At 73.4% G+C, this 54234-nt stretch carries 42 protein-coding genes, 1 tRNA gene, 1 pseudogene and 1 riboswitch (1 of these 45 only partly in view); of the genes and pseudogenes, 21 read left to right on the top strand and 23 right to left on the bottom strand.

Going from position 1 to position 54234, the window contains the following annotated elements; translation table 11 throughout:
- Positions 1–63: 63 nt before the first annotated feature.
- The 6 genes from EF879_RS24845 to EF879_RS24820 all read right to left on the bottom strand — a co-directional run bounded on the left by EF879_RS24845 (position 64) and on the right by EF879_RS24820 (position 6311).
- Positions 64–135 (bottom strand) — tRNA-Val (locus EF879_RS24845).
- Between the two features lie 98 nt (positions 136–233).
- The gene (locus tag EF879_RS24840) at positions 234–698 is read right to left on the bottom strand and encodes a peroxiredoxin (RefSeq protein ID WP_123562729.1); all 465 of its coding nucleotides are present in this window, start codon (positions 696–698) and stop codon (positions 234–236) included.
- A 154-nt stretch (positions 699–852) separates the two neighbouring features.
- Positions 853–1287: a DUF3052 domain-containing protein gene (locus tag EF879_RS24835; RefSeq protein WP_123562701.1), complete on the bottom strand. Its 435-nt coding sequence runs from the start codon at positions 1285–1287 to the stop codon at positions 853–855.
- 110 nt (positions 1288–1397) lie between these two features.
- The gene (locus tag EF879_RS24830) at positions 1398–3776 is read right to left on the bottom strand and encodes a thiamine pyrophosphate-dependent enzyme (protein WP_370375556.1); all 2379 of its coding nucleotides are present in this window, start codon (positions 3774–3776) and stop codon (positions 1398–1400) included.
- 335 nt (positions 3777–4111) lie between these two features.
- On the bottom strand, positions 4112–5770 hold the full coding sequence (locus EF879_RS24825) for a DUF4139 domain-containing protein (protein WP_123562697.1): 1659 nt from the start codon (positions 5768–5770) through the stop codon (positions 4112–4114).
- Between the two features lie 136 nt (positions 5771–5906).
- Positions 5907–6311 (bottom strand): YjbQ family protein, encoded by a 405-nt coding sequence (locus EF879_RS24820; RefSeq protein ID WP_123562695.1) that lies wholly within the window; start codon positions 6309–6311, stop codon positions 5907–5909.
- Positions 6312–6651: 340 nt separating this feature from the next.
- On the opposite strand from EF879_RS24820, the gene aceE reads away from it, so the two are divergent.
- Entirely contained in the window at positions 6652–9408 is a 2757-nt protein-coding gene (aceE, locus tag EF879_RS24815) for a pyruvate dehydrogenase (acetyl-transferring), homodimeric type (protein ID WP_123562694.1), read from the top strand.
- A 206-nt stretch (positions 9409–9614) separates the two neighbouring features.
- Here aceE and EF879_RS24810 read toward each other — a convergent pair whose 3' ends face one another.
- On the bottom strand, positions 9615–10055 hold the full coding sequence (locus EF879_RS24810; RefSeq protein WP_123562692.1) for an SRPBCC family protein: 441 nt from the start codon (positions 10053–10055) through the stop codon (positions 9615–9617).
- 241 nt (positions 10056–10296) lie between these two features.
- On the opposite strand from EF879_RS24810, the gene gltX reads away from it, so the two are divergent.
- Positions 10297–11706, top strand: a complete 1410-nt coding sequence (gltX, locus tag EF879_RS24805) for a glutamate--tRNA ligase (RefSeq protein WP_123562690.1) — start codon at positions 10297–10299, stop codon at positions 11704–11706.
- 52 nt (positions 11707–11758) lie between these two features.
- On the opposite strand, the gene EF879_RS24800 is transcribed toward gltX, so the two are convergent.
- The gene (locus EF879_RS24800; RefSeq protein ID WP_123562688.1) at positions 11759–12391 is read right to left on the bottom strand and encodes a copper resistance CopC family protein; all 633 of its coding nucleotides are present in this window, start codon (positions 12389–12391) and stop codon (positions 11759–11761) included.
- 241 nt (positions 12392–12632) lie between these two features.
- Between EF879_RS24800 and EF879_RS24795 the strand changes: the two genes are divergently transcribed.
- Positions 12633–13304, top strand: coding sequence for a hypothetical protein (locus EF879_RS24795; protein WP_123562686.1), 672 nt, complete (start codon positions 12633–12635; stop codon positions 13302–13304).
- Between the two features lie 115 nt (positions 13305–13419).
- Here the strand turns inward: EF879_RS24795 and EF879_RS24790 are convergent, their stop codons facing one another.
- Positions 13420–13968 (bottom strand): hypothetical protein, encoded by a 549-nt coding sequence (locus EF879_RS24790; protein ID WP_148086548.1) that lies wholly within the window; start codon positions 13966–13968, stop codon positions 13420–13422.
- Positions 13969–14341: 373 nt separating this feature from the next.
- Here EF879_RS24790 and EF879_RS24785 point away from each other — a divergent pair, with 373 nt between their 5' ends.
- Positions 14342–15823 (top strand): sensor histidine kinase, encoded by a 1482-nt coding sequence (locus tag EF879_RS24785; protein ID WP_199736599.1) that lies wholly within the window; start codon positions 14342–14344, stop codon positions 15821–15823.
- Between the two features lie 27 nt (positions 15824–15850).
- Complete coding sequence (locus EF879_RS24780; protein WP_123562682.1) at positions 15851–16543, top strand: response regulator transcription factor; 693 nt, start codon at positions 15851–15853, stop codon at positions 16541–16543.
- Positions 16544–16590: 47 nt separating this feature from the next.
- On the opposite strand, the gene EF879_RS24775 is transcribed toward EF879_RS24780, so the two are convergent.
- Positions 16591–17256: a phosphatase PAP2 family protein gene (locus tag EF879_RS24775; RefSeq protein ID WP_123562680.1), complete on the bottom strand. Its 666-nt coding sequence runs from the start codon at positions 17254–17256 to the stop codon at positions 16591–16593.
- Positions 17257–17317: 61 nt separating this feature from the next.
- On the opposite strand from EF879_RS24775, the gene EF879_RS24770 reads away from it, so the two are divergent.
- From EF879_RS24770 to fabF, 5 genes are all read left to right on the top strand, one after another.
- The gene (locus tag EF879_RS24770; protein ID WP_233604733.1) at positions 17318–18547 is read left to right on the top strand and encodes a CdaR family transcriptional regulator; all 1230 of its coding nucleotides are present in this window, start codon (positions 17318–17320) and stop codon (positions 18545–18547) included.
- Positions 18548–18681: 134 nt separating this feature from the next.
- Positions 18682–19857 (top strand): acyltransferase domain-containing protein, encoded by a 1176-nt coding sequence (locus EF879_RS24765; RefSeq protein ID WP_123562676.1) that lies wholly within the window; start codon positions 18682–18684, stop codon positions 19855–19857.
- Positions 19858–19891: 34 nt separating this feature from the next.
- Positions 19892–20830 carry a beta-ketoacyl-ACP synthase III gene (locus tag EF879_RS24760; protein ID WP_123562675.1) on the top strand — a complete coding sequence of 313 codons (939 nt, stop codon included), beginning with the start codon at positions 19892–19894 and terminating at the stop codon, positions 20828–20830.
- 98 nt (positions 20831–20928) lie between these two features.
- Entirely contained in the window at positions 20929–21168 is a 240-nt protein-coding gene (locus EF879_RS24755) for an acyl carrier protein (protein ID WP_123562673.1), read from the top strand.
- Positions 21169–21170: 2 nt separating this feature from the next.
- A complete protein-coding gene (fabF, locus tag EF879_RS24750; RefSeq protein ID WP_123562671.1) occupies positions 21171–22397 on the top strand; it encodes a beta-ketoacyl-ACP synthase II in 1227 nt (408 codons plus the stop codon).
- 221 nt (positions 22398–22618) lie between these two features.
- Here the strand turns inward: fabF and EF879_RS24745 are convergent, their stop codons facing one another.
- The 8 genes from EF879_RS24745 to EF879_RS24710 form a co-directional block, all read right to left on the bottom strand.
- The gene (locus tag EF879_RS24745) at positions 22619–23572 is read right to left on the bottom strand and encodes an ROK family protein (RefSeq protein ID WP_233604732.1); all 954 of its coding nucleotides are present in this window, start codon (positions 23570–23572) and stop codon (positions 22619–22621) included.
- On the bottom strand, positions 23569–25035 hold the full coding sequence (locus tag EF879_RS24740) for an argininosuccinate lyase (protein WP_123562669.1): 1467 nt from the start codon (positions 25033–25035) through the stop codon (positions 23569–23571). Before EF879_RS24740 ends, EF879_RS24745 begins: the two co-directional genes overlap by 4 nt.
- A gap of 63 nt (positions 25036–25098) precedes the next feature.
- A complete protein-coding gene (locus EF879_RS24735; protein WP_123562667.1) occupies positions 25099–26055 on the bottom strand; it encodes an amidohydrolase family protein in 957 nt (318 codons plus the stop codon).
- Entirely contained in the window at positions 26045–27079 is a 1035-nt protein-coding gene (locus EF879_RS24730) for a creatininase family protein (protein ID WP_123562666.1), read from the bottom strand. Before EF879_RS24730 ends, EF879_RS24735 begins: the two co-directional genes overlap by 11 nt.
- A complete protein-coding gene (locus EF879_RS24725; protein WP_233604731.1) occupies positions 27067–28857 on the bottom strand; it encodes an iron ABC transporter permease in 1791 nt (596 codons plus the stop codon). The genes EF879_RS24730 and EF879_RS24725 overlap by 13 nt, the downstream gene beginning before the upstream one ends.
- Positions 28854–29927, bottom strand: a complete 1074-nt coding sequence (locus EF879_RS24720) for an ABC transporter ATP-binding protein (RefSeq protein WP_123562664.1) — start codon at positions 29925–29927, stop codon at positions 28854–28856. The genes EF879_RS24725 and EF879_RS24720 overlap by 4 nt, the downstream gene beginning before the upstream one ends.
- A 225-nt stretch (positions 29928–30152) precedes the next feature.
- The gene (locus tag EF879_RS24715; RefSeq protein ID WP_123562662.1) at positions 30153–31199 is read right to left on the bottom strand and encodes an extracellular solute-binding protein; all 1047 of its coding nucleotides are present in this window, start codon (positions 31197–31199) and stop codon (positions 30153–30155) included.
- A 40-nt stretch (positions 31200–31239) separates the two neighbouring features.
- The gene (locus EF879_RS24710; RefSeq protein ID WP_123562660.1) at positions 31240–32406 is read right to left on the bottom strand and encodes an ROK family protein; all 1167 of its coding nucleotides are present in this window, start codon (positions 32404–32406) and stop codon (positions 31240–31242) included.
- 426 nt (positions 32407–32832) lie between these two features.
- On the opposite strand from EF879_RS24710, the gene EF879_RS24705 reads away from it, so the two are divergent.
- From EF879_RS24705 to EF879_RS24695, 3 genes are all read left to right on the top strand, one after another.
- A complete protein-coding gene (locus EF879_RS24705) occupies positions 32833–35523 on the top strand; it encodes a sugar-binding protein (protein WP_123562658.1) in 2691 nt (896 codons plus the stop codon).
- Between the two features lie 173 nt (positions 35524–35696).
- Positions 35697–36413, top strand: coding sequence for a bifunctional 2-polyprenyl-6-hydroxyphenol methylase/3-demethylubiquinol 3-O-methyltransferase UbiG (locus tag EF879_RS24700; protein ID WP_123562656.1), 717 nt, complete (start codon positions 35697–35699; stop codon positions 36411–36413).
- A 71-nt stretch (positions 36414–36484) separates the two neighbouring features.
- On the top strand, positions 36485–37747 hold the full coding sequence (locus EF879_RS24695; RefSeq protein WP_123562655.1) for a D-arabinono-1,4-lactone oxidase: 1263 nt from the start codon (positions 36485–36487) through the stop codon (positions 37745–37747).
- Positions 37748–37935: 188 nt separating this feature from the next.
- Here the strand turns inward: EF879_RS24695 and EF879_RS24690 are convergent, their stop codons facing one another.
- The 4 genes from EF879_RS24690 to EF879_RS24675 all read right to left on the bottom strand — a co-directional run bounded on the left by EF879_RS24690 (position 37936) and on the right by EF879_RS24675 (position 43917).
- Positions 37936–40224 carry a hypothetical protein gene (locus EF879_RS24690; protein WP_148086547.1) on the bottom strand — a complete coding sequence of 763 codons (2289 nt, stop codon included), beginning with the start codon at positions 40222–40224 and terminating at the stop codon, positions 37936–37938.
- Complete coding sequence (locus EF879_RS24685; protein ID WP_233604730.1) at positions 40221–41453, bottom strand: glycosyltransferase family 2 protein; 1233 nt, start codon at positions 41451–41453, stop codon at positions 40221–40223. Before EF879_RS24685 ends, EF879_RS24690 begins: the two co-directional genes overlap by 4 nt.
- A 124-nt stretch (positions 41454–41577) precedes the next feature.
- Positions 41578–43284, bottom strand: a complete 1707-nt coding sequence (locus tag EF879_RS24680) for a glycoside hydrolase family 3 protein (protein WP_123562651.1) — start codon at positions 43282–43284, stop codon at positions 41578–41580.
- 141 nt (positions 43285–43425) lie between these two features.
- Positions 43426–43917 carry a DUF3145 domain-containing protein gene (locus EF879_RS24675; protein WP_123562649.1) on the bottom strand — a complete coding sequence of 164 codons (492 nt, stop codon included), beginning with the start codon at positions 43915–43917 and terminating at the stop codon, positions 43426–43428.
- 335 nt (positions 43918–44252) lie between these two features.
- On the opposite strand from EF879_RS24675, the gene EF879_RS24670 reads away from it, so the two are divergent.
- From EF879_RS24670 to EF879_RS24650, 5 genes and pseudogenes are all read left to right on the top strand, one after another.
- The gene (locus tag EF879_RS24670) at positions 44253–44582 is read left to right on the top strand and encodes a hypothetical protein (RefSeq protein WP_123562647.1); all 330 of its coding nucleotides are present in this window, start codon (positions 44253–44255) and stop codon (positions 44580–44582) included.
- A gap of 297 nt (positions 44583–44879) precedes the next feature.
- Positions 44880–45764 (top strand): annotated as a pseudogene (locus tag EF879_RS24665) (alpha/beta fold hydrolase); the annotation flags it as partial.
- A gap of 505 nt (positions 45765–46269) precedes the next feature.
- A complete protein-coding gene (locus EF879_RS24660; protein ID WP_123562643.1) occupies positions 46270–48393 on the top strand; it encodes an AAA family ATPase in 2124 nt (707 codons plus the stop codon).
- A 219-nt stretch (positions 48394–48612) separates the two neighbouring features.
- Positions 48613–49527: a cation diffusion facilitator family transporter gene (locus EF879_RS24655; RefSeq protein ID WP_123562641.1), complete on the top strand. Its 915-nt coding sequence runs from the start codon at positions 48613–48615 to the stop codon at positions 49525–49527.
- A gap of 323 nt (positions 49528–49850) precedes the next feature.
- Positions 49851–49979: riboswitch (cyclic di-AMP (ydaO/yuaA leader) on the top strand.
- 91 nt (positions 49980–50070) lie between these two features.
- Positions 50071–51087 (top strand): hypothetical protein, encoded by a 1017-nt coding sequence (locus EF879_RS24650; protein ID WP_123562639.1) that lies wholly within the window; start codon positions 50071–50073, stop codon positions 51085–51087.
- Between the two features lie 123 nt (positions 51088–51210).
- On the opposite strand, the gene EF879_RS24645 is transcribed toward EF879_RS24650, so the two are convergent.
- Positions 51211–52443, bottom strand: a complete 1233-nt coding sequence (locus tag EF879_RS24645; protein ID WP_123562637.1) for a cellulose-binding domain-containing protein — start codon at positions 52441–52443, stop codon at positions 51211–51213.
- A gap of 280 nt (positions 52444–52723) precedes the next feature.
- Here EF879_RS24645 and EF879_RS24640 point away from each other — a divergent pair, with 280 nt between their 5' ends.
- From EF879_RS24640 to surE, 3 genes are all read left to right on the top strand, one after another.
- The gene (locus EF879_RS24640; RefSeq protein ID WP_123562635.1) at positions 52724–53056 is read left to right on the top strand and encodes a YnfA family protein; all 333 of its coding nucleotides are present in this window, start codon (positions 52724–52726) and stop codon (positions 53054–53056) included.
- A gap of 156 nt (positions 53057–53212) precedes the next feature.
- Entirely contained in the window at positions 53213–54190 is a 978-nt protein-coding gene (locus EF879_RS24635) for a 1-phosphofructokinase family hexose kinase (protein ID WP_233604729.1), read from the top strand.
- A protein-coding gene (gene surE, locus EF879_RS24630) for a 5'/3'-nucleotidase SurE (RefSeq protein WP_123562631.1) crosses the window boundary here: on the top strand, positions 54187–54234 show its beginning. It continues 801 nt past the right edge of the window; only the first 48 of its 849 coding nucleotides appear in the window; it begins with the start codon at positions 54187–54189; the stop codon falls past the right edge of the window. The genes EF879_RS24635 and surE overlap by 4 nt, the downstream gene beginning before the upstream one ends.

The following is a 54234-nucleotide window of genomic DNA, read 5'->3' as shown; positions in this document are numbered from 1 at the left end:
ACCGTTGCTGTCAGCGGCCGGATTCTCGATCATCGGGATCGGATCGGTGCTGGTGGTACCTAGTGGGCGCGGCAGGGTTCGAACCTGCGACCCCTCGCTTGTAAGGCGAGTGCTCTCCCGCTGAGCTACGCGCCCGGAGACACCCATGCGGACGACCGGCGGCGGCAAGCTTACCCTGCCGCCGTGCTCTCCCGTCGACGGAGTTTGACCGGATCGATCCCGCCGACGGGTGCTCAGGCCAGTGCCTCGGCCAGCGCCTTGCGCCAGGCTTCCTGGTTGCGCGGCTCGCCGGGCTGGTTAAGCTCTGCGAACCGAACCGTACCGGCCTTGTCGATCACGAAGGTGCCGCGGTTGGCGAAGCCGGTCTCCTCGTTGAAGACGCCGTACTTCCGGGCGACCTCCCCGTGCGGCCAGAAGTCGGCCAGGAGCGGGAACTGGAAACCCTCCCGCTCGGCCCACACCTTGTGCGCGAAGACCGAGTCGACGCTGACGGTCAGGACCTGGACGTCGTCGTTCTGGTACGCGTCGAGGTTGTCCCGCACCTCGGTCAGCTCGCCCTGGCAGATCCCCGTGAACGCCAACGGGTAGAAGACGAGCAGGACGGCACGCCGGCCCCGGAAATCGGCGAGCCGAACCTCCTGGTTGTTCTGGTCCTTCAGCACGAAGTCGGGCGCCTCGGCGCCCACCTCGATCGGCATGTTCTGCCTCCCTCCGGTCGCGGCCCGCCCTCGGTCGCGGCCCGCCGCGTTGATCATATGGGGGCCGCGGCCCGGCCGGATCGCGGCGTACCGCCTCCCCAGGATCCGTCGGCCGGCACGACCGGTGGGGAGGACGGCACCCTGCCGAGGCCCGCTACTTCTTGGCCTTGCCGCGGCGGAGGACCAGTCGCGCGGCGCTCCAGTCCCGGCCGGCGTTGACCGTCGACGTCTGCTGCAGGCCAGCGGTGGGCGCCGACTCGCTGATCTCGCTCGGCTCGACGTGTCCGTCCCGACCGGCCTTGGGGGTCAGCAGCCACACCACCCCGTTGTCGGCCAGCGGGCCAAGGGCGTCCGTGAGCAACTCGAACAGATCACCGTCGCCGTCCCGGTACCAGAGCAGCACCGCGTCGACAACCTCGTCGGTGTCCTCGTCCACCAACTCTCCGCAGCGATCGGTCAGGGCGTCGCGGAGGTCGTGGTCGACGTCGTCGTCGTACCCCATCTCCATGACGACCATCCCCGGCTCGATGCCGAACCGGTCCGCCAGACTCCGTACGCCGTCGGCGGCCTGACCAGCGGTCGCGCTCACTGTCACGTGCCTCCTCATCTCCCTGCCAGCGGCATCCTTGCGACGCCGATGACGCAAAGTCCACACAGTTGTCCGGCCGCGCGCAAGTGGCGCACCGAGTCGAAGGGAATTTACCGTGCCAGCAGCGTGCGGGCACCCTGGGTAATGGCCTCCTCGGAGACGAGAACCCGCTGGGCAGCCGGACCCAACGGGATAAAGGTGTCGATAGCAGCGATCCTACGGGCAGATCCGACAAATCCCGCATCAACCAGTGCCGCCACCACCCCCTCCCCGACTCCGCCGGATCGGCGTGTCTCGTCCACGACCAGCACCCGACCGGTCGCCGAGGCCTCCCGGATGATGTCCGCCACGGGCAGCGGCGCCAGCCACCGCAGGTCGACCACCCGGGTGCCGATCTCCTCCTCGGCGAGCCGGGCAGCGGCCCGGAGCGACATCCGAACCCCGTTACCGAACGTGATGATCGTGATGTCCTCGGCCGAGCCGACGCCGTAGACCCGGGCCCGGCCGATCGGCACGTGGCTCGCCGACCAACCGCCCGGGCCGACGTACGGCGCGAGCCACTCGCCGTCGCCCTCGACGTACAGGTCGCGGGTGTGGTAGAGCGCGATCGGCTCCAGGAACACGCAGACACTCCCGTCGACGGCCGCGCTGGCCAGGCACGTGCGGAGCATCGGCGCCGCGTCGTCGGCCCGGGCCGGCACCGCGAGCACCAGGCCGGGAATGTCCCGCAGCACGGCCAGGGAGTTGTCGTTGTGGAAGTGTCCGCCGAACCCCTCCTGGTACGCCAGGCCGGCGATCCGCACCACCATCGGGTTCCGGTACGCGCCCCGGGAGAAGAACTGCATCGTCGCCGCCTCGCCCCGCAACTGGTCCTCGGCGTTGTGCAGGTACGCCAGGTACTGGATCTCCGGTACCGGCAGCATCCCGCCGAGCCCGGCGCCGAGGCCGAGCCCGAGGATCGAGGTCTCGTCCAGCAGCGTGTCGAAGACCCGCGAGGCGCCGAACCGCTCGCGCAGCCCCTTGGTCACCCCGTACACCCCGCCCTTGGCCGCCACGTCCTCGCCGAAGACCGTCATCTGGGGATACTCGATCAACCCGTCGGCGAGCGCGGCGTTGATCGTCTGGGCGAGGGTGAGCGGCCCCGCGTTCTCCGGCAGCTTGCCGTCGAAGGCGGCGGCGCGGGCGGCGGCCCCCGGCCCGGCGGCCCGATTGGCGGCCTCGGTGATGGCCCGGGCGACCCGGACCGGACGCCGGGGGGCGAGCGGCGCGACGATGTCGGCGGCGTTGTCCAGCTTCGGCTCGCCGATCACCTCCTCGGCGACCTTGCGGATCTGCCAGCCGATCTCGTCGTACCGGGCGATCACCTCCTCCGGGGTGACCAGCCCCGCCTCCACGAGCACTCGGGCGGTCGCCACCACGGGGTCGCGTTCCAGGTCCCGGGCGATCTCGGCGGCGGTCCGGTACGCCACCTCCGCGTCGGCACCGGCGTGCCCCATCAGCCGTACGGTGGACAGGTGGAGCACCGCGGGCCGACGGTGCCGGCGTACCCAGGCCGCCGCCTCGACCGCCACGTCGTACGCCTCGACCGGGTCACACCCGTCGGCCGCGAAGTAGCGGATCCCCGGCTTGGCCCGCAACGTGTTCGCCACCCAGCCCTCCGGCGACCGCACGCTGATCCCCAGGCCGTTGTCCTCGCAGACGAAGAGCACCGGGATCCGCAGCCCGCTGTGGTCGCACCAGCCGGCGGTGTTGAACGCGGCCACCGCCGTGGCGTGGTTGACCGAGGCGTCCCCGAACGAGCAGAGCACGATCGCGTCGGCCGGCCAGGGCGACTCCGCGTCGGTCCGGGCCCGGCCCGGACCGGCCGCCGGACGTCGGGCCGACGTCCGGGCGTCGACCCGGCGGCGCTGCCGCTCGATGGCGAAGCCGAGCCCCACCGCCCGCGGCAGGTGTGAGGCGATGGTCGATGTGGTGGGCACGATCGAGAGCGCGGAGTTGCCGAAGACCTTGTGCCGGCCGCCCGCCACCGGCTCGTCGGCGGAGGCCACCACGCCCCGCAGGACGTCCCGGGCGGCGCTCAGCAGCGCGTCGGACGGCCCCTCCGGGTCGTCCGTGTCGGAGCCGGCGAGCCCGGCGCCGCCGCTGCTCTCCTGCCCGCGCATCGCCTGGGCGACGCGTTCCGCGATGCCGACCTGGTGAACGAGGCGACCGCCGTCCGGCCCGGACCCGGCGCCGTCCCGCGCGGCGGCCGCCTGGGAGGCGCGGGCACAGTAGAACCCGCCGGACCGGTAGTGCAGCAGTGCCGGGTCGGTCGGCCGGACCGCGAGCGCCACCGCGGCGTTCCCCTCGTGCCCGGACGAGCCGATGGTGTAGTACCCCTCCCCGAAGCTGCGTAGCCACCGGGCGGCCAGGTCCAGGTGCCGGCTGACCAGTTGGGCGTCGAACAGCGCCTGCGCCCGCACACCGTCGAGGGTGCCGCCGTCGCGCACCGGCTCCTCCGGTGCGCGGGCAGCGGTCGACGCCGTGAGGGCGCCGACCGCCTCCCGGAACCGTTCGTCGAGATCTTGGGGGGTGGTCACGTCGCACAGCATTACCGACCACGGCCACCGCTGACCACTCAGACACGGCACCACCACCGGGGTGTCGCGCACTTTCCGTTCATGGTCGACTCCGGACGGTCGTCGTCGGTGGCCGCCCGCCGGCCACCGATCCCGGCCACCCCGAGCGCGTCGGCCGGCGGTGCGCCGGGCGCGCCGGCCGGCGGTGTCCCGGTCGGCACCGGGGCGAAGCCGAGCCCGGCCTCCAGACTGTTCGCGCCTCCGGGCTACTCGCGCCAGCCGACCAGCTCGACCCCCTTCGCCAGCTCCACGCGCAGCCCGAAGACGATCTCCCGACTCGCCCCCGGCGCCAGCTCCAGCCGCCAGCGCAGCTCCCCCAGATCGCCTCGCTCCGTCGGCGCGGGGTCGAGCCGCAGCTCCCGTACGGTGATCCCCTCCGCCCGCGAGACGGGAAGCTGGTCAAGGACGGTCACCCGGGCCGGCCGGGGCGTGTGGTTCGCCACGGTGGTCCGGTACTCGACCTCCCGGCGCCGGGTCGAGCCCAGCGTCGCCTTCGTGTCCGTACGCCGGACCAGCTCGCGCTTCACCCGGATCCGGTCGTCGAGGCCGAGCGCCAGCTCGACCTCCTCGCCCGGTGCCCAGACCGGCAGCGGCGTGCTGCCGACGAAGTCGCCGCCGTGGAAGACCGAGGCCGGGCCGGGCAGCAGGGTGTGCGGGGAGCTGTTGACCACGGTCGCCCGGAGGTGGACGTCCGGGGTGCGGACCGGCGCGGTGAGGTAGTCGAGCGCGGCGGTGAGGTCGAGCACCGCGACCACGGCCCGGTGGGCCGCGCCGTCGGCCGGCACCGCCACCGGACGGGCCGGCCGGTAGGTCGCCGCCACCACGCCCTGCTCCAACGTGGCGGTGGGCTGCGCCACCGGTGCCGCGCGGTGCCGCGCCCCGGTCGGGGCGGGCGGCGGCGGACCGCCGGGGGCACCGGCCGCCGCGGCGGCGAGGACGCGTACCGGCCCGGCGCCCCGGGTCGCCTCCTCGGCCGCCCACACCGTCCGGTCGGCCTGGTCGAGGTACCAGGGCGTCAGCTCTGGCAGGGCCGTACCGGTGGTCGGGCGGGCCGTGGAGAGTTCCAGCTCGCACTCCGGCCAGTCCTCGCCGGTGCGCTGGCTGACCAGCCCGAACCAGGTGACCGTCAGCGTCTCGTCAACCAGTCGCAGGTCGTACGAGGAGGTCCAGCCCGCCCCGGCGACGACGTACGACAGGTCGAGCCGGACCGTTGCCCCCGGGTCGGCGGATTCGGGATCGGCCGGGGCGCCGGCGCTCTCCGGCTCCGTCCCGCCGTCGGCGTCGACCCGGACGACCACCTCGGCGGCCAGCCGATCCGGCTGCCGCTTGCCGGGCAGCGCCGCGAGCTCGCGTTCGACCGCGGCGAGACGCTCCTGCGTGTCGTCGCGACGCCGGTTCAGCTCGCGCCGCCGGGCCTGGGACGCCGCGGTCTGCTCCGCCACCGAGTCGAGGAATCCGCCGACGTCGGCCGGGGTTGCCTCCCCACTCGCGAGCGCCCGCGCGTAGGTGCCGCCCGCCCGCTGGGCGAGGAGCGTGAGGACCTCGGCCCGCTGGGTCTCGACCGCCTCGGCGTCGGCCAGCTCGACCAGTTCGGCGGCCAGGTCACGGCGCCGCTGTTCCAGCTCGGCGGCGGTCTGGTCGGAGGTGCGTGGCGACACCTCGGTCACGATGTCCACGCCAAGCACACTCGCCGGGCCCTGGCCGCTCACCCGTACCGAGTCCCGGTGCAGGCCGAGCGGCAGCGACCCGATCCGCAGTCGGTGCTCCCCGGGGGCCAGCCTGAGGTCGGCCCGGCGGGTCACCCGGGCCCGGTCCGGATAGACCGTCACGGCGACGATCGGCGCGTCAATCCGGGATGATGTCATCGCGCGAGGCTACCGGACGGCTGCCACCCCGGCCGGCCGCGCCGGCCCGCCCCGACGGTCACCCGGGTCAGCCTGCCTCGGCGGTCACCCGGATCAGCCTGCCTCGGCGGTCACCCGGATCAGCCCGCTTTGGTGGTCAGCCGGGCAGGAACGAGAACCGGACCTGGCGGGTGCTGTTGTCGCCGTTCGGGTCGACCAGGCAGATCGACTGCCAGGTGCCGAGCGCCAGCCGTCCGCCGAGCACCGGCAGTGTCGCGTACGGCGCCACGAAGGCGGGCAGCACGTGATCGCGCCCGTGCCCCGGGGATCCGTGCCGGTGCCGCCAGCGGTCGTCGGCGGGGAGCAGGTCGTCGAGCGCGGTCAGCAGGTCGTCGTCAGAGCCGGCGCCGGTCTCGATGATCGCCACGCCGGCGGTGGCGTGCGGGACGAAGACGTGCAGCAGCCCGTCGCCCTTGCCGGCGAGGAAGCGCTCGGCCTCGTGGGTGATGTCCCGGACGACCGGACGGGAGCCGGTCCGGATCGTGATCACCTCACTCTGCATGCCCCCAGTCTGCCCCAGCCGGCTCGGGCCCGTCGCAGCCGCCCCGCGACGCGCGGCCCGAGGCCCCGTCGCGGGCCGCCGGATGGGGGGCGGACCGCCCCGGAAGCGGGCCCGGGCCAGTCGGCGACGGCCGGTCCGGGAGGACCGGCCACCCCGCGCCGGGCCGGCCCGATTGTGCACGTCGTGGGAACATCCGGCCCGGCAACGCCGTGGTGCCGGAAAGTTACCACCTGGTACCTGTGTCGAGCATCGCCTCTGCCCGGTCTGGACGTGACGGCGGTGGCGCAAGGAGGCAGGATGGCGCTAGAGACCTATCCCACACACAACCTAGGGAACGCCTGTGGCCACGGAACGCAAGCGCCCGGTGATCAGCGACGGCCTGCCGAGCCAGCTTCCGGACATCGACCCCGAAGAAACCAGTGAATGGGTCGAGTCACTCGACGGTGTCATCGACGCACGCGGCGCCAAACGCGCACGGTACGTCATGCTGCGCCTGCTAGAGCGGGCCAGAGAGCGCCAGGTCGGCGTGCCCCCGCTGACCACCACCGACTACATCAACACGATTCCCCCGGAGCGGGAACCGTGGTTCCCCGGAGACGAGCACATCGAGCGGCGGATCCGGGCATACATCCGCTGGAACGCGGCGATGCTCGTGCACCGGGCGCAGCGGCCGGAGATCGGTGTCGGCGGGCACATCTCGACCTTCGCCAGCTCCGCCTCGCTCTACGAGGTGGGCTTCAACCACTTCTTCCGGGGCAAGAACCACCCCGGCGGTGGTGACCAGATCTTCTACCAGGGTCACGCCTCGCCGGGGATGTACGCCCGAGCCTTCCTGGAGGGGCGGCTGACCGAGAGCCAGCTCGACGGCTTCCGGCAGGAGCTCTCGCATCCCGGTGGCGGCCTGCCGTCGTACCCGCACCCGCGGCTGATGCCGGACTTCTGGGAGTTCCCCACCGTCTCCATGGGCCTCGGCGGGCTCAACGCGATCTACCAGGCCCGGTTCAACCGCTACCTGTACCACCGGGGCATCAAGGACACCTCGGACCAGCACGTCTGGGCGTTCCTCGGCGACGGTGAGTTGGACGAGCCGGAGACGCTCGGCGCGATCGGCGTGGCGGCCCGAGAGGAGCTGGACAACCTCACCTTCGTCGTCAACTGCAACCTGCAACGGCTGGACGGGCCGGTGCGGGGCAACGGCAAGGTGATCCAGGAGCTGGAGGCGTTCTTCCGGGGCGCCGGCTGGAACGTGATCAAGGTGATCTGGGGCCGGGAGTGGGACCCGCTGCTCGCGGCGGACACCGACGGCGCGCTGGTCAACCTGATGAACACGACCCCGGATGGCGACTTCCAGACCTACAAGGCGGAGTCCGGGGCGTACGTCCGGGAGCACTTCTTCGGCCGCGACCCGCGCACCCGCAAGCTCGTCGAGCACATGACCGACGAGGAGATCTGGAACCTCAAGCGCGGCGGGCACGACTACCGCAAGCTGTACGCGGCGTACAAGGCGGCGGTCGAGCACACCGGACAGCCGACGGTGATCCTGGCCAAGACGATCAAGGGCTGGACGCTCGGGTCGAGCTTCGAGGCGCGCAACGCCACGCACCAGATGAAGAAGCTGACACTCGAGGACCTGAAGCGTTTCCGCGACCGCCTCTACCTCGACATCCCGGACTCGGCGCTGGAGCGCAACCCCTACCTGCCGCCGTACTACCACCCGGGGGAGAAGTCCGAGGAGGTGGAGTACCTGCGGGAGCGGCGCCAGCAGCTCGGTGGCTACCTGCCGTCGCGTCGGACCACCCACATCCCGCTGCAGATCCCCGGCAAGGAGCGCTTCGCGGACATCAAGCGGGGGTCCGGCAAGCAGAAGGTCGCCACCACCATGGCCTTCGTCCGGCTGCTCAAGGACGTGCTGAAGGACCGGGAGTTCGGCAAGCGGTTCGTGCCGATCATTCCGGACGAGGCCCGCACCTTCGGCATGGACTCGCTCTTCCCGACGCAGAAGATCTACTCCCCGCACGGGCAGCGGTACACGTCGGTGGACCGGGAGCTGTTCCTGTCGTACAAGGAGGCCGTCAACGGGCAGATCCTGCACGAGGGGATCAACGAGGCCGGCTCGGTCGCCTCGTTCACGGCCGCCGGTACGTCGTACGCCACGCACGGCGAGCCGATGATCCCGCTGTACATCTTCTACTCGATGTTCGGGTTCCAGCGCACCGGCGACGGGTTCTGGGCCGCGGCCGACCAGATGGCCCGGGGCTTCGTGCTCGGCGCCACCGCCGGCCGGACCACGCTCAACGGTGAGGGCCTCCAGCACGAGGACGGCCACTCGCACCTGATCGCCGCGACCAACCCGGCCGTGGTGGCGTACGACCCGGCGTTCGCCTTCGAGATCGCGCACATCTTCGAGAGCGGCCTGCACCGGATGTACGGCGAGAAGCCGGAGAACGTCTTCTTCTACCTCACCGTCTACAACGAGCCGATCGTGCAGCCCGCGGAACCGGCCGGACTGGACGTCGAGGGGCTGTTGAAGGGGATCTACCGGTACGCGCCGGCGCCCGCCGTCGCCACGGGTGACGGTGACGCGGCACCGCGGGCCTCCATCCTCGCCTCCGGCACCGGCATGCAGTGGGCGCTCAAGGCACAGCGCCTGCTGGCCGAGGAGTGGGGCGTGGCGGCGGACGTCTGGTCGGTCACCTCCTGGACGGAGCTGCGGCGCGACGCCGTGGAGTGCGAGGAGTACAACCTCCTCCACCCGGGCGACGAGCCCCGCGTGCCGTACGTGCAGCGCAAGCTGGCCGAGGCCGAGGGGCCGTTCATCGCGGTCAGCGACTGGATGCGGGCGGTCCCCGACCTCATCGCGCGCTGGGTTCCGGGCGACTACACCTCGCTGGGCACCGACGGCTTCGGCCTCTCGGACACCCGGCACGCCCTACGCCGGCACTTCCACGTGGACGCCGAGTCGGTGACCGTCGCGACCCTGCGGCAGCTGGCGATGCGCGGCGCGGTACCGCCGTCGGTGCCGGCCGAGGCGGCGAAGAAGTACGCACTCGACGACGTGACGGCGGCCCCGGTGGGCGAGACCGGCGGGGACTCCTGAGATCCGTCGAGGGCGGAGACCGGAAAACCTGACGGCGGGGCGGATCGCGTACGGCGGTCCGCCCCGCGGTGTGCTCCGGGCGGTCTCCCGCCACGACCGCCTCCCGACGGTGGCTCCGGCATTCCCGGCGGCGACTCCGGCAGGACCGCCGGGAAGCGGGGCGGTCGGGTCGGCTCGCCGCCTCGCCGCTTCCCGGTCGGCCGGTCTCAGCCGACGGCGGCCAGGCAGCCGGTGAGCCGGGCGAGCGAGCCTTCCAGGTCGGCCCCGATCCGCCGCATCCCCCAGCGCAGCAGGGCGCCGCTCACCGGCCCCGCGGGCCAGCGGACCATGATCAGGCGGACCGTCGTGCCGTCCTCCTCGGGGGAGAGCTCGACGTAGATCTCCGTCCGTGCCTCGGCCCGGGCGCCCGCCCCCTCGGCCCGTTCTCGCCAGGCGATCAGCGTCGGCTCCTGATACGCGATCACCTCCGCGTCCAGCGCGCGCCGGGCGGCGTGCACCCGCTGCCGCCGGCCGACACCCTCGCCGGAGATCACCTCCGCCTGCCGCACCCCGGCCAGCCAATCCGGCAGGTGCTCCGCCCGCTGGACCAGGTCCCACACCGCCTCGATCGGCGCCGCCACCCGCGCGCTGCGTTCGATGAGCATCATCCTTGAGTCGCCTCCATTGCGGACAACCTGGTAACCATCGGCAGCTTATTCACGAATTCGGGCAAAATTGGAAGACTTGGCGATGACACGCCGAAACGAACTACCACGGTGTGGTTCCGACCCGGAGAATCCGAGCCGTCTCCCGGTCTCCGGCCCCTCCGCCACGCCCGGTCGCCGGGGCGCGGGACCGGAACCGAAACCTGGTGGCGAGCCGCCCCGGGCCGCTGCGTAGGCTTGGGCCGTGACGGTACGCGTACGCTTTGCCCCCTCCCCGACGGGAATGTTCCACGTCGGCGGTGCCCGCTCGGCCCTGCAGAACTGGATCTTCGCCAAGCAGCAGGGCGGCGTCTTCGTGTTGCGCATCGAGGACACCGACGCGGCCCGCAACCGCCCCGAGTGGACCGAGGGAATCCTCTCCGCGCTCGACTGGCTCGGGATCAAGCGGGGCACGTACGAGGGGCCGTACTTCCAGTCCGCCAACGCGGAGGAGCACCGCAGGGCCGCCGCCCGGCTGTACGCCGAGGGCCGGGCGTACTACTGCGACTGCACGCGGGAGTCGGTCCAGACCCGAACCGGGTCGCAGTACCAGGGCTACGACGGCTTCTGCCGGGACCGGGGCCTGGAGCCCGGCCCGGGCCGGGCGCTGCGGTTCCGCACCCCGGACGAGGGTGAGACCGTGGTGGTCGACCTGATCCGCGGCGAGCCGACCTTCGAGAACAGGCTGATCGAGGACTTCGTGATCGCCCGGGGCGACGGCTCTCCGGTCTTCCTGCTGGCCAACGTGATCGACGACCTCACCATGGGGATCACCCACGTCATCCGGGCCGAGGAGCACCTGCCGAACACCCCCAAACAGCAGTTGCTCTGGGAGGCGCTCGGGGTGAAGCCGCCGGTCTGGGCCCACGTGCCCGTGGTGGTCAACGAGAAGCGCCAGAAGCTCTCCAAGCGGCGTGACAAGGTCGCCCTGGAGGCGTACCGCGACGAGGGCTACCTGGCCGACGCGATGCGCAACTACCTGATGCTGCTCGGGTGGGCCCCCTCCGGCGACCGCGAGATCGTGCCCTGGTCGGTGATCGAGTCGGAGTTCCGGCTGTCCGACGTCAACCCCTCACCGGCGTTCTTCGACGAGAAGAAGCTGCGCGCCTTCAACGGCGAGTACATCCGCGCCCTGTCCACCGAGGAGTTCATCGCCGCCTGTCAGCCCTGGCTGACCGGCACCGAGACCATCGCGCCGCCGCCGTGGCGCCCCGAGGATTTCGACCCGGCGGCGTTCGCCGCGGTGGCGCCGCTGGCCCAGACCCGGATCGCGGTGCTCAGCGAGATCGTCCCGAACGTGGACTTCCTCTTCCTGGAGTCGCCGCTGATCGACGAGGCGGCCTGGGCGAAGGCGATGAAGGAGGGCGCGGCCGAGCTGCTCGACGACGCCATCGCCACCTTCGAGGCGCTGCCGACCTGGGAGGCGGAGCCGCTCAAGGCCGCCCTGGAGGAGGTCGGTACGCGGCGCGGGCTCAAGCTCGGCAAGGCACAGGCACCCGTCCGGGTGGCGGTGACCGGGCGGAGCGTCGGCCTGCCGCTGTTCGAGTCGCTGGCCGTACTCGGTCGGGACCGGACCCTGACGCGGCTCCGCGCCGCCCGGGTCCGACTGACCTGAGCCTTCGCCGGTTCGGGAGAGCTCCGGCTCGTCGTTGCCGGTGGACCGCCCCTCAGCGCGCCGGGTCCCGATCGGCCGATCCCGGGCGCCGGGTCGATCGGGCCCGCCACAGCAGCCCACCCACCAGCGCGGCGACCGCCACCGCCCCGGCACCGAGTGCCCAGGGCCACCACGTCGCGCCGTCCTCCGCGGCGGCCGGCCGTCCCGGCGCCGCCACCGGTTCCGCCGAGGCGACCGGTGACGCCGGGGCGGCGGCGGTCGGGGTCACGGGCGCACTCGTGGGTGCGCTGCTCGGCGTCGCGGGGACGGTGAGGGTGAACTCGATGTCCCCACGGATCGGGTGCCCGTCGCCGGAGGCGACCTCGTACCGGACGACGTACCGCCCGGCGGCGAGCGGTCGCACCGGCACCGTGACCCGGGACCCGGAGAACGTCGGCTCACCGGTCGTCACCGAGGCGTCGTCCGGCCCGGTCACCGTGACCCGGGTCGTGGCGGGGTCCAACCGGGCCAGGAAGCTCAACCGGACCTGCTTCGGCGGCGTGTCGATCCGGGCGCCGTCCCGCGGATCGCTGCCGGTCAGCGAATTGTGCGCGGCCGCGGGTCCGACCGGGACAAGAGTGCAGAGCGCCGCCGCGGCAACGCTCGCCACGAACGCCGTCCCAAATCGGGTGACCCGACGACTCATGATCGCCTCCGTCCGCTACGATTCGCCGTACTGATCAATGGTTCGTCTCCTTAGTCGACCCTAGATCGCAGATAGTTCCAATTACTGCTCGTTCAGGGTGCAACCGAGCGGCGTTCTGCGGAGTCTTTGTAGAGAGACGGCGGGACCGGTCCAACCCGGACACTGCCGCGCTCTCCGCTGACCAACCAGCGCGTGACCTGCACATCATGGCCACCATCGAGACGGGGCGAGGAGGTCAGCGATGGCCGGAAAGGTGAAGCGCCGGCTCATCGGCGTCGTCACACTGATGGCGGCGCTGAGCGGCTGGCTGGGCGCCGGAAGTAGCGCCGCCCAGGCCGGGCCCGCGCAGGCCAAGCCGGCGGCCAAGCCCACCTCGATCGTCATCACCAGCAAGGACCTCCCCAACCCGGTGGTCATCCGGGCGGACACCCAGCCGGACCTATTCGCCGCCGTGTTCGACCAGGTCAGCTGGCTCAAGGGCGACGGGCAGACCACCGCGCCGAAAGCCGCCGACCTGGGCCCGAAGTACACCGTCGTGGTGCACGTCAACGAGGTCGCCACGCGGACGTACGACCTCTACCCGCTCGCCAAGGGCGGCCCGCGGGCCTTCCGGCCGGCCAAGCAGCCGGACAAGAGCAAGCCCGGGGCGGCCTGGTTCTTCGGCCGGTTGACCATGGGCGAGACGCTGCGGGCCGCCGGCGCGCCCCTGCCCGAGCAGGCCGTCACGTTGCACGGTGGCGGGATCGGCGGTGGCGAGCGGGTGATCCCCGACGAGGCGATCGGCACGGAGGAGGACGTCGATCGGCTGCTCAACGAGCTCCAACGGCTGATGCTGCTCAACGGAGCCGTGCTGCTGTCGATCACCGTCGGGCTCGCCGGCATCGCCCTCCTGGTCCGGCGACGGACCCGCTGAGGCCGGTCGGCTGGCCGCCCTCACCGCCGGACCCGCCGGCACTCCACGGGTCCGGGCGGCGGCCACGGCCGACCCGCTCCGGCCTGGGTGACGGCCGGCCCCGGTGACGGCCGGCTCAGCACCAGCGGCGCGGGGGGCGGTCACGCGGGATGATCCGCCGGGCGGGACGTACCGCGCCGTGACGGTGGCCGCCGGCCCACCCCGGCCGGTTGGTGCGGCACTCCGACCAGTGGCGCTCGTCGGCTCCGGCACCACCCTGCCCCGGGCCGGCCGGCTCCGCGACGCCACCCGAACCGCACCGCGGCTCCGGATCTCTCTCGACCAGCCCGGTACGGGGGCCCTGCTCGCCGGACCGGGGCCGGGGAATCACCCGTGACCGTTCCGGGATCTGCGCCGGTGCCGTCGACGAGCCCGCCAGCCCCGGCCGCCCGTCCGGCTCCCCCGGCGCGCCGTCGGGCTCCCCGGAACCCACCGCCCGCCGGGCCGGCTCCCCGGCGGGACGTCCCTGCGCACCGTCCAGCGGGGCGGCCGGAAGCGGCACGCTCGCCCCGCAGACCCACCGGAGCCGGTTGACGGCCGGGCCGAAGGGGTGCGGCGGCTCGTGGCCACCGAGCAGCGCGTTCGGCTCGTCCTCGGCACAGCCGTACTCGGCGTCCTGCGCCATCCAGGCCTCCTCACGCTCGCCGCTCGGACGGTCCCGCCCCACGCGGCGGTGGTGCCGACGCTGCCGGCACCGAACCGGTCGGGCGTTCGCGTCGTCGGGACCATGCCACCGTACTGGTCCGAGGCGGCGGACTCGACGTCACCGTCGGCACACCAGCGGGATCTAACCCCTATGAGGTGAATGTCGTCCGGATCCGGCCACGCCGGACCCGGCAGCGCCATGCCGACGGCCGGGGCCCGCCGCACGCGGGCGGATCGACCGGAGCGGGTTCCGGTACGTCCTTCGGCGGATACATCCTTCGGCGGACCCGGTCCCGGGTCGGATCGTCACCGGGGCCGAGGGCCGGGGCACGACGGTGTGATGGGATCGGGACGTGACGACGTGGCGGATCCTGGATCGCGGCACCCTGTCGCGGGACCTGGTGCTGGCCTCCGCCACGTTCCTGGGCGGGCTGCTGATGCTGGCCCTCGACGCGTACCGGCCGCTCAACCCCGGCCTGCTGCCCGCCCCGCCGGTGGTCTTCGTCGGCACGCTCGCCGTCGCCTGCACGGCGGTGGCGCTCCGCCGGGTCGCGACCCGGACCGGTCTGGTCCTCGGCACCGTCGCGTTCCTCGTCGACCTGGCCTCGGGCTTCTCGCTCGCCACCGCCCTGGTCTACACCCAGGTGCTCTACGACTCCTGCGTGTACGGCCCACCCCGGTTGTGGCGCCTGCTGCTGCGGATCAGTCTCGCCCTCACCGGCGTGGCCGCCCTGCTCGGCGTGGTGCTCGTGACTCCGCCATCCTGGCAGGGTGTCGCGCTGGCCGTCCCGGTGGTGCTGGTCGGCGTACTGCCGGTGGTGACCGGCATCAGCGTCCGGCAGTACCGCGACCAGGCCGCGGCCGAGCGGGCTCGGGCCGAGCAGACGGCCCGGCTGGCCGAACTCGACCGCCGGCAGGCGGTGGCGGCGGAACGGAGTCGGATGGCCCGGGAACTGCACGACGTCGTCGCGAATCACCTGAGCGCGGTCGCCATCCACGCCACCGCCGCGCTCTCGATACCGAACCTGGACCGTGGGCAGGTGGAGCAGGCGCTGCGGGTGATCCGGGAGAACAGCGTGCAGGGGCTCAACGAGATGCGCCGGATGATCAGCCTGCTCCGGGAACCCGCCGAGGTCACCGCCGAGGCCGACGGCGTACCACCCGGCCTCGACGGCGCGGAGGGACCGCTGCGGGTCCGGCTGGCCGAGGTGGACCGGTTGATCGCGCAGGCACGGGCCGCGGGCCTGGCCGTACGGTTCGAGACCGTCGGCGAGGCCCGGCCGCTGCCGGTCGGGGTGGACCTGGCCGCGTACCGCGTCGTCCAGGAGTCGCTGACCAACGCGCTCAAACACGGCGCGGGTTCGGCGACGGTGACCGTCGACTACCGGCCCGGGTCGCTCCGGCTCACCATCACCAACCCGCTCCCCGGTCCCGACGCGGAGGAGGCCGGGAACCCGGCCCGCCCGTCGGCCGGGGCCGGACTCCCAGGCGCGAGGGCCGGCCTGATCGGGATGCGGGAACGGGTCACCCTGCTACACGGTCGGTTCACCGCCGGCCCGTGCGGGTCCGGATGGCGGGTACGGGCGGAGTTTCCGACCGAGGCGGAGACGACCTGGTCTGGAACAGCCGAGCGCGGAACCGCCGAGCACGCGACAGCCGAGCACGATTCGGCCGCGCCCGCGACGGCCGGATGGGAACCGTCGGAGCCGGGCGAGCCCGAGACCGGCGAGCGGGAGGTCGAGCCGGAGACGGCTCCGGCGGGCCCGGCCGCCGAAGATGGGCCGGAACCGGGGCCCGGAACCTCACGGCCGGGCGCCCCGGCGCGGGCGGCCTGAGCACCACGGCAGACCCGACCAGCAGCAATGGAGGACCCCATCAGCACCCGCCACGACTCTCCCGACCGGCCGGTTCGGGTGATCGTCGTCGACGACCAGGAGGCGGTACGCGCCGGCCTCGTCCTGATCCTGGCCGGGGCACCCGGCATCGAGGTGGTCGGGCAGGGCGCCGACGGCGAGGAGGCGCTGGCGCTGTGCCGTCGGCTCCGACCGGACGTCGCCGTGCTCGACGTCCGGATGCCGCGGCTCGACGGGGTCGGCGCGACCCGTGAGATCGTCGCCGAGGGTCTCGCCGACGTCCTGGTGCTGACCACCTTCGACCTCGACGAGTACGTCTTCGGCGCGTTACGGGCCGGTGCGGCCGGGTTCCTGCTCAAGGACACCGACGCCGAGGGGCTGGTCGAGGCGGTGCGGACCGTCGCCCGGGGCGAGGGGGTGATCGCCCCGGCGGTGACCCGGAGACTGATCACGGCCTTCGCCGCCACCGCGCCCGGCGCGCCGGCCGCGACCCGGGCGGCGGTGGCCGAGCTGACCCCCCGGGAACGGGACGTCCTGGCCTGCCTCGGGCTCGGCCTCTCCAATCAGGAGATCGCCGAGCGGCTGCGGATGGCGGAGAGCACCACCAAGACCCACGTCAGCCGTATCCTCGGCAAGCTCGGCCTGCGCAGCCGCGTCCAGGCAGCCATCCTCGCCCAGGAGCTGAACCTGCCGGCACCGTGAGGACCGCCCGGACGGGGCGCTCCCCGGCGCGGCCGGGGGCGGTCGGGTCAGGCCGCCGGCCCGGGACGGGAGCGGACGAGACGGTCACGGCCCTGCGGCACGCCCCCGGCGAGCAGCCGGGCCGTCGCCGGGACGACGGCCAGCGCCAGCAGCCAGCCCCCGAGGACGTCGGTCGGCCAGTGGACCACCAGGAACACCCGGGTCAGCCCGGCGAGGAGCGCGAAGGCGGCCGCGAGCCCGAGCGTCACGAGCCGAACCCGGCGGTTCGACCGCGGCCAGATCAGGTGGACGGCCACCAGGGCCGCCGCCGCCGCGTTGCTGGTGTGCCCGCTCGGGAACCCGTTGCTGGTCACCGTCACGAAGCCGTCCTCCGGCCGCGGGTGGTGCACCAGCCAGTGCATCAGCCCCCAGAGCAGCGGCACCAGTATCGTCACCGCGACGCAGAGCAGGGCGGGCCGGCGCTCGCCCCGGACGGCGAGCGCGGCGCCGACCACCAGGCCGGTGGCGACGAACGGCACGGTGGCGACGAAGTCGGTCGCCACCCGCACCACCGCGACAAGGCCCGAGCTGTGGTCGCCGTACGCCCGGAAGGCGTCGCTGACCGCGGCGTCGACGCGGTTCAGCGGCGTCCAGTCGACGATGGTGAGCGCCAGGAGGACCAGGAACCCGGCGGCCGCGCACACCGGCACGACCAGGGACGGGCGAGCAACCATCGCAGCATGATGCCACGGCCGGCTGGTAGGTGACCGGGTTGGCACGTGGCAGGCTGGGGCCGTGGTCAACGACGCGGGGGACGGCGAGCTGGCGGCGACGCTGCGCCAGATCGAGCGGGCGGCGGGGGCGCTCGCCTCGGCGAGCGTGGCCCGGATGGACGAGACGCTGCCGTGGTTCCGGGAGCTCCCGGCCGAGCAGCGCTCCTGGGTGATGCTGGTCGCCCAGTCCGGGGTCCGCTCGCTGGTCGAGTGGCTGCGGTCCCGGCCGGCGAGCGCCGAGGCGGGCGGCGTCGACGGTGCCGGCAACCCACAGGAGGTATCCGACGAGGTCTTCGCCACCGCGCCCCGGGAGCTGGCCCGGTCGATCAGCCTCCAGCAGACGGTGGCGCTGATCAAGGTCACCATCGACGTCGTCGAGGAGCAGGTCCCCCACCTCGCCGCGCCCGGCGAGGAGCGGCTGCTGCACGAGGCGGTACTCAAGTTCTCCCGGGAGATCGCCTTCGCCGCGGCCCGGGCGTACGCGCGGGCCGCCGAGTCGCGCGGCTCCTGGGACGCCCGGTTGCAGGCGCTGCTGGTGGACGCGCTGCTGCGCGGCGACTCCCCGGACGTGCTGGCCAGCCGCGCGGCGGCGCTGGGCTGGTCGGACGCGCCGCCGGTGGCGGTGGCGGTGGGCCGCTCCCCGGGCGGCGAGGTGGCCGCCGTGTTGCACACCATCTACCGGGTCACCCGCAGGCTGGGGCTGGAGATGATCGGCGGGGTGCACGGCGACCGGCTGGTGGTGGTGCTGGGCGGCGCCGCCGACCCGCTGGCCGCCACCAAGAAGCTCCTCGCCGGCTTCGGGTCGGGTCCGGTGGTGGTGGGGCCGGCGGTGCCGAGCCTGGACGCCGCGACCGACTCGGCGCGGGCCGCGCTGGCCGGCTTCCGGGCAGCCCCCGCCTGGCCGGCCGCGCCCCGCCCGGTGGCCGCCGCCGACCTGCTGCCGGAGCGGACCCTGGCCGGCGACCCGGAGGCGCGCCGGATACTGCGCCAGGACGTCTACGCCGCCCTGGTCCGGGCCGGCGGCGAGCTGTTGGAGACCCTGGACGCCTTCTTCGCCGCCGGCGGGGTGCTGGAGAGCGCGGCCCGGGCGCTGTTCGTGCACCCGAACACCGTCCGGTACCGGCTGCGTCGGGTGGCTGACGTGACCGGTTTCTCACCGCTGACCGCGCGGGACGCCTTCGCGCTGCGGATGGCGCTCACGATCGGACGTCTCGACCCATCCCCACCGGTCGGGCCCGGACACGGACATTGAGCACCCTTTCCGACAGACACCCCGACAAGTCCGTGATCGCCGTTGATTTTTGTAGGTACCCGACAAAGCTGGTAGTACGGATTGGTGCACCACGGCACCCACGCCGAGGCCGATGATCCCGCAGAGTCGTAACCGTGCTCGCTGTACTCTCCCCCGGCCAGGGCTCGCAGAAGCCGGGGTTCCTGACCCCGTGGCTTGACCTTCCCGGCGCCGAGGCGCGCCTGCGCTGGTTCTCCGCACTCGCCGGTGTTGACCTCGTCCGGCTCGGCACCGAGGGGGACGCCGACGAGATCCGGGACACCGCCCGGACCCAGCCGCTGCTGGTCGCCGCCGCGCTGTTGGCCGCCGAGCACCTGCCGATGCACGACGTGGCGGCCACCACCGGCCACAGCGTCGGGGAGCTGGCCGCCGCCGCCCTGGCCGGCGTGCTGAGCCCCGAGAGCGCGGTCACCCTCGCCGGCGTACGCGGCCGCGAGATGGCCGCCGCCTGCGCGCTCGAGCCGACCGGTATGTCGGCGGTCCTCGGCGGCGACGAGACCGAGGTGCTCGCCGCGGTCGAGTCCCACGGACTACACCCGGCGAACTTCAACGGTGCCGGTCAGATCGTGGTCGCCGGCCCCGTCGACCGGCTGGCGAAGCTCGCCGCCGAGCCGCCGGCCAAGAGCCGGATCATGGCGTTGCAGGTCGCGGGCGCCTTCCACACCCCCTACATGGCCCCCGCCGAGCAGGCGCTGGCGACGGTCGCCGCCGGCATCACCCCGGCCGACCCAACCCGGCTCCTCCTCTCCAACGCCGACGGCACGGCGGTACGCCACGGCCGGGAGATGGTGCAGCGGCTGGTACGTCAGGTGACCGCGCCGGTCCGCTGGGACCGCTGCATGCGTACCCTGGTCGACCTCGGCGTCACCGCCGTGATCGAGCTTCCCCCGGCGGGGACCCTCGCCGGACTGCTCAAGCGCGAGCTCAGGGGCAGCGGCGCCGTCCCGGAGATCGTCACCCTGAACACCCCGGACGACCTTCCCGCCGCCCGCGACCTGATCGCCCGGCACGGCGGCCCGGCCGGGTCCGCACCGGCCACCCGGTTCCGGGTGGTGGTCGCCACCGCCCCCGGCACCTTCACCCCCGCGGGGAACCTGACCGAGGGCGACGGGGTCACCGCCGGCCAGGTCGTCGGCCACCTCGCCACCCGCCGGGGCACCATCCCGGTCACCGCGCACGCCGCCGGGGTGCTCACCGCCTGGCTCGCCCACCACGACGACCCGGTCGCCCCGGGCCAGCCCCTCGCCCGCATCGGAGGACAGCTCTCATGACCGGTCAGCCCCAGAACCCGCGGACGGTGCTCCGGTGAGCCGGATCGTCGCCCTCGGGCACTACCAGCCGTCCCGGGTGGTCACCAACGACGAGCTGGCACAGATGGTGGAGACCAGCGACACCTGGATCCGGGAGCGGGTCGGCATCGTCACCCGCCGGATCGCCGACACCGAGACCGTCGCCGACATGGCCGCCGCCGCGGCCGACAAGGCCCTGGCCAATTCGGGCCTGACCGCCGCCGACATCGACCTGGTGGTCGTCGCCACCTGCAGCTCGGTGGACCGCAGCCCCAACGTCGCCTGCCGGGTCGCCGCCAAGCTCGGCATCAGTGCGCCGGGCGCGTACGACATCAACACCGCCTGCTCGGGCTTCTCGTACGCCCTCGGCACCGTCGACCACGCCCTTCAGGCCGGCGCGGCCCGCAACGCCATCGTGATCGGTGCGGAGAAGCTCTCCGACTTCACCGACTGGACCGACCGGTCGACCTGCATCCTCTTCGGCGACGCCGCGGGGGCGGCGGTGGTCACCGCCACCGGCCCGGACGAGCCGACCGGGATCGGCCCGGTGCTCTGGGGTTCGGTGCCGGAGCGCAGTGATTCGATCCGGATCGAGGGCTGGCGCCCGTACATCCAGCAGGAGGGGCAGGCGGTGTTCCGCTGGGCCACCACCGCGCTCGCCCCGCTCGCCCGGCAGGCCTGCGAACGGGCCGGCGTCGCGCCGGAGGAGATCGCCGCGTTCGTGCCGCACCAGGCCAACCTGCGGATCATCGAGGGGATCGCGAAGCGGCTCAACATGGCCAACGCGGTCATCGCCCGGGACATCGTCGAGTCCGGCAACACCTCGGCGGCGAGCGTGCCGCTGGCCCTGTCGAAGCTGGTCGAGCGGCGTGAGATACCCTCCGGCGCGCCGGTGCTGCTCTTCGGCTTCGGTGGCGGCCTCACCTACGCGGGCCAGGTCGTCCGCTGTCCCTGACCTTCCGGCGGCCGGGTCCCGGGACGTACCCGGACCCGGCGCCATCCTGGCGGATCCACCGCCGTCACCCATCCATCCATGGAGAGGAAACAACCGCAATGACCCGTGACGAGATCATCGCCGGCCTCGCCGAGATCCTCGAAGAGGTTGCCGGCGTGAGCCCGGACGACGTGGCCGAGGAGAAGTCCTTCACCGACGACCTCGACGTCGACTCGCTCTCGATGGTGGAGGTCGTGGTCGCCGCCGAGGAGAAGTTCGGGGTCAAGATCCCGGACAACGACGTGCAGAACCTGAAGACCGTCGGCGACGCGGTCTCGTACATCGAGGCGCAGTCCTGATCATGGGTCGTCCCGACGTCGTTGTCACCGGGCTCGGCGCGACGACCCCGCTCGGCGGAGACGTCGCGTCGACCTGGGAGGCAATGCTGGCGGGCCGCTCCGGGGTGCGGGCGCTCACCCAGGAGTGGGCCGCGCAACTGCCTGTCCGGATCGCCGCGGAACTCGCGGTCGAACCGAGCGAGAAGCTGGATCGGGTCAGGCTGCGCCGCCTGGACCGCTCGGAGGCGATCGCGCTGATCGCCACCCAGGAGGCGTGGGCCGACGCCGGGCTGGCCGAGGCCCCACCCGAGCCCGAGCGGATCGCCGTCAGCTTCGGTACGGGGATCGGCGGCGCCACCACCATGCTGGCCCAGGACGACATCCTGGAGACCTCCGGCCCGCGGCGGGTCTCCCCGCACACGGTGCCGATGCTGATGCCGAACGGGCCGGCCGCCTGGATCGGCCTCGAACTGGGCGCCCAGGCCGGGGTTCACTCGATGGCGAGCGCCTGCGCCACCGGGGCGGAGGCGGTCGCACTCGGTCTGGACCTGATCCGCTCCGGCCGGGCCGACGTGGTCCTGGCCGGCGGCACCGAGTCCGTCATCCACCCGCTGCCGATCGCCGGGTTCGCGTCGATGCGGGCGATGTCCACCCGCAACGACGAGCCAGAGCGGGCCTCCCGCCCCTGGGACAAGGCGCGCGACGGGTTCGTCCTGGGCGAGGGGGCCGGGGCGATCGTCCTGGAGCGGGCCGACCACGCCGCGGCGCGGGGCGCCCGGGTCTACTGCCGGCTGGCCGGCGCCGGGCTCACCTCCGACGGGTACGACATCGTGCAGCCGCACCCCGAGGGCCGGGGCGTGATCCGGGCGATCAACATGGCGATCGCCGACGCGGACATCGCCCGCTCGGACATCGTGCACGTCAACGCCCACGCCACCTCGACCCCGGTCGGCGACATGGCGGAGATCGTCGCGTTGCGGGCCGCCCTGGGCGACCACCCGGTGGTGACCGCGACCAAGTCGATGACCGGACACCTGCTCGGTGCCGCCGGCGCCCTGGAGTCGATCGCCACCATCCTGGCGATCCGGGACGGCGTGGTTCCGCCGACCATCAACCTCGACGACCCCGACGACGCGCTCGACCTCGACGTCGCGGCGCACAAGGCGCGGCAGATGGAGATCCCGGCGGCGTTGAACAACGGCTTCGGCTTCGGCGGCCACAACGCGGTCCTGGTCTTCGCCCGCGCCTGAGGTCCGGCGGAATACGGACGCCCGCGGGGGGTGTCCGGCCGTGCGACGGCCGTCCACAGGGGACGGGCGAGGCGGCGCTGGTCCGCCGGACAGCGGTCGCGGCGCCCAGGACAGCCAGCCGGACGAAGGTCGTGATGCGGACGGCCGCCGGGCGCTGCGCGCCCGGCGGCCGAACCGTACGGACGGGGGCCCTTCCCACGCGTGGGAAGGGCCCCGTCCCGTCAGCTAACGCCGGCGGAGGCCGCCTCGGCCGCCATCGTGACCGCCCCGAGCAGCGCCGCGTCGTCCGGGAAGTCGGAGAGGACCACCTCCGGCCGGTACGGCAGCACCTCGGTCAGCCGTTCGACGAGCAGCTCCCGCACCAGCGGGTTGCGGGCCACCCCGCCGACCAGCACCACCCGACCCGGGTCCAGCAGCAGACAACAGGTCGCCAGGTGACGGGCCAGCTCGTCGAGCCGGGACCGCAGCGCGTCCTGGGCGGGGCCGGGCCGCGCCGCCTCGGCGCAGAGCGCGGCGGCACCGCCGGTCAGGCCCGACCGGGCGGCGAGCCGGTCGAGTGCCTTGCCCGAGAAGACCTGCTCCAGCATCGACCGGTCGAACCAGGCGCCGCCGGTAACCGCGTACGCGATCTCCCCGGCCGCGCCGCGATGGCCGGCGAGCACCCGCCCGCCGACCGTGACCGCCGCCGCCACACCCGTGCCGAGCCCCACGACCAGGCCGGGGTCGACGTCCCGGAGCGCGCCGAGCCGCAGCTCGGCCAGGGCCGCGGCGTTGAGGTCGTTGGCGACCGGCACGACCGACACACCCAGCCGGTCGCGGACCGCGTCGGCCAGGCGTAGCCGGTCCCAGCCGGGCACGTTCGGCGCCAGGTCGATGCCGTCGTCCCGGATCACCCCGGGTGAGGCGATCCCGACCGCCGCCGGTGCCGCGGACACCTCGGCGAGCAGCCGGTCGGCCAGGTCGAGCGCTCGGTCGAGAGCCTGTTGCGCGCCCCGCTCCGGGTCGGTGGGTATCCGGTCGGCGACCAGCAGCCGTCCGGTGCGGTCGGCCACGCCGACGGCCATCTTGGTGCCGCCGAAATCGATGCCGAGCACCGGCCCGGACGGTGCCGCCGTGGCCGGCGCCGGATCGGTGAACCGCTGTTCGGTCGGAGCCGGATGGGCAGAGAGACTCACCGGCCGATCCACCCGTCGACGGCCTCGTCCAGCGCCCGCTCCGCCGCGTCGAGCCGCGCCCGCAGTCCGGCGGCCCGCGCCGCCGCCGCCTCGACGACCTTCCGCAGCGTCCCGACCTGGGCCCGTACCGCGGCGGTGCCCGGACCGTCCGCCTGCCTCCGCTCCCGTACCCGCTCCGGCTGCGCGGCGGCGGTGATCAGGTCCGCCGCCGCCGTCTCCGCCAGCGGCTCGGCGAGTCCGACGGTACGGGCGGCCGCCTGGACCTGCTCGACCGTCCAGGTGTCCGGGGTACCGGACCGGACCAGGACGCCGACCACCGAGTGAGCCGCCCGGAACGGCACCCCGTGCCGACTCAGCGCGTCGGCCGCGGCGGTGGTCGTCGCCCCGGATCGGACGATCTCCTCCCCGCTCGGCGGTGTCAGCGGCACGAGCCGGTCCAGGAAGCCACCGAGCAGCGCGAAGAAGCGTTCGGCCCGGTCGCAGCTCTCCCAGAGCCGCACCTGCACGTCCGTGGTGGCGTTGTTGGAGTCCTCCCACCACGCCGCGCCGACGTTGTTCAGCACCGACGCGGCGTCCGCGGCGGTCGCGCCCGCCATCGAGACGAGGTGTTCGAGCACCACCGGGTTGCGCTTCTGCGGCATGATGCTGCTGCCCTGGGTGAACTCCTCCGGCGTGGCCACCCAGTTCCAGCTGAGCCAGTCCATCAGGGTACGGGCCAGCCGCGCCCCGGTGGCGAGGGCCTGGGCGTTGAGGGTGGCGACCCGGACCAGGTGGTCGGCGCCCGCGACCGCCTCGTACGAGTTGGTCACCAGGCCGGCGAAGCCGAGCAGGTCGGCCACCCGGCTCGGGGAGATCTCCAGGTCGGTGCCGGCGAACGCGCAGGCGCCCAGCGGCGACCGGTTCAGCTCGTCCAGCAGGTCGGCGTAGTGGACCGCCTCGCCGGCCAGCGCCTCGGCGTAGCCGGCGAGGGCGTGGCCGATGGTGGTCGGTTGCGCGGGACGGCGGTGGGTGTAGCCGGTGATGACCACGTCGGCGTAGCGGTCCGCCTGGGTCAGCGTGGTCCGGGCGGCCTCCAGCACCCGGTCCAGCACGCCGAGCACCTGGCCCCGCAGCACCATCCGGAACACGCCCGCGTCCAGGTCGTTGCGGCTGCGGGCGAGCTGCACGTCGAGCTGGGCGGTGGGGATCCCACAGACCTCGGCGAGGCGTTTCTCCACCAGGAAGTAGACGTCCTCGACGCTGCCGTCGTACGGCGGCAGGTCGGAGCCCGCTCTGGCCAGGTCACGGAGCCCGCGCAGCAGCCGGGCCCCCCGCTCGGCGGGGATCAGGCCCTGCTCGACGAGCATCACCACGTGCGCCTGGCTGGCCCGCACCATCGGTCCGAAGAGGTAGGGCGCGTGGTGCTGGTAGGTCGGCCGCAGGTGGTGCTGCTGGTAGGTGGTCAGCGACGCTGTGCCTGTCATGAGTGTCCCTCGTGTCCTTCGTGGTTGCCGCCAGGCCGCGGTCCGCCCTGCTCGGGCTGTCGGTCATCCCTCCGTCAGCCGCAACAACCGTTTGGCGTTGCCGGCGAAGATCGCCCGGACGTCGCTGTCCGGCATCCCCATCTCCCGGCAGATCCGGAGCTGGTCGTCCAGGTAGCGCCGCACGTAGCCGCGGGGAAACCAGGACGAGTCGCTGCCGAAGACGATCCGCTCCGGGCCGATCGTCTCGTAGCAGCGCCGGAAAAGGTCCTCGAGCGTGAGCCGGTACGGCATCCACCGCACCCACTGGTTGGACCCGGAGGTGTCGACGTGGATGTTGGCGCAACTCCAGGCGGCGAAGAACAGGTCCTGTACGTGCTGCACCCCGAAGTGCGGCACCACGAACGCCAGCTCGGGAAAGCGGCGGGCGACCACCGCCAGGTGCCGGGGGTGGTCGTACGGGCTGGCCGAGTAGCCGCCGGCGCTGCCGTAGTGGCCGACGTGCACCAGCACCGGAACGCCGAGCCGCTGGGCGGTGGCCCAGCCGGGGTCGAGGACCGGGTCGTCCAGTGGGCCCCGCAGCAGCGGAGCGAAGATCTTCCACCCGCGCAGCCCCCGCTCGACGACCGCCCGCTCCAGCTCGGCGGCCGCGCCCGGCGCGAACGGGTCGTGGTGGGCGAACCCGAGAAACCGGTCGGGGTGTCGGGCGACCAGGTCGGCGACGGCGTCGTTGCCCCCACCGGTGACGAAGACCGCCCGACGGATGTCGTGCGCGCGTAGTTCCGCGGCCCACCGGTCGGCCTCGTCCTCCCACCGTGGCGCCGGGGGCTCGGGGTCGGGGAAGCCCCAGGCGCGCCGCCAGGCCGCCGCGTACGGCGCCGCGCCCGCGGCCCGGACCGCGCGTTCCCGCGCGCCGCCGGGATGCATCCCGACCGCCTCCTCGCAGTTCCGGATCGTCTGGTCCGCCCCGATCCGGAAGTGCAGGTGGAAGTCGACGATCTCCAGGCCCCGGTCAGCCGTCATCCTGCTCCTCCCCGCGGGTCGGGCGGGCGCCGGACGCAGCGCCGGACCGCGGCGCGGTGTCGGGTCCGTCCGGCGACGGGCCACCGTCGGTTTCGCCGGCCGGCGGCGCGGCCTCGACCCCACCGTCGGACGGCGGCGCGGTGCCGGGAGGCCCGGGCAGCGGGGCGGCGAGCCAGGCGTCGACGACGTCCCGCAGCCGGGCGGCGGCCAGCTCGCGGACCCGCCGGCCCGCCGACTCGCTGGCCATCGAGACGTGGCCGGACCAGCCCTGCCACGGGTCGGGCCGGGACTCGACCAGCACGTACGGGTGGCCGGTGGCCAGCCGGGGCCGCGGCGGCAGGTCGGTGGTGGCGTCGAGGCGTACCGCTTCGGGGTCGAACCCCAGCACCCCGGAGGTCTCGTACGCGCCGCCGTGCCCCCGGGCCGGCCGGTCGCCCCAGAGCGCCGCGGTCTCCTCGGGCGTGACGAGCTGGAACCAGTTGACCAGCAGCAGGCTGGCCCGGCGCCGCCCGGAGACCCACTCCATCGCGGCGCGGACCGTGGACATGTTGGCGTCGTGCCCGTTGACCAGAAGCAGCCGGGGAAAGCCCGCGGCGACGATCCCCTCGATCACGTCGCAGAGGTAGCCGACCGCCACCTCGGGGCGGATCGCCACCGTGCCCGGCCAGGGCCGGGTCTGGCCGGGACACGCCGCGTACGCCACGGGCGGGAAGAGCACACCGCGGTGGGCTCCGGCGCTCTCCCGGGCGAAGCCCTCGGCCAGGATCAGGTCGGTACCGAGCGGCAGGTGCGGGCCGTGCCACTCGACGGCGCCGACCGGCAGGACGGCGAAGTCGGCGGCGGCCGCCACCGCCGGCAGGCGTGAGCCGGGTACCCGGCTGGCCGGGATCAGGCCGCCGCCGGCCGGCCAGTCGTCGGCGGGGTCGGACGCGGCTGCCGCCGGCCGGTTCCCGGCGTCGCCGGTGTCGGTGGCCGGCCGGGCGGGGGCGGGCACCGCGGCGGCACCCGGGGTCAGTTCGTCCATCGGGTCGCCTCCCGGGCCGCCCGGCCGCCGCTCTCCAGCCGCCCGGAGAGCATCATGACGACGAAGATCAGGACCACCTGGAGCATGCCGTACGCGGCCGCGGTCCCGACCTCGAACGAGTACATCCGGTTGTTGATCTCCACCGAGATCGGCGCCGTGCTCGACGTGTAGATCAGCACCGAGGCGACGAACTCCCCGACGCCGTGGACGAAGGCGAGCAGCGCGCCGGCCAGCACACCGGGGAGCATCAGCCGCAGCGTGATCGTCAGGAACGCCCGCAGCCAGGAGGCACCCAGGTTGCGGGCGGCCTCCTCCAGCGCGGGGTCGAGCTGGGCGAGGGCGGCGGAGCTGGACCGGAAGACCAGCGGCAGGAAGCGCACGAAGTACGCCAACGGCATGATCCAGAAGGTGCCGGTCAGGACCTGCCCCAGGCTGAACGGGTTGCCGGTGCTGAACGCCGCGATCAGGTTGATCGCCACGACCGTACCGGGCAGGGCCCAGGCCAGCATGACCGCCACGTCGAGCAGGCCCCGGCCGACGAAGGTCAGCCGCCGGACGGCGTACGCGATCAGCACACCGACCACCACACAGCCGGCGGTCGCGAGCAGGCTCATCCGCAGCGAGTTGAGGATGGGCTGCAGGGCGCGGGGCTCGGCGAAGATCGTGACGAAGTTCTGCGTCGTGTAGTCGGTGGGCAGGACCTGGGTGGTCCACGATCCGTCGACGGAGAAGGCGACGAGCGCGATCGTGGCGACCGGGGCGAGCAGCACCACCGTGGCGAGAAGCGAGCCGATCAGGGCCAGCCAGCGCGCGACCGGGTTGCGGATCTCCCGCCGGTGCGTCGAGATTCCCTTCGACTGCGACCGGTAGCTGCGCCGTCCCTCGTACCAGCGCATGCCGAGCAGGAACAGCACCGAGACCACGCCGAGCACCGAGGCGTAGGTGGAGGCCATCGGCAGGTCACCGTTGGTGCGGTTGATGTAGATCTGCATCGTCATCGTCCGGTCCACCCCGAACAGCAGCGGGGCGGTGTACGAGGCGAGCGAGGTCATGAAGACCAGCAGCGAGGCGGAGACCAGCGCCGGGGTGAGCATCGGCAGCAGGACCGTCCGCCAGACCCGGAACCGGCCGGCGCCGAGGTTGTAGGCGGCCTCCTCCACCGACGGGTCCATCCCGGCGAGCGCCGCGGACGCCGCCAGATAGAAGAACGGGTACATGGTGAAGGTGTGCACCACCAGCACCCCGGCGATGCCGTTGAACGGCAGCACCGGCTCGGCCGTGCCGAGAAGCTGTTGCAGGCCGCGCGGCAGGATCCCGGTCTCGCTGTAGAGCAGTTGGAACGAGATCGCGCCGATCAGCGGGGGCAGCGCCGCCGGAACGAGGATGATCGCCTCGATGAGCCGGCGCCCGGGGAAGGCGAAGCGCTTGAGGAGAAAGGCCATCCCGACCCCGACCACCCCGCACGTCAGGACGCTGGCCGCGGAGATGCCGAGCGAGGTGAGCAGGGAGCTACGAGCGACCCCGGAGCCGGAGAGGAAGGCAAGGTAGTTGTCCGCGCCGTCTCCCTCGACGCTCTCCGCGAAGGTGGCCAGCATCGGCTGTACCACGTAGCCCCAGAGCACCAGGGCCAGCGGCACCGCCAGCAGGTAGGGGAACCAGCCGCCGCCCGCGCCGCCGCGCAGCCGGTCGGCGATCCGCCGGCGACGGTGGATCCGACCGGAGTCGCCGGCCAGGTCGGTTCTCGGCGCCTGCGGCGCGGTCGTCGTCGTGACGGTCACGGCCGGACCACCCACATCCGGGCGGCCGGCAGCCGCAGCCCGATCCGGTCCCCGACGGCCGGCTCGGCCGGCACCTCCACCGCGGCGACGGTCAGCTCCTGCCCGGCGACGTCGACGGTCAGGTTGGTGGTGATCCCGGTGAACTCGACGTCGGTGACCCGCCCCGGCAGCGCGTCCGGGTCCTCCGGACCGCAGAGGCCGATGTGCTCCGGCCGGATCGAGACCAGCGCCGTCGCGGTCTCCGTCAGACCGTGTCCGGAGGGGGCCGCCACGGTCCGGGTCGCGCCGTCGGGCAACCGGACCTCGACGCTCTGGACGTCGGCGGCGACCACCGGCAACGACAGCACGTTGCTACGGCCGATGAACCGGGCCACGAACGTCGTCGCGGGCCGGTGGTAGATCTCCTGTGGGGTGCCGATCTGCTGGACCCGGCCGCCCTCCATCACCGCGATCCGGTCCGACATCGCCATCGCCTCGGCCTGGTCGTGGGTGACGTAGATCGAGGTGATGCCGGCCTCGCGCTGGATCCGACGGATCTCCGCCCGGGTCTCCTCGCGCAGCTTCGCGTCGAGGTTGGACAGCGGCTCGTCCAGCAGCAGGGTACGCGGCCGGATCACCAGGGCCCGGGCCAGTGCGACGCGCTGCTGCTGGCCGCCGGAGAGCTGGTCGATGCGGCGGTCGCCGTACCCGTCGAGGTGCACCTGCCGGAGCGCCTCGTCGATCCGGCGCCGGGCCTCCGCCCCGCGGATCTTGCGGATCTTGAGCCCGTAGCCCACGTTTTGGGCGACCGACATGTGCGGGAAGAGCGCGTAGTTCTGGAAGACCATGCCGGTGTCCCGCTTGTTCGGCGGCTTCCGGGTGACGTCCTCGCTGCCGAAGCGGATCCGCCCGCTGGTGGGGAAGTAGAAGCCCGCGATCATCCGCAGCGTCGTGGTCTTCCCGCAGCCGCTCGGGCCGAGCAGCGTGAAGAACTCTCCCGCGTCGATGCTGATGTCGACGTTGTCCACGGCCGCCGCGCCACCAGCGCCCGGGAAGCGTTTGCTCACCGACTCCAGCGTGACGCCGATCATGATGTTCCTCCCCCGCGTCCGACCGGGACGCGCGTCGTGGTGGCTCTGGTGGTACGGCGCTGATCCGCCGTCAGCCGTTCCGGTTCCCCGGGCCGTACCGCCCGCGTTCGGGGTGGTACGGCCCGGGTGCCCGGGTGGTGCCGGCCCGGATAGGTGGACCGGGCCGACACCCCGGCGGGGCGTGACGCCCGAGGCCCGGACAGGGGGGACCGGGCGGTCGGGTCGTCAGCCCTTGTTCTTGATCTCCGCGTTCCAGTGGTTGATCCACTCGGTCTCGTGCTTGGCGATCACGTCCCAGTCGACGTTCATCGGCTTGAGACCGAGATTGGCCAGCCACTCCGGCTGCTGGCTGATCTGCACCGCCGGAATCTGGAAGTAGTCGCGGGCGAGCTCGGCGCGGAGCGCCTCGTCGTAGAGGAACTCGACGAACTTCTGCGCGCCCTCGGTGTTCTTGCCGCCCTTGATCACCGCGACCCCGTCGACCAGGACCGGCGCGCCCGAGGCCGGCATCACGTAGCCGAACGGCATGTTCGCCTGGTGGGCCTGGAGCAGGACGTCCTGGAGGTTCCAGAGGCTGACCAGCCCCTGCTGGCGGGAGAGCTTGAGGTAGAGGTCCGAGGGGTTGGCCGCGTAGTTGGTGGTGTTGGCGTCCAGCTTGCGCAGCCACTCGTAGCCGGGCTCCGGGTTGCTGCCGTCCGGCGAGAGCCGCTGGATCATCGCGGCGTAGATCGAGCGCATCGTGCCGGAGGCGGCGACGTCGCGAATGATGATCTTGTCTTTCCAGGCCGGCGTGATGAGGTCGTCCCAGTCCTTCGGCGCCTGCTCCGGGGTGAGCGCCTTGTTGTTGTACATGATGACCTCGGGCAGCAGGATCTCGCCGAACCAGCGGCCCTGCGGGTCCTTGTACGCGGCGTCCATCGAGGTGGCGAACGCCGGCTGCCAGGCGTTCAGCAGGTCCTCGGTGGCCCCGCTGGCCAACGCCTGCTGGGTGCCGCCCCACCAGACGTCACCCTGCGGGTTGGCCTTCTCGGCACGGACCCGTTCCAGGATCTCCTGCGCCCCGAGGGTGAGCACCTCGATCTTGCCGCGGTATTCGGGGTACTTCGCCGTGAACCGCTCGGTGACGAAGTCGGCGACCTTCTTGTCGCGGGCCGTGTAGATGACCAGCTTCTGCGCGCCGCCGTCCGCGGCGTCGTCGCCACCGCCACCACAGCCGGCCACGACGGTGACCATCGCGGCGAGCGCTCCGACGAGCGCCAAGCGACGTCTCATAGGACTACCTCCGGGGTGAAGGGATCTCTCGAGGGGGACATCAGGGTGAGCCGACCGGGAGGGGCGGAACGGCCGGGACCGCCGCGGCGAGCGCGTAGCTCACCGCGCCGTGCAGCACCGCCCGGTCGCCGAGAACCGCGCGCCGGACCTCGGTGGGGGCCGGTGCGGCCAGCGTGACGAGTGACTGGAGCCGGTCGAGGGCGGCGTCGTCCAGGTCCGCGGCGGCGCCGCTGAGCAGCACCCGGCCCGGATCGACGACGCAGACGCAGGAGACGATCAGCCGCGCCCAGGCGGCCAGCACCTCCCCCAGGTAGCTGGCGGCCGCCGGGTCGGTGCGACTCAGCTCGACGAGGTCACGGACCGGTGCCGAGGGGCGGTGCCCGGGACGCAGCGCGACGACCCGCTCGGCGATCGCGTTGGCCGACCAGCGCGCCTCGAACGGGCCGATCCCGTCGTGTCCGCGGTCCTCCGGGTCGAGCGGAAGGAAACCGACCTCGCCGGCCGCGCCCGCGGCGCCGTGCCGGACCCGGCCGCCGAGGATCAGGCCGGCACCGACGCCGTCCGCGACGTGCAGCAGCAGCAGGTCGCTGACGTCGCTGCCCGCCCCGGCGGCGTGCTCGCCGGCCGCCATCAGGTTCACGTCGTTGTCGACGACCACGGGCACCCCGAGCCGTTGCTGCACCGAGTCCCCGATCGGCTCCCCCTCCACCAACCCGACGGCGGGGGCGAGCCGAACGGCTCCACCCGAGGAGACGCCGGGGGCGGCGATGGCCACCCCACGCAGCGCGGGGAGGGCGTCGCCGACCAGCTCCGGCACGAAGCGGCAGATCGTCTCGACGATGTCCCGGTGCAGCCGCGCCGTACGGTGGGCGATCACCACACCGTCGCTGTCGGCGATCTCGCAACTGATCCGGGACGGCTCCAGGGAGACCGCGGCAACCAGCTCGGCCCGGGGGTTGAACTCCAGCATCGCCCGGGGCCGCCCGGTGCGGGAGGCGCCGGGGCCACGCTCGATGAGGTAGCCCTCGTCGATCAGCGCCCGGACCAGCGGCGTCAGGGTGGCCGGGCTGAGACCGGTGAGCTCGGTGAGCTCGGCGCGGGACAGGACCCGGGCCTGCCGGGCGGCGGCGATCACCGAGAGCCGCTTGATCTCCTTCGACCGCTTCCGGCTGACCGGGCTGGTTGGTGGAGTCACCACGTCGACCACACTTTCTTCCTACGGCGAACAAACTATTGGCGTCAAGTAACGAATCCGTCTCGCCCCTCGGACGAGCTGCTCATACAGCGACGATGCGGTCCCGTTGGGGCCGATGGCGACCCCGGTCGAGCAATACGGAGCATCGCGATCTAACCGGACAAACAGGGAGCAAGTTTGTTTCTTCTCCGAAAGAAAAACGTCGTGCCGGAGGTATTGACTCATCCCCTCGTGGATCTTTAGCGTCACCCGGCGAAGGCCTTCCGGCGGGTGCGACCATCCGTACTCGCCGTGCACCCCGGTGAGCCGGCGCCGCCCGGGCGTCCGCCGGTCACCCTCCACCCCGTCGGCCCGTCCACGCCGCCCCGGCGGCGTCACGCCGTCCACCCTGCCCTGCTCTCACCACGTGTCCGTCTCGCATGGTCCGAAGGGATCCACATGCTTGCACGAAGACTCCTGCTGCCCACCGTCACGGCCCTGGCGCTCCTCGTACCGCCGGCCGCCGCCTCCGCCCACCCGTCCGCCGGCTCGTCCGACGCCGTCGACCTCGACGTGCTGTTCGTCAGCGCCCACCCCGACGACGAGGCCGGCAGCCTCGCCACGCTCGGCCAGTGGAAGCAGAACTTCGGCGTCCGGGCCGGAGTCGTCACCATCACCCGGGGCGAGGGCGGCGGCAACGCCGTCGGCCTGGAGGAGGGTCCGCCCCTGGGCATCATCCGGGAACGCGAGGAGCGCACCGCGATCGGCAAGGCCGGCGTGGAGAACCTGTACAACCTGGACCGGGTCGACTTCTGGTACACCGCCTCGGCGCCGCTGAGCGCACAGATCTGGGGACACGACGACACGCTCGCCCAGATCGTCCGCGTGATCCGGCAGACCCGGCCCGAGATCATCATGACCATGAACCCCTCGCCGGTCGAGGGGAACCACGGCAACCACCAGCAGGCGGCCCGGTTCGCCGCGGAGGCGTTCACCGCCGCGGCCGACCCCACAGCGTTCCCAGAGCAGATCACCCGGGAGGGGCTCGCACCGTTCCGCCCGGCCAAGTTCCTCCGCACCGGCGGCACCGGCACCTCGTCGCCCGGTCCCGAGTGCGCCCGCTCGTTCACCCCGACCGTCCCCACCGACCAGGTCTTCGGCGTCTGGGAGGGCGCCGCGGGTCCGGGTGGGCGGACCTGGGCGGAGATCGAGGTGGAGGCCCGCCGCGAGTACGTGACCCAGGGCTGGGCGAACACCCCCGCCGCCCCGACCGACCCCGCCCAGATCCGGTGCGACTTCTACACGCTGATCGACAGCCGTGTGCCGTACGACGCCACCGACACCAGCCCGGAGGCGATCCTGCGGGGGGCGGTGCTGCCGCCGGCGCCCGGCGGGCTGCCGAAGGGCACCGAGCTCTACCTGACCACCGACCGCTTCGACGTGACGCCGGGCGGATCCGTCCAGGTCACCGCACACGTCCGGGCCGCCGCGGGTCACACCCTGCGCCAGCCGCGGATCGCGCTGCGCGTCCCGGACGGCTGGCAGGTCAGTGGCAGTGGCTCGCTCGGCACCCGCGTCGGTGACCGGGAGGCGCGGACGACCTTCACGGTCACCGTTCCGGAGGACGCGCCGACCAACCGGCAGCAGTTGATCGGCGCGACCCTTACCACCCATGGCCAGGGCAGCGGCAGCACCGACGAGCCGGTCCGGGTGGTGGCCGACGTCCGGGGCACCCTGGAGGCGCTGCCCGAGGTCGCCATCTTCCGCGACTGGGTCGCCGAGTCCGGCTACCCGCAGCTCGACACGCTGATCGCCCCGGTGCTCACCATCGGCTCCGGGGGCAGCCGGGATGTCCGGATCGACCTGCACAACCACGGCACCACGAGCCAGAGCGGAAGCGTCACCCTCGGCGTGCCGGCCGGCTTCGCGGTGGACCAGCCGACCCGGAGCTACGCCGATCTGCCCCCGGGCGGCACACGCGCGGTCACCTTCCGGGTCACCAACACCGACGCGACGCTCCCCACCGCGAACGAGGGCGGCGACTACCCGCTCACCATCACCACCAGCAGCGCGCGCGGCAGCACGGTCGAGACCGGCGCCCTGGAGATCGTGCCGACCACGGTGCTGCCCAGGGCCGGCGCGGGACACCAGGTGGACGGCGTGGCCGGCGACGGTGAGTACCCCGGGCCGGACCTCGACCTGTCCCGGATCTGGGAGGGACAGGCGACCACGCCGCAGGACGCCTCGGGAACGGCCCGGGTCGCCTTCACCGACGACGCGCTGAAGGTCATCGTGCAGGTGACGGACGACGTGCTCGGCCGGCGGGTGGTGCCGCAGGACTGCAAGCGGCATCGCCGCACCGACAGCGTCGAGATCATCGTGGACCCGAAGGGGAACTCCACCAACACCTCGACCGTCTTCAAGGCGGGCATCTTCCCGACCACCGACGACCCGGCGAACGGCAACCCGCCCTGCTTCCAGCGCGACGCCGACAACCGGCAGGGGCCGGGCGCGGTGACCGCTCCCGGGATGACCGTCGTCAGTCGGGTCAGCGAGCCGTACACCGGATACAGCATCGAGGCGAGCATCCCGTTCGCGGTGCTGCCCGACGCGGTCGACCCGCAGCGGATGGGGCTGAACATCCTCATCTACGACTCCGACACCCAGGACCTCACGTCGCAGTCGCGGCTGGGCTGGTCGACCTTCCAGGGTGTCCGGGCCGACCCGTACCGCTACGGGCTCGCCACGCTGCCCGGATACACCCCGCCGCAGCGGGAGCCGAGCGCGCCGGTCTTCCCGGACACCGCCGCGCGGAGCGTACACAGCCCGCAGACCATCGCGCAGGCGGCGTGGGACGGGGTCGCCCCGGCGGCGGTCCGCAAACTCCCGGCCCGGACCCTGCGGTTGAGCAACCCGAAGCGGGTGGACGGCGGCGTCCTGGTCACCGTCCGGGCCGATCGCCGGGGTACCGCGTACCTCTACTCGTGGAACGGCGACACCGCGCTGGGTAGCGAGACGGTCGAGCTGCGCCCCGGGCAGACCCGGCGGGTGTTCGTCCCGGTCTCCGACGGTCGGGCGGACGGGGTGCTGGCCGCCTTCGAGACCGCTGACGGCTCCGCGCTGGCCCGGCACCTCCCGGTCGGCCGCTGAGCGACGCACGTCCACGTCGGTCGCCCCGACCGGCTGACGGTGGTGGGTCCCTCCCCAGCGGAGGGACCCACGACCACGTATCCGGAGATCCACGCCGGTGACCGGCCCGGCCCCCCGTCCCACCAGACCGGTCACTAGGGTGGAGCCGACCCGCACCGTCGGCGGAGGCGCACGTGGAAGCGACCGAGGTCCGCAAGCTCGCCGCGCTTGAGGACACCCACTGGTGGTACCGCGAGCGCCGGGCGCTGTTGGCCCGGGCGCTGTGCCGGCTCGCCTCCGCCGGGCGCCGGCCGGACCGGGCGCTGGACATCGGCGCGGCCGGCGGCGGCAACACCCGGGTGCTCCGGGCGCACGGCTGGCGGTCGATCGCCCTGGAGTACAGCCCGGACGGAGCCCGGATCGCCCGGGAGCGGGGGCTCGACGTGATCCGGGCCGACGCCCGGCACCTGCCGCTCCCCTCGGGAAGTCTCGGGCTGGTGGTCGCCTTCGACATCCTCGAGCACGTCGACGAGGACCACCTGGCCGCGGCCGAGATCCGGCGTACGCTCGCGCCGGGCGGAACCGCGCTGATCGCCGTACCCTGCGACATGCGGCTCTGGTCGGCGCACGACGTCGCGGTCGGGCACGTCCGGCGCTACGACCGGGCGACCCTGACCGCGCTGGTCGAGAAGGCCGGCCTGGTCGTCGACGAGCTGTGGAGCTGGAACGTCCTGCTCCGGCCGGTCGCCGCGTGGCGCCGGCGCCGCTCGACCGGCAGCGACCTGGACGACCTGCCCGGCGCGGTCAACCTCGGCCTCCGGGCGGTGATCACCGCCGAGCGCTACCTGCCGGTGAAGTCGCTGCCCGGGGTCTCGCTGATGCTCCGCGCCCACCGGCCGGAGACCGGCTGACCACCCACCCCCGGAGCCGGCTGCCCGGCACCGGGACACCCCACCACCCCTCACCACGGCGAGGTTTGCGCATGACCGGACGACCGACCAACTGGGCGGGAAACATCACCTTCGACGCCGCCCGGCTGCACCGCCCCGGCTCCGTCGCCGACCTCCGCGCGATGGTCGCCGGAAGCGACCGGATCCGCGCACTCGGCACCGGACACTCCTTCAACCGGATCGCCGACACCACCGGCGACCTGGTCTCGGTCGCCGGCCTGCCGCCGGTCGTCGAGATCGACCACGACCGGGCCCAGGTCACCGTCTCGGCCGGACTCCGCTACGGCGAGGTCGCCGCCCGCCTGCACGAGGCCGGCCTCGCGCTGCACAACCTCGGCTCGCTGCCGCACATCTCGGTCGCCGGGGCGGTCGCCACCGGCACCCACGGCTCCGGGCTGGCCAATGGCAGCCTGGCGACCGCCGTCGCCGCGGTGGAGCTGGTCACCGCCGACGGCGAGCTGCGGACCCTGACCCGTGACACCGACCGGGACGACCTCCTCGGCGCCGTCGTCGGGCTCGGTGCGCTCGGTGTGGTCACCCGGCTCACCCTCGACCTCGTCCCGACCTTCGACGTCGCCCAGTACGTCTACGACGACCTGCCGTGGGCGCGGATCGCCACGGACCAGGCGGAGCTCTTCGGCGCCGGCTACAGCGTCAGCCTCTTCACCGACTGGGCCGGTCGACGGTTCAACCAGGTGTGGGTGAAGCGCCGGGTCGACGCCGGCGCGCCGGAGCCGGAGCCCCGGTGGCTCGACGCCACCCTGGCCGACGCGCCCCGGCACCCGGTGCCCGGGATGCCGGCGGTGCACTGCACGCCGCAGCTCGGCGTGCCGGGGCCGTGGCACACACGGCTGCCGCACTTCCGGCTGGAGTTCACGCCGAGCAGCGGTGCGGAGTTGCAGTCGGAGTACTTCGTCGCGCGGCACCACCTGGTCGAGGCGCTGGCCGCGCTGGAGGACATCGCCGACCGGATCGCCGCCGTGCTCCAGATCTCGGAGATCCGTACCGTCGCCGCCGACGAGCTGTGGCTCAGCCCGGCGTACCGGCGGGACAGCGCGGCGCTGCACTTCACCTGGGTGGCCGATGCCGAGGCGGTCCAGCCGGTGATCGCCGCGATCGAGGAGCGGCTGGCGCCGTACGCCGCCCGGCCGCACTGGGGGAAGCTCTTCGGCGTCCCGCCCGAGGCGCTGCGCGACCGCTACCCGCGGTACGCCGACTTCGCCGCCCTGACCCGCCGGTACGACCCGACCGGCAAGTTCCGCAACGACCTGCTGGACACCTACTTCCCGGCCTGACCGCACGCCCGGACCTTCCGGGCCGACCGCAGGCCCGGAGTCCTCCGGTTCGGCTGACCGTCCCGGCCCTCCGGTGGTCGGCCCGACAGCCGGACCGGGCCCGGGCTCCGGCCGTGCGAACAGGCGCCGCCGCGATCCGGATCCGGGCACGATCGCGCCGATCGGGTCCGGGTCCGGCCGGGCGGCCGTCAGGAGATCTGGTAGACGGCCATCCGGCCGTTGTCGTAGCGGAGCGTGGCGAGCCGCCGCAGCTCAGGCGACTCGTGACCCGCCTGGCGGTCCACCACCAGCCAGCGGACGCCGTACCGGTCGCGCAGCTCGCGCAGTCCCGCCTCGGTCGGATCGGTGAACACGGCGTCGTTGCGGCGCAGCAGCTCCTGGTCCCAGAACGGGGTGTACGGGCCGAGCGCCGCCACCCGGGGCGCGAAGGCCCAGCCCTCCACCAGGACCCGGCGTTCGGCGTACGCGCTGAGCCAGAACGAGCGCGCGTCACACCAGCCGTTCACCACCACCAGGCAGTGCGCGTTGGTCGCCAGCACGTCGCTCGGCGCGCTGTGCTCCCGGGTCCACCGGGCGGCGTCGACCCGCGACTTCGGCAGCGGAACGGTCGTGTACGCGCCACCGTTCGGGTTCCGCTGTGACTTCGCCATGTCCATCACCAGCCCCGGCGCGCCAACCACCAGGACGGCGGTGAGCAGCAGGACCGCGCCCTTGCCCCGCAGGGCCGGGATCCCCTGGGTCGCCGGACGCCAGAGCCCGGCGCCGAGCACCGCCAGCACGGCCAGCCCGCCGGACCACCAGAGCAGCGGGCGCAGCGAGTCGAACGGCCACCCGCCCGGCGCCGGGCCGGCGTACCGGAGCTGGACCGCCACCAGGACGACCGCGAGCGCGAGGGCTACCAGGCCGATCCCGGCCCGCGCCCGCCGGGTCAGGTCGGCCCGCTCGGCGACCAGCACGTAGCCCCACGCCGAGAGGACCACCGCGAAGGTGAACCCGGCCCGGAGGAAGTACTGGTTGCCGCCGCCGGACTGGGCCAACGCCAGGTAGAACACCAGCCCGGCCAGGGTGCCGCCGAGCAGGAGCCACTGCACCGGTGCGAGCCGGCCCCGGGTCAGCCACAGCAGCGGCAGCACGCCGGCGACCCGGAGCTGCATGTTGACCAGGAACACCCCGACGACGGCGAGTACGGCCAGCGGCCCGGCCCAGCTCGGCCGGTCGGGCGGCAACGTCCAGAACGGCTCCAGGCTGTGGAACGGCTCCACGGTGATGCCGTACGCCCGGAAGCGGTAGATCACCGCGGTGACGAAGAGCTGGGCGGCGCCGACGGCCAGCCCGGCCCAGACCACCGCCCACGGGATACGTCGGGTACGCACGAGCAGGGCGACCGCGGTGAACGCCAGCGCCAGCCCGACCACCGGCAGGGAGCTGGCCTTCGCCGCGCTGGAGGCGACCATCAGCATCGTCGCCAGGAGGAAGGCCCCGGCGAAGGGCAGCGGCGGGACCGGCCGGTCGGCGCGCCGGTCCACCACGTCCGCCAGCGCCGCGACCAGCGCGATCAGCAGGACCCAGCTGTAGATCATGGACATGCCGTGCCAGACCACGAAGGTTGCCTGGGTGCCGAACGGCATGGTGACCGGGTCGGTGAAGTTGGTCTCGCCGACCACGAAGAAGAGCGCGGCGGCGATCGCCCCGACGTACGGCCGGCCGCTGACGCGCCAGCCCAGCACGGCGGTGAGCACGATGGCGGCGGCGCAGAGCGCGGGAATGGCGAGCCGCAGCGCCACCACCGGCAGGTCGATCCGGCCGATCAGGCTGGTGGTGGCCATGTGCGCGTACCCGAACCAGTGGTAGTCCAGCGGCTCACCGGCGACCTGGGGGACATGCAGCGGAAAGTGGTGCTTCGCCTCCCCGGCCAGCGAGAGCTGGTAGGCGAGGTCGAGGTACTGCATGGTCCGGTCCGAGGTGGGCAGGATCGGGTTGCGTTCCAGGAACGTCACCGAGAGGTAGGTGGTGAAGAACGCCACCGCGCCCGCCACCGACCAGGACCAGCCGATCGGGGCACGGGCCGGGTAGTCCCGAACCCACCAGTGGCGCCGCAGCCGGGGCACGCCGAGGAAGAGCCCGACCACCACCGCCGGCCAGAGCCAGAGCCATCCCCCGACGCCGAGCGCCATCCAGACCGCCCAGGCCGCCAGCTCCAGCACCAGGCCGACCGCGGTCCCCATCGCGACGTCCTCGACCAGGGTGTGCGGGCGTCCCCGCAGCGCCCGGTAGACCAGGGTGCCGGGCAGGATCAGCGCCCAGAGCAGGTACGCCGCGTACCGGAGCAGGTCGAGCGGGGCGGTGTCGGCGACCAGCAACACCACGGCGACGTAGCCGACCGCCGCGCCGAGCGGCGCCCAGCGCAGCAGCACGCTGCCGGGCGCTGTCGGAGCGCGGCGGGTCGGGCCGGCCACTGCCGGAACGGTCGCGGTCACCGGGCCGCCCTCGTGCCGCCACGCTTGCGCCGGGCCGGCGCCCTGCCCCGCCCGGTTCCCGCGCCGCCACCGGTGGTCGCCACCGCCGGTCCGTCGGCGGTACGCGCCACCGCCCTCGGCGCGGTACGCTCCACAGCCTCCGCCGGCGGATCCCCGACCGGCTCCGCGGCCCCGACCGGATCACCCCCGGCGGTCGCCGCACCGTCGGGACTCCCCCGCCGCCCGGCGGTCGCCACCCGGCCGGCACTCGCGACGTCATCCGGGGTGTCGACGGTCTCCGCCAGGTCGGAGCCGTCCGCAGTGTCGAAGCTGACGAAGTAGCTGGGGCGACCCTGCACGGCGGCGTAGATCCGGGCGACGTACTCGCCGAGCAGGCCGAGGCAGAGCAGTTGGATCGCGCCGACGAAGAGGATCGCCACGTAGAGCGAGGCCCAGCCGGTGACGGTGGAGCCGCGCAGGTAGGCGACGAACGCGAAGACCACCATCAGGGCGCAGAGCAGCATGCCGCCGAGACCGAGCCAGGTCGCCACCCGTAGCGGCGTCGCGGAGAAGCTGGTGATGCTGTCGGTGGCCAGCCGGATCATCCGGGACAGCGAGTACTTGGTGCTGCCGGCGGCGCGCTGCTCGCGGACGTACGGCACCTCGGCACTCGGGAAACCGAGCCAGGGCACGACCAGCCGGAGCACCGGACGCCGCTCGGGCAGTTCGCGCAGCGCCTCCACGGTCGCACGGCTGAGCAGCCGGAAGTCCCCGGCCTGGGCCGGCACGGTGTTGCCGACCAGGCGACGCACGATCCGGTAGTAGAGGCCGGCCGTGGTGCGCTTGAACCGCGAGTCGGTGGAGCGGTCGCTGCGGACGCCGTAGACGATGTCGAGGGAGCGCGCCCGGGCCAGCGTCAGCATCTCCGGCAGCACCTCGGGCGGGTCCTGGAGGTCGGCGTCGATGCTGGCGACGTACCGGCCCCGGGCCCGGAACAGGCCGGCGAGCAGCGCAGCCTGGTGGCCGCTGTTGCGACGCAGCCGGACCACCCGCAACTCCGGCCAGCGCCGGCGCAGGCCGGCGAGGACGACCGGGGTGTGGTCGGTGCTGCCGTCGTCGACCGCCACCACCTCGTACGGCTCACCCAGGCCGTCGAGGACCGGACGCAGCCGGCGGACGAACAGCGGCAGGACGGCCTCCTCGTTGAAGATCGGCACGACCACGGAGAGGGTCGGCTCACGGCTCGTCACCGTCCGTACCCCCTCCGTCCCCGTTGATCTACCGGACAGCCGAACGCTACCAGCCGATCCCGTGACCGGAGTCACCAGCGGTGTCACCGTCACGCCTGCCGGGACCGCCACCGCGGTCCACCGGTCAGGCCGCCGGACAGGTGGAGCGCGGCAGTCCGGAGACCGCGACCGGGGCACGCCCGGTCGGCTTCGCCCGTCCGGCGAGCACGTCCGCGAGCGCCGACATCGAGGCCGGCGTCGACGAGTACGTCGCCAGCAGCACCCTCGACTTCGCCCGGCCGAGCAGGTACGGCGTGTCCATCCCCACCGTCACCTCGGCGTCGTCGCGGAGGTCGGCGACGCCGTCGCCGTACCCGACCAGGTGAACCACGGTGCCACCCGAGGGCACCACCTGGACCCCGGCCGCGGTCAGCGCCTCGATCAGCAGCTTGCGGGTCCGGTCCCGCCCGCCCGAGGAGGTCACCGTCACCGGGCCGGTCACCGGCGCCGGCCCGCAGGGGCCACGCAGCACCGTCACCGCGGCCGCCGCCACCCGGCGGGCCGCCTCCTGGTGCGCCGGGCTGTTCAGCGTCTCCAGCCCCGGCGTCGGACGGTCGGCCAGCCGGAACTTCAGCGTCAACACCCGGGTCACCGCCTCCAGCAGCCGGGACCGCGGCAGCGAACCATCCCGGAGGGCGGCCAGCAGCCCGTCGTACGCCTCGGTCACGTTCGGCGGCATCAGCACCAGGTCGTTGCCGGCGTTGATGGCCCGGACCACGGCCTGGCCGGTGGGCTGGTCGGTGACCGCGCTCATGTTCATGGCGTCCGTGACCACGACCCCGGTGAAGTTGAGCTGGTTGCGGAGCACGTCGACGAGGAGCTTCCGGGAGAACGTCGCCGGCACGCCGGGATCGATCGCGCGTACGTCGAGGTGCCCGCTCATCACCAGCCAGGCCCCGGCCTCGATGCCCGCCCGGAACGGCGGCAGGGCGTTGCTCTCCAGCTTTCCGCGGTCCTGGGTGACCACCGGCAGCTCCTGGTGCGAGTCCGCCTCGGTCTGGCCGTGCCCGGGGAAGTGCTTCAGTGTGGCGCCGACCCCGGCCCCCTGCAGGCCCCGGACCGCGGCGCTGACCTGTGCCGCCGCCGCCTTCGGGTCGGACCCGTACGACCGGGAGCCGATGACCTTGCTGTCCGCGCCGAGGACGTCGGCGCTCGGCGCGAAGTCGACGTTCACCCCGAGCGCGGCGAGTTCGGCCCCGGCGGCCCGCCAGGCCGCCTCGGTGAGGGACGGCTCACCGGCCGCGCCGAGCGCCATCGCGCTGGGCAGGTTGGTCACCCCCTCGGAGATCCGGGTGACGACGCCGAACTCCTGGTCGATGCCGATCAGCAGGGGCGCGGCGCCGGCCGCGAGCGTCCGGTTCGCCTCCTGGAGACCGCGGGTCAGCTCCCGCACCTGGGGCGGGCTGTCGACGTTCGTCGTCGGCTGGTTCGCGCCGGTCGGATCGTCGGCGGAGAAGCCGACCAGGATCAGCCCACCCAGCCGGTACCGGGTGACCATCTCGGCCGGGGTGTCCACGCCGGCCAGCTTCCGGTTGCCGGCCGCGGACCCGGCCGAGACCCTGGTCGCCGAGTCGCCGTACGCGTACGGCATCAGCACCTGGCCGACCAGGTCCTCGTCGCTCAGCCGGCCGACCAGCTCGGCGGCCCGCGCCGCCGGGTCGGCCGAGGTGACCGACGGTGACGGCGAGGGTGCGGACCCGGCCTGGTCGCGCGTACCGACGCATCCGGAGAGGAGCAGGGCGGCGACGGTGGTGAGCACGAGCGGTAGCTGTCTGCGGGACGCATTCGGCACGTCCGTTATCCCACCAGGTCACCACGAGCCGGGCAACTCGCCCCCCGGCACCCCGGGCTCCCCGGCCCCGCCGGCCACCGGTGTCGGACCGACTCGGGACCGGCCGCCTCCGGCTCAGCCGTCCCGGGCCGGTCGCCCGACTCAGCCGACCTGGGTCAGCAGCGTGACCGGCGCCCCGTCCCCGGCGTAGCGGTACGGCTCCAGCTCGGCGTCCCACGCCGTGCCCATCGCCTTCTCGAGCGCGTGCGCGAGCGCCTCCGGTCCCCGCGCCGACGCCATGATCGACCGGAGCCGGTCCTCACCGATCTGGATGTCGCCGGCCGCCCCGGTCGTGGCGCGGAAGAGTCCGCGTCCGGGAACGTACATGAAACGCTCGCCGTCGACCCCGGGACTCGGTTCCTCGGTGATCTCGAACCGGATCATGGGCCACTGTCTCAGCGCAGCCGCCAGTTCCGCGCCGGTCCCCGGCCGACCGGACCACCCGCACTCCGCCCGACGGGCGCCCGGATCAACCGGCTGTGCCGTCCAGTGCAGGGTGACCGGCGCGGTGAGGACGCGCGCGATCGCCCACTCGACGTGCTGGCACACGGCGAGTGGGGTCGAATGAACGTATACGACGCCACGCGTTGGCACGGTGACCTCCCGGAGAGCGAGGTGCGTCTTCCCCTACGACCTCGCGTCACCGAGCGATGCTGGAACACATGATGACGGTTGTGACGGATGGTACGCCAGGGATTCGGGAAACTGCTCCCGGGGAATAGCCGTACCGGTGTAGGTAGTTGGCCCCCATGTCAGCGGCGGTGACCGGGCCGGTCATGACCGCTGTCGTGTAAAATTTGCCCGGCGGCGTCTGCCGCCTAAGTTCGGCACGCACCCGGCCGGGCGGAAGTAGCTACATCCGGCGGCAGGCCCGCCGACTGTCCCCTCGGACTTCCCGTCCTCCCGTACGTCATGCAAGGAGTACCTCCGTGGCGAGCAACACCTCCAAGACCGCGCGCGCATCCGTCCGGGCCGGCCAGGCAGGCCAGAGTGGTGGCCTGAGCGTCCTTGGCGAGTTCAAGTACCTGATCCCGCTCAACAACGGCAAGCACGCCTACGTGCGGAACATGATCAGCGGCAAGACCACGCACCTGCGGACCGACTCCGAGGCGTTCATCGAGGAGATCCGGTCGCTCGCCAACGCGGGGCACGGTGCCAAGATCCGCGCCGAGCTGAACAGCCTCGCCGCCGCCCACCCGAGCCACGGCTGGGACGTCTGTGAGAAGCGCCTCGTCGAGGCGGGCGTCTTCGAGGCCTGAGCGCCGCGTTTCGTGCATCGCCGACGCCCTCGGCACGCTCCCGTGCCGAGGGCGTTTCGCGTCCGTCGTTCCGGTCCGGGGCCTCCGCGCGCTTGGGGACCGGGTCGACGTGCCGGTGCCGGCGTCGGTGGTGGGCCTGGCCGGCCTGGTTCACCCGTCGGAGCTACGGGTAGTCCGCGCCCGGTGACGTGTTTCGGCACCTGATGGAAAGCAGACAGACGCGCCGGCGGCGGCACCGCATCGGGCACGATTGGTACCCGTGGGTACGGTTTACCCCGGCTCGACGCGGAGGTGGCCATGCCCGACCCCATCGCGATACCCCTGACCGACGGCGTACGGCTGCACGGGACGAGCACCGGCCCCACCGACGCGCCCCTCACCGTCGTCCTGCTGCACGGCTGGACCCTGGACGGGCGGATCTGGCACCGCCAGGTAACCGCGCTCCGGGAGGCGTCCGGCACCCCGCTCCGGGTCGTCACCTACGACGCCCGGGGTCACGGCAGGTCCGGTCCGACCACGCTCCGCTCCGCCACCCTCGCCCGGCTCGGTGACGACCTCGCCGAGGTGCTCGCCCAGGTGGCCCCGCACGGGCCGGTGGTGCTCGCCGGGCACTCGATGGGCGGGATGACCATCCTGGAGTACGCCCACCGTCACCCTGACGACTTCGCCCGCCGCGTCGCCGGCCTGGTCCTCGTCTCCACCACCGCCGAGGGGCACACGCACACCTGTTACGGGGTGTCGCCGCGGCTCGCCCGCCTGATCCGGGTGGCCGAGACCACCGGTGCCGGGCTCCTGGCCCGGTGCGGCGGCCTGCGCACCCCGCGCCCGCTGCTGCACGCGCTCCGCCCGACGCTGCGCTGGCTGCTCTTCGGCGACGTCTGCCGGCCGGCCGACCTCCGGCTGACCACCGCCGCGGTGGCCCGTGCCTCGATGGTCTCGATCGGCGGATTCCGGCCGTCCATCGGGGCGCAACGTCGGTTGGAGACCCTCGCGGCGCTGGCCGACATCCCGGCCGCGATCCTCGTCGGCGACCGGGACCGGCTCACCCCGCCCCCCTGCGCGCTCTCGATCGTCGCGGCGCTGCCCTCGATCGCGCTGACCGTCTGCCCCGGTGCCGGCCACATGCTGATGCTGGAGCGTCCCGACGAGGTCACCGCCGCCCTCCGCGCGGTGACGGGCCAGGCCGCCGCGCGGACCGGCGCTGCGCGTGGGCGTGGCGGTGCCGACGCCACCGCCCCGCGCGCGGGTGCGGCCGTCCCGCGAACGGACCGGGCCGCCACCCGAGCCGGCGAGGGCATCACCCGAACCGGCGAGGCCGGGGCCGGGGCGGGCGTCGCGTCGCCGACGGCGCCGGCGAGCCGCCGCCGCGCGCCGGCGTGGGCCGGCCGGGCCGGGAACGCCATCGCCGTGCTGAGACTGCCACGACGCCGGGGAGGCCGGCCCACCAGGGCGGGCACGTGAACCGGGCCGGCCGGCTCGGGGACGCCGGCCGGGCCCGGCCTCGGCCTGGCGCGTGGCGGTCGCCCCGAACCGGCCGGGCGGACGGCGGGTACGGAGACGGCGGACCGGGACGGAGCGGGCAGGGCGTACCCTCGCAAGCTGGCATTCGCGCGGTCGGCGCGGTGCGGGCTCCGGTGACCCCCGGAACCGGCACCGTGCCCAGAGCTGATCTCCGGGGGCAGAAGCGGTGACAGACCAGACCACGCTGCGGCAGGAGATCGAGGCCGAACAGCGTCACCTCGACCGGGTGTACGCCCGGCTGGCGCAGCTGCGCCGCTCCGCCGCCCGCGCCGAGCGGGAGGGCTACCAGATCGCTCGGGTCGGCAACCTCGGCGCGCTCGTCGAGCGGGACGCGATGGTCTACCACGCGGCCCGGCTCCGGCACACCCTCGACGCCGAGCACGAGGGACTGGTCTTCGGCCGCCTCGACCTGCGGACCGGTCAGGTGCTGCACATCGGCCGGCTCGGGATCCGCGGTGAGCACGCCGAGCCGCTCGTGATCGACTGGCGGGCCCCGGCCGCCGCCGCCTTCTACCAGGCCACCGCGGCGGACCCGCGCGGCGTCGTGCGTCGTCGGGTGATCTCGTCGCGGGGCGAGCGGGTGACCCGGATCGAGGACGACCTGCTCGACCCGGCGGCGGCTCCGCCGGAGATGCGGGTGGTCGGCGACGGTGCGCTGCTCGCCTCCCTCTCCCGGAGCACCGGCCGGGGCATGCGGGACATCGTCGCCACGATCCAGCGGGAGCAGGACGAGGCGATCCGCTCCCCCGCCAACGGCGTCACGATCGTCTCGGGCGGGCCCGGGACCGGCAAGACCGCGGTCGCCCTGCACCGGGCCGCGTACCTGCTCTACTCCGACCGCAACCGGTTCGCCGGCGGCGGGGTGCTGGTGGTCGGCCCCTCCGCCGTCTTCGTCGACTACATCGCCTCCGTCCTCCCCGCGCTCGGCGAGAACTCCGCCACGCTCCACTCGCTCGGCTCCCTGTTCGACGGGGTGACCGCGACCCGGACCGATCCGGCTCCGGTCGCCGCGATCAAGGGGTCGCTGCGGATGCGCAGGGTGCTGCAACGGGCGGTCCGCGACCAGGTCCCGGACGCTCCCCAGGAGCTACGGCTGCTCTATCGGGGCGAACTGCTCCGGCTCACCGGTGCCGAGCTGGAACGGATCCGGCTGGCGGCGCTGCCGCCGGGTGCCCGGCGCAACGAGGTACGCCGGGCCGCCTTCGACGGCATCTTCGCGGCGCTGTGGGCGCAGGCCCAGGAGCTGCGGGTCGGCCGCCTGCCGGACCAGCCCGCGTTCGAGGACGAGATCGCCGAGCGTCCCGAGTTCCGGGACTTCCTCCGGGCCTGGTGGCCCCGGCTGCACCCGACCCACGTGCTGCGCTGGTTGGCCCGGCCGGAGCGGCTGCGCCGGTACGCCAGCGGCATCCTGTCGGACGCCGAGATCGGGATGCTGGTCGAGGCGTACCGGAGCCTGCCGGACGAGGGGCCGACCATCGCCGACGTGGCCCTGTTGGACGAGCTGGACGAGCTGCTCGGCCGGCCGCCCCAGCCACGCCGGAAGCAGCGGGACCCGTTCCAGGTGGCGGGCGGGATCCGCGAGGTCACGACGTACGCCGACCGGCAGCAGGCCGCCGCCCGGGCCGGGCGGGACGCCGAACGCCCGGCCGACTACCGGGAGTACGCGCACGTGGTGGTCGACGAGTCCCAGGACGTCTCGCCGATGCAGTGGCGGATGCTGGGCCGTCGGGGCAGACTCGCCTCCTGGACGATCGTCGGCGACCCGGCCCAGTCCGCCTGGACGGGTGACCCGGCGGAGTTGGCCCGGGCGCGGGACCAGGCGCTGGGCCGCCGGCCCCGGCACGAGTACGCCCTCACCACCAACTACCGCAACTCGGCGGAGATCTTCGCGGCGGCGGCCCGGGTGATCCGGGAGGTCTCCCCCGACCTGCCGCTGCCGGTCGCGGTCCGCCGCACCGGGGTCGAGCCGGTGGCGCTGACCGTGCCGCGTGCCGAGCTGGCGGACGCGGTCCGCGAGGCGACCGCGAAACTCCTGACCGAGGTGGAGGGGACGGTCGGGGTGATCGCGCCGGTCCCGCGCCGGGACGAGGTCGCGGCGTGGCTCTCGGCCGAGCCCGATCCGCGCCTCTCGGTGGTGGACAGCCTCCAGGCCAAGGGCATGGAGTACGACGGCGTGGTGCTGGTCGCTCCGGGCGAGATCCGGGCCGACTCGGCGGCCGGGGCGCGCACCCTCTACGTCGCGCTCTCCCGGGCCACCCAGCGACTCGTCACCATCGAGCCGGACGCCTGACCCCGGGCTGGTGCCGTCCGGCCGACGGCCGCGGCCCGGCCGCCCGCCACCGGTGTCGGGCGGATGATCGCCGCCGCCCTGGGCCGGTGATCGCCCCCGGGCGTTGGACGGCCAGCGGTGCCGCCCATTTCGCCACGGAACGGCCCGTGGGTCGTCCCGGCCCGGGATTCTTGACCCAGGGTCCGGGATCGGGTCCGTCAGAGCGGGAAAGGTGTGGATGTGGGGGCAGGACATGATCACGGCGGCGCGCTGACGCGCGCGACGGAACGGCACCGGGGTCGGTTGTGGGGCGCCTTCGCGCTGCTCGCCGCGCTGATGGTGGTCGAGGCGGTCGCCGCGCTCGCCACCGGCTCCCTCGCGCTGCTCTCCGACGCCGGACACATGTTCACCGACGTCCTCGGGATCGGGATGGCGCTCGCCGCGGTCACGGCGGCCCGGCGGGCGGCGAACGACGCCCAGCGGACCTTCGGGCTCTACCGGCTGGAGGTGCTCGCGGCGCTGGCCAACGCCGTGCTGCTGTTCGGGGTCGCGGTCTACGTGCTGGTCGAGGCGGTACGCCGGTTCGGCGACCCGCCCGAGGTGGCGGCCGGTCCGATGCTCGTGGTGGCGGCGCTCGGCCTGGCGGCGAACCTTGTCGCCTTCGGGCTGCTCCGTACCGGTGCCCGGGAGAGCATCACCCTACGCGGCGCCTACCTGGAGGTCCTGGGCGACCTGCTCAACTCGGCCGGCGTGATCGTGGCCGCGCTGGTGATCGTCACCACCGGCTGGCGCTGGGCCGACCCGATCGTGGCGCTGGCGGTCGGGCTCTTCATCCTGCCCCGGACCTGGCGGCTCGGCCGGACGGCGGTACGGATCCTGGTCCAGGCCGCCCCGGAGCACCTCGACGTGGCCGCGGTCCGGAACCGGCTCGCCGACGTACCCGGGGTCTGCGACGTCCATGACCTGCACGTGTGGACGCTCACCTCGGGGATGGAGGTCGCGTCGGCGCACCTCACCCTGGAGGCGGGGGCGGAGGTGGCCGGCGTGCTCGCCGCCGCGCGCTCGGCCCTGCGCGAGGACTTTCACATCTCCCACGCGACCCTTCAGGTGGAACCCCGCACCGCCCCCGGTGCCTGCGGTCCCACCGACTGGTAACCGGCCTGCCCGGCCCGGCCAAACCGGTAGCCGGGGGCACGATCGTCCCCGTCCGGTGCCGTGGTCCGGCCGTAGCTCGCCGGCCGACGAGCCGACGCGGGTGGAGCGACGGGGCCGCGTCTCGGCCCCGAGCCGCGGCTCGCCTACCGCCAGTAGTTAGCGGCACCTTAATTTTCGTCCGGCGTCCGGGCTTCTTGTCCGGTTACTTCCTGATGAATCCCAGCAATCTGGGCACCCGCCACGGCAACGGCACGTGTTTCCGGACGGCAACTGCCGGTAGGCTCAGCCCCGGTCTCCGCCAGGCGGCAGCTCACGCCGGCCCGGCGGAGCCGGCGCCTAATCGCCATGCGCGAGCCGGGGAACCAGGTTCCTGGGGTGAATCCGCGTCAGCGGTAGGGATCTTCCGTCCCGAACCCGTCAGCTAACCCGGTCGGCGATTGACGGAAGGACAGTGTCATGCCGTATCTGGCTTCTGCCAGGACAACCGAACGCCCGGCCGCCGGCCGGGCACACCCGACACCGGGCCACGGCTGGCGTAGCCGGTTGGCCGTCGTACTGACCACCCTCGTCTCCCTGGGCGTCGTCGTGGGACTCGGCGGTTCCCCCGCCACCGCGGCGCCCGCCCCGGTCGGGTACGCGCCCGGCGACCTCGACGAGGGAGGCACCGACGACCTCCGCGAGAAGCTCGAGGCGGCCAGCAAGGGGTACGTCGACGCCAAGGCCAAACTGGACCGCTCGGTCAAACGTCAGAAGGAACTGGCCGAGGAGCTCGCCCGGCTACGGACGGAGGTGGCGGCCCGGAGCGAACAGGTCGCCGAGCTGGCCGGGATGGCGTACCGGACCGGGCGGCTGGGCCAGGTCTCGGCCCTGTTGAACAGCGGCTCCCCGGCCAGCCTGCTGGACCGGGCCGCCGCGCTGGACAGGGTGGCCGCCAACGAGAACCGCGCGTTGCGCGACCTCCGCGCCACCCTCGACGCGGAGACCCGGGCAAAGGCCGCGCTCGACCGGGAGATCCGCGAGCAGCGCAAGCAGGTCGAGGTGATGGAGACCCGCAAGAGGCAGGCCGAACGGGCGCTCGCCGCGGCGAACAGCGGTGGGCCCAGTTCGGGGGTGAGCGGCCGCGCCGCCACGGCGAAGCCGGCGCCGCGCAACCCCGACGGCTCCTGGCCGCCCGAATCGTGCAGTGTGAACGACCCGACCCCCGCCGACGGCTGCATCACCCCGCGTACGCTGCACGCGCTCAACCAGGCCAAGGCGGCGGGCTTCACCCGGTACGTCTCCTGCTACCGCCCGGGTGGCAGTGGTGAGCACCCGAAGGGCCGGGCCTGCGACTTCGCCGCCCAGAAGAACGGCTTCGGCGGGGTCGCCACCGGTGGTGACCGGACGTACGGGAACAACCTGGCGGCGTTCTTCGTGAAGAACGCCGACCGGCTCGGCGTGCTGTACGTGATCTGGTTCAAGCAGATCTGGCTTCCGAGCAGTGGCTGGAAGGCGTACAACGGCGGCAACGGGGACCCGTCGAGCGACCACACCAACCACGTGCACCTGTCGGTGTACTGAGCACACTCCCCACAGGAGAACCCGCCGGCACCGCCCGCCACCCCTGGGCGGTGCCGGCGACTCGCGTCCGGCCGCCGTCGGACAGTTCGCCCGCGTGGTGGTAGGCCGGCCCGGGCCGGCGGGTCAGCAGCCGATCCGGGTCGAGCCCAGCGCCACGTCGTCGAACCAGAGCGTGTCGGCGCCCTCGCCGTAGCTCTCCCAGCCGAGCCGCAGGTCGGTCAGGTTCGGCCGCCAGGTGGCGCGGTTGTACCACTGTCCGTCGACGTCGTGGGTAGGGGTACCGTCGGCGGTCAGTCCGGTCACCGCCATGCCGTCGACCCAGGTCTGCAACCGGCCCTGCGTACCGTCCACCATGAACTCGACGCAGGTCCACCGGTTCACCGGCAACGGCAGGCTGAGCGCGACGCCGGTCGGGCTCTGCTCCGGCAGGGTGGCGTCGTCGGAGGCGCGGTTCCACTGCAGCGCACCGTTCTGGCCGCCCATCCGCAGGTCCCGGTTGCCGTCGTTGGCGTCCCGCATGGCCACGAAGGTCACGTGCTGGGTCGGCAACGCGGTGGTGTGCCGCAGCCAGAAGCGGCCGTACCGGACCGCGCCAAGGCCACCCAGGTCCCGGTTCGACCGGACGAAGACGTGGTTGCAGTAGCCGGCGGCGCCGTCGATCCGCACCGATCGGCTGCCCTGGTGTGCGACCGAGCTATCGATCGAGGCCGTACCGGTGCCCTGGCAGTCGGGATAGGTCACGCTCCAGTCGCCGGACGGCATGGTCCCCGACTGGTTCTCGAAGCCGTCACAGAGCGTTGCGCTGCCACAGCCGACCGGCGTCGGCTCGGTCGTGGACGGCGGCGTTGTCGGCGGTGCCGTGGTCGTGGGCGGCTCGGTCGGCGTGACCGTCGTCGGTGGGGTGGTGACTGGCGGCGGGGTCTGGCCCGCGTCGTTACACGCTTCGCCGTTCAGGGTGAACCCGGTCGGCGCGGCCGTGCTCGCGGCGTACGTCCCCTGCACGCCGAACTCGGTCGAGCCACCGGCGGGCAGTGTGCCGTTCCACGCCACGTTCCGGGCGGTTACGACCGCGCCGGCCTGGGTGACCTGGGCGTTCCAGGCGTTGGTGATCCGCTGGTCACCGCCGTAGGTCCAGGTGACGGTCCAACCGTTGACCGGGGTGGCGCCGGCGGTGACGTGGATGGTGGCGGTGAATCCGCCCGGCCACTCGTTCGCCCGGTAGTCCACCAGGCACCCGGCGGCGGCCCGGGCAGACGACCCGGGAAGCACGCCGAGCACGGCGACGGTACCGGCGGCGAGGGCGGTCGCCATGGCCACGGCCAGGAACGCCCGACGATACGGTGCGACGATCCTCATGGGGATTCCTCTCGGAGGCTGCCGGGCGCCGCGCGTGCGTCCCGGCGGATGCTGCGGCTTGGACGACGGTCGGCCCGGGTTGGGTACGGCCGTCCGACGCCCCTCCCGTGGTCGGCTCCCCACGATCCGGCGAACCCGCGCCCGGTGGACCTCCCGGTCAGCCCGAACCCGGCCGTCCCGCGCGGGGCCTGCCCCGTTGCCGGGGCCGGGGTCAGATTATAGATAAATATCAATAGATGCAACCAGGGTTCCCCCGGGTCCCACCGGCACAATGGCCGGTATGACGCTGGCCCGTTCCGTACTGCTGTTCCTGCTCGCCGCCCTCGCCGAGATCGGTGGCGCCTGGCTGATCTGGCAGGGCGTACGCGAACAGCGAGGGCTGCTCTTCGTCGCCGCGGGGATCCTCGCACTCGCCGGGTACGGCTTCGTCGCCGCGTTCCAGCCGGATCCGCACTTCGGACGGGTGCTCGCCGCGTACGGCGGCGTCTTCGTCGCCGGCTCGCTCGGCTGGGCCGTGCTGGTGGACCGGTTCCGGCCGGACCGCTACGACCTGGCCGGCGCGACCATCTGCCTGCTCGGCGTCGCCGTCATCATGTACGCCCCGCGCGGCTGACGCCGCCGCGGATACCTCGGGCGACGTACCCGCGGCATCCACGCCGGGCCGGGCGGGCGGCGGCAGGCTGGCCGCGACGCCCCGCACACCGCCGACGCAGGGCGGCTTCGGCCCGGCGGGGCGCATGCGGAGGGGGGCAGAGGGTATGTACCGGGTATGACCGGACATGTCATGGTCTTTGCCCCGGCACCGCAGCTCACCGTCACCATCGACCAGCCCGCCGGTGAGACAGAGATCCACCTGCATCCGGGAGGACAGGGGGTCTGGCAGGCCCGCATGATCACATGCCTCGGCACGCCGGTGGTGCTCTGCGCCGGGCTCGGCGGCGAGATCGGCCAGGTTCTCGAACCGCTCCTCGCCGGCGAGGGGGTCGAGCTACGGGTGATCCACCGGGAGTCCAGCAGCGGCGGGTACGTGCACGACCGCCGGGGCGGTACCCGAAACGAGATCGCCTTCGTGCCCGGACACCCGCTGACCCGCCACGAGCTGGACGAGCTCTACGATCTGGCGCTCGGCGAGGGGCTGGACAGCCCGGTCAGCGTCCTCAGCGGTCCCGGCCACCCGGCACTGGTGGCCCCGGAGATCTACCGCCGCCTCGCCGCGGACCTCGGCCGCAACGGCAGCCGGGTGGTCGCCGACCTCTCCGGCCCGCATCTCAGCGCCGTCCTCGACAGCGGCCTGTACTTCCTGAAGATCAGTCACGAGGAGTTGATCCGGGACGGCTGGGCGGCCGACGACAGCGAGCGCGAGCTGGTCCGGGTTCTCCGGGCCCTGCACGCCAACGGTGCCGAGTCGGTGGTGGTCAGCCGGGCCGAGAATCCGGCGCTGGTGCTGATCGACGGCGAGGTCTCCGAGCTCGACATGCCCCGGCTCCAGGTGGCCGACGCGCACGGCGCGGGCGACTCCCTGACCGCCGGGGTCGCCTCGACGCTGGCCCAGGGCGGTGATCTGGAACTCGCCGTCCGTACCGGCGCCGCCGCCGGGGCGCTCAACGTCACCCGGCACGGCCTCGGCACCGGCCGGCAGGACTCGATCGCGGGACTGGTCGACCGGGTACGGCTGGCGCCGGTCGGTACGGACCGGCAGGATCGGCTGACCCCGGACGAACTCGCCCACCGCACCACCACGTCATGACGCTCCGGGTCCTGGTCACGAACGACGACGGCATCGCCGCCCCG

Origin of the sequence: Micromonospora sp. HM5-17 (genome assembly GCF_003762835.1) — a bacterium.
In the GTDB taxonomy this organism is placed as follows: Bacteria; Actinomycetota; Actinomycetes; order Mycobacteriales; family Micromonosporaceae; genus Plantactinospora.
Note: the sequence above shows the minus strand (reverse complement) of the source record. Positions and strands in the feature narration are given on the sequence as shown.

Coding starts and splice junctions, on each gene's coding strand:
- EF879_RS24775 (WP_123562680.1), bottom strand. CDS start 17,256: ATGGTTGCTCGCCCGTCCCTGGTCGTGCCGGTGTGCGCGGCCGCCGGG.
- EF879_RS24820 (WP_123562695.1), bottom strand. CDS start 6,311: ATGCAGAGTGAGGTGATCACGATCCGGACCGGCTCCCGTCCGGTCGTC.
- EF879_RS24840 (WP_123562729.1), bottom strand. CDS start 698: ATGCCGATCGAGGTGGGCGCCGAGGCGCCCGACTTCGTGCTGAAGGAC.
- fabF (WP_123562671.1), top strand. CDS start 21,171: ATGGGTCGTCCCGACGTCGTTGTCACCGGGCTCGGCGCGACGACCCCG.
- EF879_RS24730 (WP_123562666.1), bottom strand. CDS start 27,079: ATGGACGAACTGACCCCGGGTGCCGCCGCGGTGCCCGCCCCCGCCCGG.
- EF879_RS24795 (WP_123562686.1), top strand. CDS start 12,633: ATGGCCGGAAAGGTGAAGCGCCGGCTCATCGGCGTCGTCACACTGATG.
- EF879_RS24645 (WP_123562637.1), bottom strand. CDS start 52,443: ATGAGGATCGTCGCACCGTATCGTCGGGCGTTCCTGGCCGTGGCCATG.
- EF879_RS24825 (WP_123562697.1), bottom strand. CDS start 5,770: ATGACATCATCCCGGATTGACGCGCCGATCGTCGCCGTGACGGTCTAT.
- EF879_RS24735 (WP_123562667.1), bottom strand. CDS start 26,055: ATGACGGCTGACCGGGGCCTGGAGATCGTCGACTTCCACCTGCACTTC.
- EF879_RS24790 (WP_148086548.1), bottom strand. CDS start 13,968: ATGGCGCAGGACGCCGAGTACGGCTGTGCCGAGGACGAGCCGAACGCG.
- EF879_RS24800 (WP_123562688.1), bottom strand. CDS start 12,391: ATGAGTCGTCGGGTCACCCGATTTGGGACGGCGTTCGTGGCGAGCGTT.
- EF879_RS24715 (WP_123562662.1), bottom strand. CDS start 31,199: ATGAGACGTCGCTTGGCGCTCGTCGGAGCGCTCGCCGCGATGGTCACC.
- EF879_RS24640 (WP_123562635.1), top strand. CDS start 52,724: ATGACGCTGGCCCGTTCCGTACTGCTGTTCCTGCTCGCCGCCCTCGCC.
- EF879_RS24720 (WP_123562664.1), bottom strand. CDS start 29,927: ATGATCGGCGTCACGCTGGAGTCGGTGAGCAAACGCTTCCCGGGCGCT.
- EF879_RS24780 (WP_123562682.1), top strand. CDS start 15,851: ATGGAGGACCCCATCAGCACCCGCCACGACTCTCCCGACCGGCCGGTT.
- EF879_RS24740 (WP_123562669.1), bottom strand. CDS start 25,035: ATGACAGGCACAGCGTCGCTGACCACCTACCAGCAGCACCACCTGCGG.
- EF879_RS24810 (WP_123562692.1), bottom strand. CDS start 10,055: ATGATGCTCATCGAACGCAGCGCGCGGGTGGCGGCGCCGATCGAGGCG.
- EF879_RS24755 (WP_123562673.1), top strand. CDS start 20,929: ATGACCCGTGACGAGATCATCGCCGGCCTCGCCGAGATCCTCGAAGAG.
- EF879_RS24705 (WP_123562658.1), top strand. CDS start 32,833: ATGCTTGCACGAAGACTCCTGCTGCCCACCGTCACGGCCCTGGCGCTC.
- EF879_RS24635 (WP_233604729.1), top strand. CDS start 53,213: ATGACCGGACATGTCATGGTCTTTGCCCCGGCACCGCAGCTCACCGTC.
- EF879_RS24695 (WP_123562655.1), top strand. CDS start 36,485: ATGACCGGACGACCGACCAACTGGGCGGGAAACATCACCTTCGACGCC.